This is a genomic window from Novosphingobium sp. NBM11 (assembly GCF_015390225.1).
In the GTDB taxonomy this organism is placed as follows: domain Bacteria; phylum Pseudomonadota; class Alphaproteobacteria; order Sphingomonadales; family Sphingomonadaceae; genus Novosphingobium.
In genome coordinates, this window is sequence record NZ_VUOG01000001.1 from 2,082,265 (window position 1) to 2,137,021 (window position 54,757).

58 protein-coding genes (2 of these 58 running past the window's edge) are annotated in these 54,757 nt (G+C 67.3%); 30 read left to right on the top strand and 28 right to left on the bottom strand.

From position 1 onward, the window contains the following. From F1640_RS09935 to nadA, 4 genes are all read left to right on the top strand, one after another. A protein-coding gene (locus F1640_RS09935; protein WP_194918985.1) for an MBL fold metallo-hydrolase crosses the window boundary here: on the top strand, window positions 1–891 show its 3' portion. The gene continues 60 nt to the left of window position 1, outside the view; only the last 891 of its 951 coding nucleotides appear in the window; the start codon falls outside the window, past its left edge; its stop codon occupies window positions 889–891. Next, entirely contained in the window at window positions 873–1,577 is a 705-nt protein-coding gene (locus tag F1640_RS09940) for a DUF4230 domain-containing protein (RefSeq protein ID WP_194918987.1), read from the top strand. The genes F1640_RS09935 and F1640_RS09940 overlap by 19 nt, the downstream gene beginning before the upstream one ends. Before the next feature lie 68 nt (window positions 1,578–1,645). Then, window positions 1,646–2,395, top strand: coding sequence for an adenylate cyclase (locus F1640_RS09945; protein ID WP_194918989.1), 750 nt, complete (start codon window positions 1,646–1,648; stop codon window positions 2,393–2,395). A 55-nt stretch (window positions 2,396–2,450) separates the two neighbouring features. Beyond that, a complete protein-coding gene (gene nadA, locus F1640_RS09950) occupies window positions 2,451–3,437 on the top strand; it encodes a quinolinate synthase NadA (protein ID WP_124810344.1) in 987 nt (328 codons plus the stop codon). Between the two features lie 18 nt (window positions 3,438–3,455). Here the strand turns inward: nadA and F1640_RS09955 are convergent, their stop codons facing one another. Beyond that, the gene (locus tag F1640_RS09955; RefSeq protein WP_194918990.1) at window positions 3,456–4,358 is read right to left on the bottom strand and encodes a DMT family transporter; all 903 of its coding nucleotides are present in this window, start codon (window positions 4,356–4,358) and stop codon (window positions 3,456–3,458) included. An 85-nt stretch (window positions 4,359–4,443) separates the two neighbouring features. Here F1640_RS09955 and F1640_RS09960 point away from each other — a divergent pair, with 85 nt between their 5' ends. Together F1640_RS09960 and F1640_RS09965 are read left to right on the top strand one after the other, a co-directional pair. Continuing rightward, entirely contained in the window at window positions 4,444–5,553 is a 1,110-nt protein-coding gene (locus F1640_RS09960) for an alkene reductase (RefSeq protein ID WP_194918992.1), read from the top strand. 12 nt (window positions 5,554–5,565) lie between these two features. Further along, a complete protein-coding gene (locus tag F1640_RS09965) occupies window positions 5,566–6,453 on the top strand; it encodes a CoA ester lyase (protein ID WP_194918994.1) in 888 nt (295 codons plus the stop codon). Between the two features lie 15 nt (window positions 6,454–6,468). Here F1640_RS09965 and F1640_RS25710 read toward each other — a convergent pair whose 3' ends face one another. Continuing rightward, window positions 6,469–6,906 (bottom strand): hypothetical protein, encoded by a 438-nt coding sequence (locus F1640_RS25710; RefSeq protein WP_194918996.1) that lies wholly within the window; start codon window positions 6,904–6,906, stop codon window positions 6,469–6,471. After that, a complete protein-coding gene (gene lipB, locus F1640_RS09975; protein ID WP_124810349.1) occupies window positions 6,903–7,589 on the bottom strand; it encodes a lipoyl(octanoyl) transferase LipB in 687 nt (228 codons plus the stop codon). Before lipB ends, F1640_RS25710 begins: the two co-directional genes overlap by 4 nt. Before the next feature lie 149 nt (window positions 7,590–7,738). Here lipB and F1640_RS09980 point away from each other — a divergent pair, with 149 nt between their 5' ends. Next, window positions 7,739–8,557, top strand: a complete 819-nt coding sequence (locus tag F1640_RS09980) for a hypothetical protein (protein WP_124810350.1) — start codon at window positions 7,739–7,741, stop codon at window positions 8,555–8,557. On the opposite strand, the gene F1640_RS09985 is transcribed toward F1640_RS09980, so the two are convergent. After that, complete coding sequence (locus tag F1640_RS09985; RefSeq protein ID WP_124810351.1) at window positions 8,558–9,184, bottom strand: class I SAM-dependent methyltransferase; 627 nt, start codon at window positions 9,182–9,184, stop codon at window positions 8,558–8,560. It lies immediately after the preceding gene. Window positions 9,185–9,397: 213 nt separating this feature from the next. Between F1640_RS09985 and F1640_RS09990 the strand changes: the two genes are divergently transcribed. Further along, window positions 9,398–10,735: an MFS transporter gene (locus tag F1640_RS09990; protein WP_223806731.1), complete on the top strand. Its 1,338-nt coding sequence runs from the start codon at window positions 9,398–9,400 to the stop codon at window positions 10,733–10,735. Window positions 10,736–10,795: 60 nt separating this feature from the next. Further along, window positions 10,796–12,298, top strand: coding sequence for a lipopolysaccharide biosynthesis protein (locus F1640_RS09995; protein ID WP_194918998.1), 1,503 nt, complete (start codon window positions 10,796–10,798; stop codon window positions 12,296–12,298). Between the two features lie 14 nt (window positions 12,299–12,312). On the opposite strand, the gene F1640_RS10000 is transcribed toward F1640_RS09995, so the two are convergent. Continuing rightward, on the bottom strand, window positions 12,313–13,182 hold the full coding sequence (locus F1640_RS10000; RefSeq protein WP_233497410.1) for a CDP-alcohol phosphatidyltransferase family protein: 870 nt from the start codon (window positions 13,180–13,182) through the stop codon (window positions 12,313–12,315). Window positions 13,183–13,347: 165 nt separating this feature from the next. Between F1640_RS10000 and F1640_RS10005 the strand changes: the two genes are divergently transcribed. The 3 genes from F1640_RS10005 to F1640_RS10015 all read left to right on the top strand — a co-directional run bounded on the left by F1640_RS10005 (window position 13,348) and on the right by F1640_RS10015 (window position 16,513). Further along, a complete protein-coding gene (locus F1640_RS10005) occupies window positions 13,348–14,475 on the top strand; it encodes a CDP-alcohol phosphatidyltransferase family protein (protein WP_194919000.1) in 1,128 nt (375 codons plus the stop codon). 96 nt (window positions 14,476–14,571) lie between these two features. Beyond that, on the top strand, window positions 14,572–15,672 hold the full coding sequence (locus tag F1640_RS10010) for an inositol-3-phosphate synthase (protein ID WP_194919002.1): 1,101 nt from the start codon (window positions 14,572–14,574) through the stop codon (window positions 15,670–15,672). 94 nt (window positions 15,673–15,766) lie between these two features. Further along, entirely contained in the window at window positions 15,767–16,513 is a 747-nt protein-coding gene (locus F1640_RS10015; protein WP_194919004.1) for an NTP transferase domain-containing protein, read from the top strand. Between the two features lie 54 nt (window positions 16,514–16,567). On the opposite strand, the gene F1640_RS10020 is transcribed toward F1640_RS10015, so the two are convergent. Continuing rightward, on the bottom strand, window positions 16,568–17,056 hold the full coding sequence (locus F1640_RS10020; RefSeq protein ID WP_124810357.1) for a DUF2141 domain-containing protein: 489 nt from the start codon (window positions 17,054–17,056) through the stop codon (window positions 16,568–16,570). Window positions 17,057–17,430: 374 nt separating this feature from the next. Here F1640_RS10020 and rpe point away from each other — a divergent pair, with 374 nt between their 5' ends. The 4 genes from rpe (at window position 17,431) to F1640_RS10040 (ending at window position 22,702) form a co-directional block, all read left to right on the top strand. After that, the gene (gene rpe / locus F1640_RS10025) at window positions 17,431–18,093 is read left to right on the top strand and encodes a ribulose-phosphate 3-epimerase (protein WP_124810358.1); all 663 of its coding nucleotides are present in this window, start codon (window positions 17,431–17,433) and stop codon (window positions 18,091–18,093) included. Between the two features lie 205 nt (window positions 18,094–18,298). Further along, window positions 18,299–20,158, top strand: coding sequence for a heparinase II/III family protein (locus tag F1640_RS10030; protein ID WP_194921339.1), 1,860 nt, complete (start codon window positions 18,299–18,301; stop codon window positions 20,156–20,158). A 9-nt stretch (window positions 20,159–20,167) separates the two neighbouring features. Next, complete coding sequence (gene purH, locus F1640_RS10035) at window positions 20,168–21,757, top strand: bifunctional phosphoribosylaminoimidazolecarboxamide formyltransferase/IMP cyclohydrolase (protein ID WP_194919006.1); 1,590 nt, start codon at window positions 20,168–20,170, stop codon at window positions 21,755–21,757. A gap of 99 nt (window positions 21,758–21,856) precedes the next feature. Continuing rightward, complete coding sequence (locus F1640_RS10040) at window positions 21,857–22,702, top strand: acyl-CoA thioesterase domain-containing protein (protein WP_194919008.1); 846 nt, start codon at window positions 21,857–21,859, stop codon at window positions 22,700–22,702. 81 nt (window positions 22,703–22,783) lie between these two features. Here the strand turns inward: F1640_RS10040 and F1640_RS10045 are convergent, their stop codons facing one another. From F1640_RS10045 to dnaQ, 6 genes are all read right to left on the bottom strand, one after another. Next, window positions 22,784–23,440, bottom strand: a complete 657-nt coding sequence (locus tag F1640_RS10045) for a cell wall hydrolase (protein WP_194919010.1) — start codon at window positions 23,438–23,440, stop codon at window positions 22,784–22,786. 208 nt (window positions 23,441–23,648) lie between these two features. Then, window positions 23,649–23,975: a DUF1491 family protein gene (locus tag F1640_RS10050; RefSeq protein WP_194919012.1), complete on the bottom strand. Its 327-nt coding sequence runs from the start codon at window positions 23,973–23,975 to the stop codon at window positions 23,649–23,651. 20 nt (window positions 23,976–23,995) lie between these two features. After that, window positions 23,996–24,493, bottom strand: coding sequence for a PaaI family thioesterase (locus F1640_RS10055; RefSeq protein ID WP_125954248.1), 498 nt, complete (start codon window positions 24,491–24,493; stop codon window positions 23,996–23,998). Further along, on the bottom strand, window positions 24,483–24,944 hold the full coding sequence (locus F1640_RS10060) for a PTS sugar transporter subunit IIA (protein ID WP_124810364.1): 462 nt from the start codon (window positions 24,942–24,944) through the stop codon (window positions 24,483–24,485). The genes F1640_RS10055 and F1640_RS10060 overlap by 11 nt, the downstream gene beginning before the upstream one ends. Before the next feature lie 132 nt (window positions 24,945–25,076). Next, complete coding sequence (gene hpf, locus F1640_RS10065) at window positions 25,077–25,646, bottom strand: ribosome hibernation-promoting factor, HPF/YfiA family (protein WP_124810365.1); 570 nt, start codon at window positions 25,644–25,646, stop codon at window positions 25,077–25,079. Between the two features lie 40 nt (window positions 25,647–25,686). Beyond that, window positions 25,687–26,373: a DNA polymerase III subunit epsilon gene (dnaQ, locus tag F1640_RS10070; protein ID WP_124810366.1), complete on the bottom strand. Its 687-nt coding sequence runs from the start codon at window positions 26,371–26,373 to the stop codon at window positions 25,687–25,689. 96 nt (window positions 26,374–26,469) lie between these two features. On the opposite strand from dnaQ, the gene F1640_RS10075 reads away from it, so the two are divergent. Next, a protein-coding gene (locus tag F1640_RS10075; RefSeq protein ID WP_375336175.1) for an IS630 family transposase occupies window positions 26,470–27,412 on the top strand; the annotation gives its coding sequence in 2 pieces (ribosomal slippage) (window positions 26,470–26,822 and window positions 26,821–27,412; 945 coding nt in all). A 50-nt stretch (window positions 27,413–27,462) separates the two neighbouring features. Here F1640_RS10075 and coaE read toward each other — a convergent pair. Genes coaE through F1640_RS10095 form a run of 4 tightly spaced genes read right to left on the bottom strand, consistent with a single transcriptional unit; the run spans window position 27,463 to window position 30,428 of the window. Then, complete coding sequence (gene coaE / locus F1640_RS10080) at window positions 27,463–28,077, bottom strand: dephospho-CoA kinase (RefSeq protein WP_124810367.1); 615 nt, start codon at window positions 28,075–28,077, stop codon at window positions 27,463–27,465. After that, the gene (locus F1640_RS10085; RefSeq protein WP_194921341.1) at window positions 28,074–28,928 is read right to left on the bottom strand and encodes a shikimate dehydrogenase; all 855 of its coding nucleotides are present in this window, start codon (window positions 28,926–28,928) and stop codon (window positions 28,074–28,076) included. The genes coaE and F1640_RS10085 overlap by 4 nt, the downstream gene beginning before the upstream one ends. Window positions 28,929–28,948: 20 nt before the next feature. Next, window positions 28,949–29,533 carry a nucleoside triphosphate pyrophosphatase gene (locus F1640_RS10090; RefSeq protein WP_124810368.1) on the bottom strand — a complete coding sequence of 195 codons (585 nt, stop codon included), beginning with the start codon at window positions 29,531–29,533 and terminating at the stop codon, window positions 28,949–28,951. 49 nt (window positions 29,534–29,582) lie between these two features. Continuing rightward, window positions 29,583–30,428 carry a pyruvate, water dikinase regulatory protein gene (locus F1640_RS10095; RefSeq protein ID WP_124810369.1) on the bottom strand — a complete coding sequence of 282 codons (846 nt, stop codon included), beginning with the start codon at window positions 30,426–30,428 and terminating at the stop codon, window positions 29,583–29,585. A 341-nt stretch (window positions 30,429–30,769) separates the two neighbouring features. Here F1640_RS10095 and hemE point away from each other — a divergent pair, with 341 nt between their 5' ends. From hemE to rho, 4 genes are all read left to right on the top strand, one after another. Then, window positions 30,770–31,807 carry a uroporphyrinogen decarboxylase gene (gene hemE, locus F1640_RS10100; RefSeq protein WP_194919014.1) on the top strand — a complete coding sequence of 346 codons (1,038 nt, stop codon included), beginning with the start codon at window positions 30,770–30,772 and terminating at the stop codon, window positions 31,805–31,807. 34 nt (window positions 31,808–31,841) lie between these two features. Next, window positions 31,842–32,168 (top strand): YnfA family protein, encoded by a 327-nt coding sequence (locus tag F1640_RS10105; RefSeq protein ID WP_136956227.1) that lies wholly within the window; start codon window positions 31,842–31,844, stop codon window positions 32,166–32,168. 132 nt (window positions 32,169–32,300) lie between these two features. Continuing rightward, window positions 32,301–32,744 carry a CopD family protein gene (locus F1640_RS10110; RefSeq protein ID WP_124810372.1) on the top strand — a complete coding sequence of 148 codons (444 nt, stop codon included), beginning with the start codon at window positions 32,301–32,303 and terminating at the stop codon, window positions 32,742–32,744. 163 nt (window positions 32,745–32,907) lie between these two features. Beyond that, complete coding sequence (gene rho, locus F1640_RS10115; protein ID WP_124810373.1) at window positions 32,908–34,164, top strand: transcription termination factor Rho; 1,257 nt, start codon at window positions 32,908–32,910, stop codon at window positions 34,162–34,164. A gap of 66 nt (window positions 34,165–34,230) precedes the next feature. Here the strand turns inward: rho and F1640_RS10120 are convergent, their stop codons facing one another. Further along, complete coding sequence (locus F1640_RS10120; RefSeq protein ID WP_124810374.1) at window positions 34,231–34,614, bottom strand: nuclear transport factor 2 family protein; 384 nt, start codon at window positions 34,612–34,614, stop codon at window positions 34,231–34,233. 89 nt (window positions 34,615–34,703) lie between these two features. Further along, complete coding sequence (locus F1640_RS10125; RefSeq protein WP_124810375.1) at window positions 34,704–35,402, bottom strand: dienelactone hydrolase family protein; 699 nt, start codon at window positions 35,400–35,402, stop codon at window positions 34,704–34,706. Window positions 35,403–35,529: 127 nt separating this feature from the next. Between F1640_RS10125 and F1640_RS10130 the strand changes: the two genes are divergently transcribed. The 7 genes from F1640_RS10130 to F1640_RS10160 all read left to right on the top strand — a co-directional run bounded on the left by F1640_RS10130 (window position 35,530) and on the right by F1640_RS10160 (window position 42,779). Further along, window positions 35,530–35,808, top strand: coding sequence for a DUF6489 family protein (locus tag F1640_RS10130; RefSeq protein WP_124810376.1), 279 nt, complete (start codon window positions 35,530–35,532; stop codon window positions 35,806–35,808). Window positions 35,809–35,885: 77 nt separating this feature from the next. After that, on the top strand, window positions 35,886–37,175 hold the full coding sequence (gene mnmE / locus F1640_RS10135; RefSeq protein WP_194919016.1) for a tRNA uridine-5-carboxymethylaminomethyl(34) synthesis GTPase MnmE: 1,290 nt from the start codon (window positions 35,886–35,888) through the stop codon (window positions 37,173–37,175). Between the two features lie 69 nt (window positions 37,176–37,244). Further along, a complete protein-coding gene (mnmG, locus tag F1640_RS10140) occupies window positions 37,245–39,089 on the top strand; it encodes a tRNA uridine-5-carboxymethylaminomethyl(34) synthesis enzyme MnmG (RefSeq protein WP_194919018.1) in 1,845 nt (614 codons plus the stop codon). Beyond that, window positions 39,086–39,769, top strand: coding sequence for a 16S rRNA (guanine(527)-N(7))-methyltransferase RsmG (gene rsmG / locus F1640_RS10145; protein WP_194919020.1), 684 nt, complete (start codon window positions 39,086–39,088; stop codon window positions 39,767–39,769). Before mnmG ends, rsmG begins: the two co-directional genes overlap by 4 nt. Then, entirely contained in the window at window positions 39,766–40,545 is a 780-nt protein-coding gene (locus tag F1640_RS10150) for a ParA family protein (protein WP_125954259.1), read from the top strand. The genes rsmG and F1640_RS10150 overlap by 4 nt, the downstream gene beginning before the upstream one ends. Continuing rightward, window positions 40,542–41,504: a ParB/RepB/Spo0J family partition protein gene (locus F1640_RS10155; RefSeq protein WP_370449694.1), complete on the top strand. Its 963-nt coding sequence runs from the start codon at window positions 40,542–40,544 to the stop codon at window positions 41,502–41,504. The genes F1640_RS10150 and F1640_RS10155 overlap by 4 nt, the downstream gene beginning before the upstream one ends. A gap of 120 nt (window positions 41,505–41,624) precedes the next feature. Further along, window positions 41,625–42,779, top strand: a complete 1,155-nt coding sequence (locus F1640_RS10160) for an acyl-CoA dehydrogenase family protein (RefSeq protein ID WP_124810381.1) — start codon at window positions 41,625–41,627, stop codon at window positions 42,777–42,779. Window positions 42,780–42,934: 155 nt separating this feature from the next. Here the strand turns inward: F1640_RS10160 and F1640_RS10165 are convergent, their stop codons facing one another. Together F1640_RS10165 and F1640_RS10170 are read right to left on the bottom strand one after the other, a co-directional pair. Further along, window positions 42,935–43,621: a glycine zipper 2TM domain-containing protein gene (locus F1640_RS10165; protein ID WP_255530336.1), complete on the bottom strand. Its 687-nt coding sequence runs from the start codon at window positions 43,619–43,621 to the stop codon at window positions 42,935–42,937. 141 nt (window positions 43,622–43,762) lie between these two features. Next, window positions 43,763–44,245 (bottom strand): GAF domain-containing protein, encoded by a 483-nt coding sequence (locus F1640_RS10170; protein WP_124810382.1) that lies wholly within the window; start codon window positions 44,243–44,245, stop codon window positions 43,763–43,765. Between the two features lie 87 nt (window positions 44,246–44,332). On the opposite strand from F1640_RS10170, the gene F1640_RS10175 reads away from it, so the two are divergent. Beyond that, on the top strand, window positions 44,333–45,796 hold the full coding sequence (locus F1640_RS10175; RefSeq protein ID WP_124810383.1) for a sorbosone dehydrogenase family protein: 1,464 nt from the start codon (window positions 44,333–44,335) through the stop codon (window positions 45,794–45,796). Window positions 45,797–45,824: 28 nt separating this feature from the next. On the opposite strand, the gene F1640_RS10180 is transcribed toward F1640_RS10175, so the two are convergent. Together F1640_RS10180 and F1640_RS10185 are read right to left on the bottom strand one after the other, a co-directional pair. Further along, a complete protein-coding gene (locus F1640_RS10180) occupies window positions 45,825–46,646 on the bottom strand; it encodes a DUF815 domain-containing protein (RefSeq protein ID WP_124810384.1) in 822 nt (273 codons plus the stop codon). Beyond that, complete coding sequence (locus tag F1640_RS10185) at window positions 46,643–48,361, bottom strand: acyl-CoA dehydrogenase (protein WP_194919022.1); 1,719 nt, start codon at window positions 48,359–48,361, stop codon at window positions 46,643–46,645. The genes F1640_RS10180 and F1640_RS10185 overlap by 4 nt, the downstream gene beginning before the upstream one ends. Before the next feature lie 60 nt (window positions 48,362–48,421). Here F1640_RS10185 and F1640_RS10190 point away from each other — a divergent pair, with 60 nt between their 5' ends. Then, window positions 48,422–49,390 (top strand): L-threonylcarbamoyladenylate synthase, encoded by a 969-nt coding sequence (locus F1640_RS10190; RefSeq protein ID WP_194919025.1) that lies wholly within the window; start codon window positions 48,422–48,424, stop codon window positions 49,388–49,390. 21 nt (window positions 49,391–49,411) lie between these two features. On the opposite strand, the gene F1640_RS10195 is transcribed toward F1640_RS10190, so the two are convergent. The 6 genes from F1640_RS10195 to F1640_RS10220 form a co-directional block, all read right to left on the bottom strand. Continuing rightward, window positions 49,412–50,155 carry a head GIN domain-containing protein gene (locus F1640_RS10195; RefSeq protein WP_194919027.1) on the bottom strand — a complete coding sequence of 248 codons (744 nt, stop codon included), beginning with the start codon at window positions 50,153–50,155 and terminating at the stop codon, window positions 49,412–49,414. Between the two features lie 199 nt (window positions 50,156–50,354). Beyond that, window positions 50,355–50,879, bottom strand: a complete 525-nt coding sequence (locus F1640_RS10200) for a CarD family transcriptional regulator (protein ID WP_124810388.1) — start codon at window positions 50,877–50,879, stop codon at window positions 50,355–50,357. Window positions 50,880–51,163: 284 nt separating this feature from the next. After that, entirely contained in the window at window positions 51,164–51,436 is a 273-nt protein-coding gene (locus tag F1640_RS10205; protein WP_125954266.1) for a hypothetical protein, read from the bottom strand. A gap of 151 nt (window positions 51,437–51,587) precedes the next feature. After that, the gene (gene fdxA, locus F1640_RS10210) at window positions 51,588–51,926 is read right to left on the bottom strand and encodes a ferredoxin FdxA (protein WP_084279690.1); all 339 of its coding nucleotides are present in this window, start codon (window positions 51,924–51,926) and stop codon (window positions 51,588–51,590) included. Window positions 51,927–51,940: 14 nt separating this feature from the next. Next, window positions 51,941–52,243: an RNA-binding S4 domain-containing protein gene (locus tag F1640_RS10215; RefSeq protein WP_194919028.1), complete on the bottom strand. Its 303-nt coding sequence runs from the start codon at window positions 52,241–52,243 to the stop codon at window positions 51,941–51,943. Beyond that, on the bottom strand, window positions 52,243–54,757 hold the 3' portion of the coding sequence (locus F1640_RS10220) for a helicase-related protein (protein WP_194919030.1). 62 nt of this gene lie beyond the right edge of the window; the window shows 2,515 of its 2,577 coding nt (coding positions 63–2,577); its start codon lies beyond the right edge, outside the window; it ends in the stop codon at window positions 52,243–52,245. Before F1640_RS10220 ends, F1640_RS10215 begins: the two co-directional genes overlap by 1 nt.

Sequence of the window (54,757 nt, forward strand, 5' to 3'; positions counted from 1 at the left end):
TCCACGTGGAACACGGGCGTGGCCGAAACGCTTGAACCACTGGTGCGGCGCGTGCTGGCGCCCAATCCCTCCCCCTACACCTTCACCGGCACCGGGACGTACATCGTCGGCGCCGGCGATGAGGTGGCGGTGATCGATCCGGGTCCCAACGGCACCGGTGTCGCGGGCCATGCCGACACGAAGGGCGATGGCCATGTCGAGGCCATTCTGTCCGCGATCGGCGACGCGCGTCTTGTCGCGATCCTGTGCACGCACACCCATCGCGATCACAGCCCGGCCGCCCATCCCCTGCGCGCCGCGACCGGCGCGCCGGTGATCGGCTGCGCGCCGCTGGTGATCGAGGACACGGGGCCGCGCGCGGACGCGGCCTTCGATCCGACCTATCGCCCCGACCGGGTGCTGGAGGACGGCGAAACGCTGTCCGGCACGGGCTGGACGCTGCAAGCGGTCGCTACGCCAGGGCACACCAGCAACCACCTGTGCTATGCCCTGCGCGAAAGCGGCGCACTGTTCACCGGCGATCACGTGATGGGCTGGTCGACCTCGGTCGTCTCGCCGCCCGATGGCGACATGGCCGCCTACATGGCCAGCCTGCAGAAGCTGCACGACCGCGAAGACCGGGTCTATTATCCCGCGCATGGCCCCGCCATCCCCAACCCGCGCCAGTTCGTGCGCGGCATGCTGGGGCACCGCCGCCAGCGCGAACGCCAGATCGTGACCCTGCTGGAAAGCGCGCCGAGGACGATCGAGGGCATGGTCGCCGCGATGTACAAGGGGCTCGACCCGCGGCTGCACGGCGCCGCCGGCCGTTCGGTGCTGGCGCATCTGATCGATCTGGAACGGCAGGGCCGTGTCGCGCGTTCGGGGGACGTATGGACGAGCCTTTCCTGACCACCGACCGACCGACCGTTTCCGGAAGCGGCGCTCCGCCCCCGACTGCATCTTCGCCGCGCGCACCGGCGCTGGCGCGTGTTTCCGCCCTGCCCTGGCTGCTGTTTCTGGTGGTCACGGTAATCGCGGCCTGGCTGGCGTGGCGGCAGTTCCGCCCGGCGGACATCGGCGATCCGCTCGCCACCTCGCTGATCGCGTTCGAGAAGCAGGACAAGCTTACCGTGTTCAGCGCGCAGCTCGCGCCCGTGGTATCGAGCGACGACGCGCGGCTGTTCGGGCTGGTGAAATCGAAACAGGTCGCGGTGATTCCGGCGCGCGTCGACTATACGATCGCGCTGGATCAGGTGGAGCGCGACCGGATGAAGTGGGACGCCGCGAACAAGACGCTGTCGGTGCGCCTGCCGCCGCTCACTGTCAGCCGCCCCAACCTCGACGAGGCGCGCGCGCAATACCTGCGCGAAGGAGTGTGGATCACGCGCGACGCGCAGGACAAGCTGACGCGCGACAACACCCGGCTGGCCGAACAGATCGCGGTGGAACAGGCCGGCAACCCGGTGCTGATGAACCTGGCGCGGGGCGCGGCGAAAGAAGCCATCCGGCAGAATCTGGCTATTCCGTTGCAGGTTGCCGGTTACGGCGAAGTCAAGGTCGTGGTACTTTTCGACGGAGAACCGAATCCGGGGTGACGGGCGTCATTGGTCCGCGCGCACCCTTATAATATCGGGACGCGCCTGGACTGATCGGAGATCCCCCGATGGCTACCGCGTTCCCGTCTCTTTCTGAATCCCGCCCCCTTCCCTATCGCGCCGATCAGGCGTTCTTCGTCCGCATGGCGGCAGGAATCGCCGCGCTGGTCGTGTTCGGCTTCCTGCAATGGTTCGCGCGCGGCTTCGTGCAGCCGGCGCGCGTGCCGCTCTGGGTCCACCTGCACGGCGCGGCCATGGTCGGCTGGCTGGGCCTGATGGTCACGCAGAACCTGCTGGCGGCGGGCGGCAACGCCGCGCTGCATCGCCGCCTGGGCTGGTCCAGCCTGCTGCTGGTCGGCGCGATCGCGGTGCTGGGGCCGCTCACCGTGGTCAAGGCGGTGGAACTGCACCGCGTTCCGCCGTTCTTCACCAATGCCTACATGCTGGCACTCAGTCTCGGCGAAGTCTTCACGTTCGTGGGCCTGTTCGCGGCGGCGATCGCGCTGCGCCGGCGCACGGACTGGCACCGGCGGCTGATGCTGGGCGCCACGGTTATCGTGATGGAGCCGGGGATCGGCCGCATCCTGCCCATGCCGCTGCTCGGCGGTTTCGCCCCCTGGGCCGAACTTTCCGTGCAACTGGGCGTGCTGGCCATTCTCGCCCGGCATGACCGCAAGGTTCTGGGCAAGGTCCATCCGGCAACGTGGTGGAGCGCCGCCGCGCTGGTCGCGGTCCACCTGGCGATCATGGCGCTGGCGGGCTTCGCGCCGTTCGTCGGCTGGGCGGAGGGTATTGCGGCGGGCGGGTACGCCGCCTAAGTCCCCCTCGCGGGCCGGGCGCCTTTCCACCGGCCGCGAAAGGGAACCCACGCCGATGACCGCCCAGCCCACCAACCTGTCCGGCCTCGACCTGCGCGCCGAGATCGACCGCCTGCGCAAGGAGCGCAACGCCGTCATCCTCGCGCACTATTACCAGCGGCCGGAAATCCAGGATCTGGCCGATTTCGTCGGCGATTCGCTGGAGCTTTCGCGCAAGGCGGCGGCAACCGACGCGGACGTGATCGCGTTCTGCGGCGTGAAGTTCATGGCCGATACGGCGAAGATTCTCTCGCCCCAAAAGATCGTGGTCCTGCCCGATCTCGACGCCGGGTGCAGCCTTGAGGATTCGTGCCCGCCCGACAAGTTCAAGGCCTTCCGCGAGGCGCATCCCGATCACATCGCGCTGACCTACATCAACTGTTCGACCGAGGTGAAGGCGCTGTCGGACGTGATCGTCACCTCGTCCAGCGCGGAAACGATCCTGTCGAAGATCCCGCCCGAACAGAAGATCATCTTCGGCCCGGACCGGCACCTGGGCGGCTATCTCAACCGCAAGTTCGGGCGCGACATGCTGCTGTGGCCGGGGGTTTGCATCGTCCACGAGGCGTTCAGCGAGACCGAGCTGCTCAAGCTGAAGGCGCAGCACCCCGGCGCGCCGATCGCCGCGCATCCGGAATGCCCGCCGCACATCGTGGACCATGCCGACTATGTCGGATCGACCAGCGGCATCCTGAATTACGCCAAGGCGATGACCGGCGACACGCTGATCGTGGCGACCGAGCCGCACATCATCCACCAGATGGAACTGGCGATGCCGGGCAAGACCTTCATCGGCGCGCCCGGGGCGGACGGCAACTGCAACTGCAACATCTGCCCCTACATGGCGCTCAACACGCTGGAGAAGCTCTATCTCGCGCTGCGCGACCTGACGCCGCGCATCGAGATCGAGGAAGACCTGCGCCTTGCCGCCAAAAAGAGCCTCGACGCGATGCTCGAGATGGCGGCGGGGACGGTGGGCAAGGGCGATCTGGGCCGGGCCTGAGCGCCTGAGGCGGCGGGCCTAGCGATCCGCCAGCCGGGCCAGCACCAGCGCGGCGCCGACCAGCGCCATACCCAGCGCGTCTGGCCCGGACAGCACTTCGTGGAACGCCAGCCAGCCGACCAGCACCGACACGATCGGCTGCGTCAGCAGCGCCAGCCCCACCACCAGCGGCGGGAAATGGCGCAGCGCATAGACGAGCAGGCCCTGCCCCACGATCTGGCTGGCCAGCATCAGGCCGATCAGCGGTCCCCAGTCGTGCGGCCAGAACGGTTCGCCCATCGCCAGGGCGATGCCGGCCACCACCGGGCTTCCGGCAAGGCTCGACAGGAACAGCAGCGACCAGCTGCCGAACCGGCCCCGCGCCTGCTGGATGACCAGGATATAGACCACATAGAGCAGGCCGGCGACGATGCAGAACAGGTCGCCCGCCAGCGTGCGCGCGCCAATCTCCAGCGACCGGCCCAGCAGCACCACCGCGCCCACCGTGGCCATGACCACGGCCAGCACCTCGATCACGCGGGGGCGGCGGCGGATCGCCACAAGGCCCCAGATCATCAGAATCACGCTGCCCGAATTGCCGAACAGCGTGGCATTGCCCAATCGCGTGCGCTCGATCCCGATGTGCCAGCTGGCCAGATCGAGCGCGAAGAAGACGCCCGCAATCGTCACCAGTCCCAGTTCGCGGCGGCTGTAGCCGAACAGCGGCTGGCGATTCCACCGCGCGAACAGGGCCAGCAGCGGCAACGCCAGGAACAGGCGCCAGAAGCCGGCCGAAACCGCCCCCGAATCCGCCACGCGCACGAACAGCGGCCCCAGCGCCAGGGCGACGTTGCCCAGCAGGAGCGCGGCATAGTGCAGCGGCTTCGGGCTGGTCTGCTCCCCGGCTTCGGGCCGGGGATTGCGGGGCCGGGAAGTTTTCATGGGGGTCGTTAAAGCCCAATTAAGTTGCAAAAGGAAACGGAGGCCCCTTTATTGGTTTCCTTCCCATTCCGGAGATGTCCTGTCCATGCCTGATTCCCTGTTCCAGCCGATCAGCCTCGGTGCCATCGAGGCGCCGAACCGCATCCTGATGGCCCCGCTGACACGCGGCCGCGCCGATCCGGGCTTTGTGCCCAACGCGATGATGGCCGAATACTACCGCCAGCGCGCAGGCGCCGGGCTGATCATCAGCGAGGCGACCGGGATTAGCCGCGAGGGACTGGGCTGGCCCAGCGCACCGGGCATCTGGACCGACGCGCAGGTCGAAGGCTGGAAGCCGGTGACCGAAGCGGTCCACGCCGCCGGCGGCCGCATCGTCTGCCAGCTCTGGCACATGGGCCGCATCGTCCACCCCGATTTCCTCGACGGCGAACTGCCGGTCTCCTCCTCCGCCACGCGCGCGCCGGGCCACGCCCACACGCCCTCCGGCACCAAGGATTTCGTGGTCGCCCGCCCGCTGCGGCTGGACGAACTGCCGCGCATCGTCGACGATTACGGCCACGCCGCGGAAAACGCGAAGCGCGCCGGCTTTGACGGCGTGCAGCTTCACGGCGCCAACGGCTACCTGATCGACCAGTTCCTGCGCGACAAGGCCAACCTGCGCGACGACGATTACGGCGGTTCGCCCGAAAACCGCGTGCGGCTGATGCGCGAAGTGCTGGAACGGCTGATCGCGGTCTGGGGCAAGGGCCGCGTGTCGATCCGGCTTTCGCCCAACGGCGATACGCAGGGCGTGGACGACAGCAATCCGGCCGCGATCTTCAGCGAGGCGGCGCGCACGATCGAGGCGCTGGGCCTTGGCTTCCTCGAACTGCGCCAGCCCGGCCCCAACGGCACGTTCGGCTCCACCGACGTGCCCCAGCAGGACGCACTGATCCGCAGCCTGTTCACCGGCCCGCTGGTGCTGAACAGCGACTATACCGCCGAGCAGGCCGCCACCGACATCGCTTCGGGCCGGTGCGACGCGGTCAGCTTTGGCCGGCCGTTCATCTCCAACCCCGATCTGGTCGAACGCTTCCGCATCGGCGCGGAACTGGCGCCCAACGTCAACGCGCCGCGTAGCTGGTACTTCCCCGGTCCCGAAGGTTATATTGACTACCCCACGCTGGCGCAGCAGACGGCGCGGGAAACCGTCTAACAGGAGAAAGCGATGCCCCCCCGTTCCTGGCTGTTCGTGCCCGGCGACAGCGAGAAGAAGCTGTCCAAGGCGCCTGAAACGGGGGCGCACGCGATCATCGTCGATCTGGAGGACGCGGTCGCGCCCGCCGCCAAGGCCGCCGCGCGCGAGGTAGCGCGCGGCTGGCTGGAAGCGCGCCGCGCCGCCGACCCCGGACATGCCGGCACCCGCCAGGCGCGGTGGCTGCGGATCAACGCCATCGATACCGGCCTGTGGCGTAACGATCTGGCCGCGATCATGGCCGGCGCGCCTGACGGCATCGTGCTGCCCAAGACCGAAGGACCGGACCAGGTCCGGCTGGTTTCCGCCGAACTCGATGCGCTGGAGCAGCGTCATGGCCTTGCCCCCGGTTCCACGCGCCTGCTGCCGCTGGTGAGCGAAACCGCCGGCGCCGCGCTGACCATTCCCGCCTATGTCGGGCAATCCTTGCCACGCCTGGCCGGCCTGACCTGGGGCGCGGAAGACCTTTCCGCGGTGCTCGGCGCCACGCGCAAGCGCGATGCCGCCGGCCGCTGGACCGATACCTTCCGCTTCGTGCGGGCGCAGACGCTACTTGCCGCGCATGCGCTGGAGGTCTGGCCGGTCGATACGCTGCATGCCGATTTCCGCGACGAAGCCGGCCTGCGCACCGCCGCCGAAACCGCGCGGGCAGACGGCTTTGCGGGAATGCTGGCGATTCACCCGGCGCAGGTGCCGGTAATCAACGCCGCCTTCGCGCCCACCGACGCGGAACTGGCCCACGCCCGCGCCATCGTCGACGCCTTCGCCGCCAATCCCGGTGCGGGAACGCTGCAGATCGACGGGCGGATGATCGACCAGCCGCACCTCAAACAGGCGCGGCAGCTGCTGGGCATCGCCTGACCGTTGCGTTTCCGGTCAGTTTCCGCCGGAGCGGGTGGGTGACGGCTTGGGCGAAGGCTTCGGGGTCGGCTTGACCGCCGGTTTCGCCGTACTGGCCGGCTTGGGCGTGGCGGAGGCGGCAGGCTTTGGCGCGGAGGCCGCGGCCCCGGCCGCAGGAGTCGGCACGCCCGGTGCCGCATCGGGGACAGACTCATCCGCGGCCGCGCTCGCATCCGCCACCGGCGCGGCAGCGCCGGCCTTGGCCGCCTCGCCGGGCTTCGGGGCCTGAAGCGGCGCTTCGGCCTGCGACCGGTCGAGATCGATCATCGCGTCGCTGACCGTGCCGGGCAGCACTTCGCCCCCCGCGGCCTGGGCCTTGGCGTTGTCGTTCCCCGCCTTCTTGCCGCACCCCGCCAGCGTGGCGCAGGCAACCAGTGCCAGGGCTACGGAAATGGTCGGTACTCTGCGCTTCATCGGGCGGTCTCCGGCGGGCATGGCACGTCAAGCCGGGCAAGGAAGTCTCCGGCGCGGGCGAGCAATGCCCGATCCCATGCCTCCGGCGCAACCTCCAGCCCCAGATCCTTCATGCTGGTGACGCCGAATTCCTCGATCCCGCAAGGCACGATGCCGCCGAAATGCGCGAGATCGGGGGATAGATTGACGGAAAAGCCGTGCATCGTCACCCAGCGGCGGATGCGCACGCCGATCGCGCCGATCTTGGCTTCGCCGCCGGGCAGGCCATTCCGCTCCGGCCCGTCCACCCAGATGCCGATGCGCCCTTCGGCACGGCGGCCGGCTACGCCAAAATCGGCCAGCGTATCGATCACCCAGCCTTCGACGGCATGGACGAACCCGCGCACGTCGCGCGCGCGCTTGCGCAGGTCGAGCAGGATATAGCCCACGCGCTGCCCCGGCCCGTGGTAGGTATAGCGCCCGCCCCGCCCGGCCTCGACCACTTCGAACCGCGGATCGAGCAGTTCCGCCGGATCGGCGCTGGTGCCGGCGGTATAGACGGGCGGATGCTCCAGCAGCCAGATCAGTTCCGACGCCGTGCCTTCGGCGATCGCGGCGTTGCGCGCCGCCATCGCCTCCAGCGCCACGCGATAGGGCACGGGCGCGCTCTCCACGCGCACTTCGATATCCTGCAAGCCGTTCATGGTGCGTCAGGTGGCCCCGGCAGGGCGCTCTGGCAAGTGCCAAACGCCTTCGAGCGGGCATACGTGCCGGACCTGTTTGCAGGGAAACCGCGGCATTGTGGAATTTGTCCGCGCGGCTTACGGAGAGCGTCCATCGAAAGGGACGCATCGTGATCAGACTGGACAGCAGCGCCGCGTGGGCATTGGCCACCCGGCTGGTCTCCGCCAACCGCGACGTGCTTGCCGCCATCGCCGGAGTGTTCTTCCTGCTGCCGACGCTGGCCTTCGCCATCCTGGTGCCCGAACCGCAGATTCCCGCAGGACTCCCCCCGCGCGAGATGATGACGCTGCTGGGCGATGCCTATGGCCGGGCCATGCCCTTCCTGCTGCTGGTGTCCGTGCTTCAGATCACCGGCACGCTGACCGTGCTGGTGGTGATGACCGCGCACGACCGGCCGACCGTGGCGCAGGCAATCCGGCGCGGCTTCGTCATGACCGGTCCCTATCTCCTGGCCCAGCTCCTGATCGGGCTGACTCTGGGCGGGGCGTTCGTGCTGTTCGTTTCGCTGATGTCGCTGACCGGCATCCAGGCTCTGGCCGCCGCCGCCGTGCTGATGATCTTCGCGGTCATGGTCTATTGCGGACTGCGGGTGATGCTGATCGCGCCCGTCATCGCCACCGAGAACCTGCGCAATCCCGTGGCCGCGATTCGCCGGAGCTGGGCGCTCACGCGCGGCAACACCGCGCGCATCGGGGTGTTCCTGACGCTGGCGGGCCTGGTGTTCTTCGTGATCTATGGCCTGATCATGATGCTGGTGGGCGTGGTGCTGGTGCTGACCACGGGCGGCGAGCTGCAGCGCGCGCTGGGTGCGGCCGTATCCAGCGCGATCACGTCGGGGGCGATGGTCTATCTGACAGCGATGCTGGCCGCGATGCATCATCTGCTGTCCGGCCCGACCGGACCGGAAATCATCGCGACGTTCGAGTAGTTATTCCTTCCAGCCCCACGAAATCACGCAGGGCGGCACGTTCCACAGCTCGAAGCCCTTGTCGATACGGCGGAAATAGCGCCCCATCAGATCCCGCGCGCGCGCCGTGTACTGATAGACCAGGAATGCGCCGCCGGGGCGCAGCACCCGCTGCGTCGCGGCCATGATCGCGGGTCCGACGCCTTCGGGCAGCGTCGAGAACGGCAGGCCCGAAAGCACGTAATCGGCATTTTCGAAACCGTGGGCGCGGACGATATCCTCCACATCGGCAGCCGAGCCGTTGATCGCGATGAACCGGCTGTCGCCGATGGTCTTAGACAGGTATTCGATGAAATCGGGATTCGTGTCGATCACGATCAGGCGCCCGTCACGGCGCAGCCTCTCCAGCACCGGGCGGCAGAACGTGCCCACGCCGGGGCCATATTCCACGAACAGGCGGCATTCGTCCCAGTCGACCTTCGACAGCACACGGCTGATCGTGCGCCCCGACGACGGCACGATCGCGCCCACCATCACGGGATGCTTGAGAAAGCCCTTGAAGAAGATGCCGAAGGGGCCGAGCAACCGTTCCGCCTTGCGCTTCGCCCTCTGCAACAGGGGCTCGCGCGCTGCCTGCGTGGAAGTCATATTGAGGCGGGGTCCCTTTTCCTGAACTGGCCTGTAAGCCGCGCGTCGCAAATTTGTCTTGTCATTGCAAGGGCGCGACAAGCACCTTACCGCAAACGAACGAACCAGATACGGCGAGATCGGGGGAAAACACCGGTCGCTGGGGCGCAAAAATGGCCGGAATCGGGCCTGGGGCCGGGTCGGAGGCCGAGAGGGCGAGGGAGCGGAGACGCGATGCACGAGAAAGACCACTTGCCGCCGGAACGCATGGCGCTGCTGTTCGCGGTCATGCTGGTCACCGCGGCGGGCAACACCGCGATGCAATCGGTGATGCCGTCGATCGGCACGCACCTGGGCATCGCCGACGTGTGGGTCAGCCTCGCCTATTCCTGGTCCGCGCTGCTGTGGATGCTGATGGCGCCCTACTGGGCGCGCCGCTCGGACCGGCGCGGCCGCAAGGCGATGATGGCGCTGGGCATGGCGGCCTTCGCGCTGTCGTTCTCGCTGTGCGGGCTGACGCTGTTCGCCGGCCTGCACGGCGTGTTCGGCGGCACCGCCACCATCCTGATCTTCGCCGCCGCCCGTTCGCTCTACGGCATGTTCGGATCGGCCTCCCCGCCGGCGGTGCAGGCCTACGTCGCCAGCCGCACCGGCCCGGAAGAGCGCACGCAGGCGCTGTCGCTGGTGGCATCGAGCTTCGGCCTGGGCACGGTGCTGGGGCCGGCGCTGGCGCCGCTGCTGATCGTTCCCGGCCTGGGCCTGATCGGTCCTTTCGCGGCCTTTTCGGTGTTCGCCCTGCTCGTGCTGGTCACGCTGCGCCTGCGCCTGCCCGATGACGATCCGCGCTTCGCCGGGCGCGGTGAAGTCATGGCGGCGCCGTTCAGCGCCTCGTCCAATCCCCGCATGGTGGAAGATCATCCCGACGGATCGCCCGAGGAACTGCCCGAGGCCGAGCCACAGCACGCGGGCGGCGACCGGCTGCGCTGGAGCGACCCGCGCCTGCGCGGCTGGCTTGCCGCCGGCGTACTGGGCGGCCACGCGCAGTCGATCCTGCTCGGCGTGATCGGCTTTCTCCTGCTCGACCGGCTGGGCCTGCGCCACCAGCCGGACGCCGCCGCCGGATCGATCGGGCTGGTGCTCATGTGCGGCGCGATCGCCACGCTGCTGGCGCAATGGGGGCTGATCCCGATGCTGCGCCTGGGGCCGCGCGCCTCCACGCTGTGGGGCATGGGGCTGTGCTGCATCGGCACCGTGCCGCTGGCGACCGGGCTGGACCTGCACACCATCACCGTCGGCTTCGCGATCTGCTCGCTGGGTTTCGGCCTGTTCCGGCCCGGCTTCACCTCGGGCGCGAGCCTGGCCGTTGGCCGCGCCGAACAGGGGCAGGCGGCGGGGATCGTCGCGGCGGTCAACGGTTCGGCCTATATCGTCGCGCCGGCGATCGGGGTGTGGCTCTACAACCATTCGCACTGGCTGGCGTGGATCGTGGTGGAAGCGCTGGCGATCGGCGCCGTGGTGCTGTGCGTGCTGCTGATGCGCACGCCGCTGCGCACGCCTTCGCACCACGCCTGACCCCACCCCATACTCACGGGGGAGCTTGCCAGTGCCGATGGGCCGTCCTATCGCGCCGTCATGACGGCAGAAGGGACGCCCCAGAAGGTTATTGCCAGGGGCGTGGGCTCCAATGCCTTCAGCTTCATCATCCGTTTCGCGGCACGGGCCTCGTTCCTCTATATCGGGGCGCGGCTCTATGGCGCGGCGGCCTATGGCGTGTTCAGCCTGGCGGTGGCGGTGGTCGAACTGATGGTCCCGGTCGCCAGCCTCGGGCTGAAGCGGATGATCTTCCCGTGGCTGGAGGAGGAAGCCAATACCGGCGCCGCCGATGCGCGGCCGGCCACGCATGTCCTGCTCGATGCGCTGCTGCTGACCGTTCTGTCGGGCCTTGGCATCGCGGGCGTGGTGGCGCTCGGCGCGCAAGTGCTGCCCGCGGCCATGGTGTCCGACCATCTTCGCTTCGCACTGGCCGTGCTGGCGCCGGCGGTGCTGGGACAGGCCGCGGGCGATGTCGCCCTGGCCGCCACGCGCTGGACCCATATGATGCGCTATGAAGTCATGGCGCGCGGCGTGATCGAACCCTATGTCGCCACGGCAGTGACGTTCGCCGCCTGGTATGCCGGCTTTACCGAAACCGGCCTGCTGTTCGGCTACTGGGCCGGCAGCCTGGCGCTGGCGGGCACCGCGCTGTGGAGCGCGCGCCATTCGCTGGGTCCGTTGCGTCTTGCCCGGTGGCGCCCCCATGCCGGCGCGCTGACGCAGCGCGCCCGTTCGCTGCTGCCCGCCAGCGGCAGCGACCTGCTGACCTCGCTGGCGCAGCGCATCGACCTCTATCTCGTGGGCTTCCTGCTGGGGGACGCGCCGGCCGGCGTCTATGGCGTGCTGCGCCAGCTGCGCACGCCGATCACGCAAGTGCGCCAATCGTTCGACGGCATCCTGACCCCGCTGATCGCGCGCACGATGCGCGCCGCCGGCGATATCGTGACCGGCGAAGCCACCGCCGCCGCGACGCGCCTGATCCTGACGATCCAGCTGGCGATCGTGTTGCTGATGGCCGCGGCCGGCGAACCGCTGCTGGCCCTGTTCGGACCGCACTACGTCGTCGGCTATCACGCGCTGATCGTCATGGTGCTGGCCGAAACCGTCAACGGCGCGTTCGGCGTGGGGGAACTGATCCTCTACTATCGCCGGCCCGCGCTGGCGCTGCTGATCAACGTGGTGCTGATCGCGATCGCCGCCATCCTGGTGCCCGTGCTGGCGCCGGCGTTCGGGATCCTCGGCGCGTCGGCCGCGATGCTGTTGGCGGCGATCGTCGCCACGCTGCTGCGCCGGCACTGGCTCAAGCAACTGGGCGTGCGGCAACCGCCGCTCCACGCCGCCGCCCCCGTGATCGGCGCGCTGGCCGGCGGCGCGGCGGGGCTGCTGCTCTATGAAGCGCTGGCCGATGTGTTCCGGGCGCCGGCGCGGATCGATGCGATCGCCACGCCGCTGCTGGCGCTCGCCGTCTATGGCCTGACGATCCACCTGTGGACGAAGCTGCGCCCCGGCGTGCTCTCGATGGCGCGCTTCCGGGTGTTGTAACCGCAGTCAGGCCCTTACGCCGTCAGCCCTTCGGCCTCCAGCCGCTGCGCGGTCCGCATCGCCGCCGCGTTGTGCAGCTTGACGGAAACCGCCATCAGCAGGTTCAGCACCACCGTCTGGTACAGGAAATAGTAAAGGGGGCTGCCGGCAAACATCGCCAGGCCCAGCACGATCGCGCGCGGATTCGGGCCAAGCAGCTTGAGCACGCGCAGCAGCGGCTGCTGTTCGCGCCGCACTTCGGCCCGGATCGCCCCCAGCCGCGCGGGATCATCGCGCGCCGCCTTGACCGCGCCGTCTATCACCAGCGCATGGGGCGACATGCCCGCCGCCAGCCGCAGATAAAGCCGCACGATGGTCTGCAGGAAGATGCGCCAGGCCCCGCGCTTCTCCTCGAACAGGCCCGGCTGATCGCCCTTCGCGTTGTGCAGCCAGGGCACGCCGTACATCCAGTACTGGTAAAAGCGCCGCTGCACTTCGACGTGGTTCGACTGCACAATGTGGCTGGCGCCGGCCGCCAGCGTCCAGAACCAGGCCCAGCCCGCCCCCATCGTGCGCGTGAGCACGAAGGCCAGCAGCACGTAGAGCACGATGTGGCTGGTATAGTCGCAGATGCCGTCGACCATTTCGCCGAGCGGGCTGGACTTGCCGGTAACCCGCGCCAGATCGCCGTCCGCGCCATCGACGATATGCCAGGTCATGTGCAGCGCCATGCCCAGCGCCGCACCTAGCGGCCAGGGCACGCCCCAGTAGCAGAAGCCCGCCGCCACTACGAACAGGCCCCCGGCCACCGAAACCATGTTGGGCGTTACCGGCGTATGCGCGAGCCGGCGCGCCAGCTGCCAGGACAGCGGATGATAGAGGTACAGGTTCAGCGGATCCTGCATTTCGCGCGGCCGTTGCGGCCGACGAGGTTCCACTGCGCGCGTAATCATCCGAAATACCTCCCGACGTTTCGCCACCTTGGCGACCGCCGATGGCGGCTATATAAGCCGCGCCACTTACTGAACAGGGTGGATGCGTTCATTGGGCCTGCCCTGGGGATCGAATAGATGAAATTGCCGCTGGGAGTCATCGTTTTCGCATCGGGACGCGATGCCGAGCGGCTGGTCGCGGGCGTTCCCGCCGCCGCGCGTTCGGTGCGCGAGGCGCGGCGCGCGGGCCTTTCTGTATGCTGGGTCACCGCCGGCGCGGGATGGGAACCTTCGGCGGCAACGCGCGCCGAGATCGACCGCCTCGCCGATGGCATGGACGTGCATTTCGGTAACGGATCGGCCCTCGCGGTCGAAGGCGGGTTTGACCGGGTGGCGATGATTCCCGGCGATCGGCAGCCGACCGCCGATGCGATCCTGCGCGCGATTGCCGAACCCGGCGGCATCACGCAGGCCGATCTGGTGCAGGTCGTGCCGCAGGAGGAAGCCAACCAGGTTGCCGGGCGGATGACCGCCCAGGGTGCGGAATCGCCGCGCCGGCTGGGCGCCGCCGCCCGCGCCGTCGTGCGCTCCACGGCCAAGCCGACCGACGGAATCGTCTCGCGCCACCTCAACCGGCCGATCTCGCAGGCGATTTCCGCGCTGTTGCTGCATTTTCCGGGAATCCGCCCGGTTCACGCGACTATCGGCACCGGGCTGATCGCCGCCGCGATGTTCGCCAGCCTGCTGTTCTGGGGCGCGACCGGCCTGGTGGTAGGGGCTATCCTGTTCCAGGCCGCATCGATCTTCGACGGGGTTGACGGGGAAATCTCGCGCGCCACGTTTCGCAGCTCGCCGGCGGGCGCGAAGATGGACAGCCTGGTCGATGCCGCGACGAATCTGGCTTTCCTGCTGGGCGTGGCCATCAACCTGCAGATGCGCGGCGAAGTGGTCTATGCGACGTTCGGCTATGCCGGCCTTGTCCTGCTGGCCAGCGGACTGGTGATGATCGGCCGGGCCGCCGCGCGCAGTCAGGCGCCGTTCAGTTTTGACGTGGTGAAGGACCATTACCGTCGGCAAGGTGCGAACGGTGAGCCATCGCGCTTGATGCAGGGGCTCACTTACCTTACTAGCCGGGATTTCTTCGCACTGGCTTTCGCATTGCTCATTGCGTTCGGGCTTGCTCCGCTGGTGCTGGCCCTGTTTGCGGTTGCTGCCGGGGGATGGCTGGTCGCTGTCATCCTTGCCCTGCGGCCTACGCAAGCATGACGTCAGGGAAATGTGCTTGCATTTGCCGCGCGAAATGGAAATGAGGCAAATTAGTTACAGCCGCCGTATGGCGCCTGTGTGAAGGGATCGAGATTCATGAAGCCAATCAAGGTCGCCGTGATCGGCGTGGGCAACTGCGCCAGCTCGCTGGTCCAGGGGGTCTATCACTACCGCAACAACAACTCGTCGCAGGGCCTCATCCATGACCGGATCGGTGGCTATGGCGCGGGTGACGTTGATTTCGTGCTCGGCATTGATGTCGATGCGCGCAAGGTAGGCAAGGACATCAGCGAAGCCATCTTCGCCGGTCCGAACTGCACCGCCGTGTTCTTCCCCGACGTTCCGGCCACCGGCGCCAAGGTCATCATGGGCAAGAAGCTCGATGGCGTTGCCGATCACATGACCGGAATGGGCGACAAGGGCTTCATCGTGGCCGACGCGCCCGAAGCCACCAAGGAATCGATCGTGGCCGCGCTCAAGGAAACGGGCGCCGAGGTTCTCCTGAACTTCCTGCCGGTCGGTTCGCAGGAAGCCACCGAATTCTACATGGAATGCGCGCTCGAAGCCGGCGTCGCGGTGGTCAACTGCATGCCGGTGTTCATCGCCAGCCGTCCCGAATGGGAAGCCAAGTTCCGCGCCAAGCGCATCCCGATCGTGGGTGACGACATCAAGGCGCAGGTCGGCGCCACGATCGTCCACCGCGTGCTGTCCAGCCTGTTCGGCGCGCGCGGCGTGACCGTGGAGCGCACCTACCAGCTCAACACCGGCGGCAACACCGATTTCATGAACATGCTCGACCGCCAGCGTCTGGGCAGCAAGAAGGAATCGAAGACCGAGGCGGTGCAGGCCATGCTGGCCCAGCGCCTTGAGGACGAGAACATCCACGTCGGCCCGTCGGACTATGTTCCCTGGCAGAAGGACAACAAGCTGTGCTTCCTGCGCCTGGAAGGCGCGCAGTGGGGCAACGTGCCGATGAACCTGGAACTCCGCCTTTCGGTGGAAGACAGCCCGAACTCGGCCGCTTGCGTGATGGACGCGATCCGTTGCTGCAAGGTCGCGCTGGAGCGTGGCGAGGGCGGTGCGCTGATCGGCCCGTCGGCCTATTTCTGCAAGCACCCGCCGCAGCAGGTCAACGACGACGTCGCCGCGCAGATGGTCGAGGAATACGTTTCCGACCAGGCGCTTGCCGCCGAGTAAGCGGACCGACGCGACAGGACAGGGTGGGCCGGCTGGACGTTTGGGCGTTCGGCCGGCCCGCTGCTTTTTCAGCCCGGCAGGAATCCCGAAGATCATGGACGCGCTCATCATCGCCGCCGGCTATGGCAGCCGACTTGCCGACCTTTCCCCTTCCAAGCCGCTGACGCCGATCGCCGGCGTGCCGCTGATCGAGATCGGCGTGCGCCAGGCGATGATCGCGGGGGTTACCCGCGTGGTGGTGGTTACCGGCCACCGCGCCGAGATGGTCGAGGCGTTTCTGGCCGACCTTTCGCAGCGGCTGGCGGTGGAAATCGTGCCCGTGCGCCTGGCGGACTGGTCAACGCCCAACGGCCATTCGGTGATGGCCGGCGCCACGCGATGCGAAGGCAACTACCTGCTGATGATGGCCGACCACATGTTCGAGGCCGAGATCCTGGCCAGCCTGCTGGCGCAGGACGCGCCCGACCGGGGCGTGACCCTGGCGATCGACCGCCGGCTCGACAATCCGCTGGTCGATCCCGACGACGCCACCTGGGTGCGGCTGGACGAACGCGGCTTCATCACCGCCATCGGCAAGACCATCGAACCTTACGACGCGGTCGATTGCGGCGCGTTCCTGGCTACGCCGGAGCTGGCCACGGCGATCCGCGAGGCGATCGCGGCCGGCAAGGCGGGAAGCCTTTCGGACGGGATGCAGGTGCTGGCCGATCGCGGCCGCGCGGCGACGATGGACATCGACGATGCCTGGTGGATGGACGTCGACGACCCGCGCGCCCACGCGCTGGCCGAAGAACTGGCGCCCTGGCATCTCGCGCCGATGTTCAACGGCGTGCCGGGCTGAAGCCACCCCGGCGCGATAGCCAGGGAGCGCGGCCGGCGCCCCCCCGGCCGGCCGTCAGGGATATTTCAGGTGAATCCGCGTGGACAGGTTGCTGCGCGGAATGCTGATCCGCACCGAACGGAACGCGGGCAGGCTGGCGATGGTCGGCGGATTGTTGGAAAAGCCGAAGCCTTCGGTCGGGATGCCCAGCACGCCGCTGCGGTTGATCTTCCCCGACGCATCCTCGTCGTGATAGACCGCGATGGCATAGACGCCGGGGCGGGGCACAAACAGGCACATGCGCGTTTCGGGCGCGGCGGCATCGACCCGGCCGACATAGAGCGATCCGTGCTTGACGAGGAACTTGCGGGAATCGTCTTCGTACAGCGTCACCGCGATCAGGCCGTTGCCGTTGCGCACGCCATCCACCACGATGTTGATCCAGGTGTCGCTCGCCGGGCCGGCACAATTCGGGGCCGCCTGCGCGGAACTGGCGAAAAGGCCCGATCCGGCAAGCGCGAGGACGGCTGCGGCCGCGGCGCGGATACGTCTCGGCAAGGTCATATCGCTTCAATCCCAGTTGCTGTTCCCGTCAGCATCGCTTCCCGTGCCCGCCCTTGCCGGCCGACCACCGAAACCACCTGACCTTTATCGCGATGTCCCTGTAATGCGGGTTTCGCGCCCCCGCCATATCCAATTCGGGCCGTGAACGCGCGCTTAATCCGGGCGGGAGCCGGCAAAGTGTGCGACCATGCCTAATCCGTGTGGAAAACGGCGGATTCACGCTTGTTCGGGCGATTCGCCACCGGTAAGCCCGAATGCGGCGCTAGGAAATCGCCCGGTCCCGCCGGACCAGGCTTTTCCGATCCGCCATCCACAGTTCACGGTATCCCGAAACAGGTTCGCAAGACCGCAGGCAGCGAAGATCGTTCCCGTCCATGGCTGTTCCGCTGATTTCGCCCTCGATCCTTTCCGCGGACTTCGCCCGTCTGGGCGAGGAAGTTCGCGCTATCGATGCCGCCGGCGCGGACTGGATTCATGTCGATGTGATGGACGGCCATTTCGTGCCCAATATCACCATCGGCCCCGGCGTGGTGAAGGCGCTGCGCCCGCACACGGCGAAACCGTTCGACGTTCACCTGATGATCTCGCCAGTCGATGGCTACCTGCAGGCCTTTGCCGACGCCGGCGCCGACATCATCACCGTCCATCCCGAAGCCGGCCCGCACGTCCACCGCACGGTTCAGGCGATCCGGGCGCTGGGCAAGAAGGCCGGCATCTCGCTGAACCCCGCCACGCCGGCCAAGATGCTCGATTACCTGATCGACGAGATCGATCTGGTGCTGATCATGAGCGTCAATCCCGGGTTTGGCGGGCAAAGTTTCATTTCCAGCCAGCTTCGCAAGATCGAGGCGGTCCGCAAGATGATCGATAAGACCGGCCGGCCGATTCACCTCGAAGTGGATGGCGGGGTTGATCTCGAAACCGCCAGGCTGTGCACCGGTGCCGGCGCGGACGTGCTGGTGGCCGGAACCGCCAGCTTCCGGGGCGGGCCAAGCCATTATGCGGCCAATATCGCCGCGCTGAAGGGGGCGGGCTGACGCCGTGAACGAAAACGGCCTTTCCTTCGCCCGCGCCTTTGGCGCCGCCGGAAACAATGAGGCCGGTTCGCGCGTTGGACGGGGTGAGGCTGTGCCGGCAACGGAAGGCAACGGACGGATCAAGCGTGGTTCCTTCCATCCCGGTGCTCGCCACGGCGAAGGCCCGGCCATTCCGCTGGGTCCGGGAGAGGAACCGCTGCTGTCCATGCCCGGAACAACACCGGCCGAACCCACGCCAGCCGCTACCCCCTCTCCGGGGCCATCCATCGGAACGCCTTTGACGGAAGCGCCAGGGCCGGAGCGCGCGACATTGGCCGAAGCCGAGCTCGAACTGACGCCCACGCCCGAAACGATCGAGCCCGGCCGCGCGCTGGCGCTCGCCGATTTCTCCCCTCCCGCAGTGGGCGCGGGCGATCGCTTCGTGCGCTTCGCCTATCGCATGGGGCTGCCGGCGGGCGCGCTCAACCCGTTCCGCAAGCGGGCGCGGCCTCGCCTGACGGCAACGGTCGCCAATCCGCTGCCCGGTGACACGGCCGCCGGCACCGCGTTGCGCGCCGGCCATTTCCTGCTCCACGGGATGAAGGCGCCGATCGCGGATGTCGAGTTCAGCGGCCCGCGCCTGTCGCCCCCGTTCGAGCGGCTGATCCATGGCTTTGGCTGGCTGGCTGACCTTGAAGCCTGCGCGCCGCGCCAGCAATGCACCCAGGTTGCCGAACGGGTGCTGCAGATCTGGATGGCGGCCAACCCCAAGCCCAACGCCACCCCGGCGTGGGACGTGGGCAACGTCGGCCACCGCCTGCTGTCCTGGCTGATCCACGCGCCGCTGCTGCTGTCCGGCCCGGACAAGAAGGCGCGTGGGCGCATGTTGCTGGTGATCGAGGAAACCGCGCGCTGGCTGGACCGCAACGTCGGCAAGGCGGGCGACAAGCTGGCCGAAACCGCCGGCTGGACTGCGATCACCGCCGCCGGGCTGCTGCTGGCCGATGGCCATCCCCGCCGGCTGTTCGGCGAAGCCGGCCTGATGCGCGCGGTGGGCGATCTGATCGGCGACGATGGCGGCGTGCTTTCCCGCAGCCCGCTCGGCCAGATCGAGGTGATCGAGCTGCTGGTGCGGCTGAAGGCCTGCTACGCCGCCGTCCGCAGTGATGCGCCGCCGCAGATCGATACCATCCTCAACCTGCTGGTTCCGCCGCTGCTGTCGCTGCTGCATGGCGATGGCGGGCTGGGGAGCTGGCAGGGGGCCGGCGCCGTCCCGGCCGCGCGGATCGAGGCGCTGATCAAGGCCAGCGGCGTCCGTACCCGGCCGCTGCGCGATGCCCGCCAGTGGGGCTATCAGCGGGTGAATGCCGGCAAGACCGTGCTTCAGGTCGATGCGGCACCCCCGCCCGTGGCCCGCCACACCCGCGATGGCTGCGCCTCCACGCTGGCGTTCGAACTGAGCCATGGCGCGGAACGGATCATCGTCAACTGCGGCGGCGCGGCCTTTGCCGGCGGCCTCATCCCGCTGCGGCTGGCGCAGGGACTGCGCGCCACGGCGGCGCATTCCACGCTGACGATCGACGATTTCAACTCTACCGCCGTACTCATCAACGGCAAGCTCGGCTCGGGCGTGTCCGAGGTCGAGATCGACCGACGCACCTTGCGCGGCGACAAGGGCGGCGGCGCAACCCGGATCGAGGCGAGCCACAATGGCTATGTCACGCGCTATGGCCTGTCGCACCAGCGCATCCTGATCCTGCGCGACGACGGCACCGAACTGCGCGGTGAAGACCTGCTGGTGCCCGCGGGCCGCAAGGGCAAGCGTGGCACCATCGGTGTCGCCTTGCGCTTCCATCTCGGGCCGAATATCGAGCTGGCCGCCGGCGAGGACGGTCTGGGGGTGACTCTGGCCCTGCCCGACGGCAGCCTGTGGCAATTCCGCTCCGGCCGCGATCCCGTGTCGGTCGAGGAAAGCCTGTGGGCAGACGGGCAGGGGCGCCCCATCGGCACGCGCCAGCTTGTCATCCAGGCCAAGATTCCCCGCAGCGGAGAGACATTCTCCTGGCTGCTCAAGAAGATGAGATAGGAAATTCCTGTGAGTGAGGTGACGATCAAGCGGGCGCTGCTTTCGGTGTCCGACAAATCCGGTTTGGCGGATCTGGGCAAGGCGCTGGCGGCACGCGGCGTGGAACTGGTCTCCACCGGCGGCACCGCCAAGGCGCTGCGCGACGCCGGGCTGACCGTGCGCGACGTGTCGGACCTGACCGGCTTTCCCGAAATGATGGACGGCCGCGTCAAGACGCTGCACCCGATGGTCCACGGCGGCCTGCTGGCGGTGCGCGACAACCCCGAACACGCCGCCGCGATGGAAGCGCACGCCATCGGCGCGATCGACCTTGTCGTGGTCAATCTCTATCCGTTCGAAGCGACCGTGGCCAAGGGCGCCGACCGCGACGAAGTGATCGAGAACATCGACATCGGCGGCCCTTCGATGGTCCGTTCGGCGGCGAAGAACCACGCTTTCGTCACCATCGTGACCGACCCGGCCGATTACGCCACGCTGCTGGGCGAACTGGAACAGTCCGGCGGGGCCACCACGCTGGCGTTCCGCCGGGCGATGGCGGCCAAGGCCTTCGCCGCGACCGCCGCCTATGACGCCGCGATCTCGAGCTGGTTCGCCTTCGCCGACCAGGGGCAGCGCTTTCCCGACACGCTCAATCTTTCGAGCAAGCTGGTCACGACGCTGCGCTATGGCGAGAACCCGCACCAGAACGCGGCGCTCTACGTGCCGAACCGGCCCGCCACCACCGGCCTGCCCCAGGCGCAGCAGGTGCAGGGCAAGGAACTGTCCTACAACAATTACAACGATGCCAACGCCGCGCTGGAACTGGTGGCCGAATTCGCGGCGGACAAGCCAACCGTGGTGATCGTCAAGCACGCCAACCCCTGCGGCGTCGCCACCGCCGACACGCTGCTGGAAGCCTGGCACCAGGCGCTCGCCTGCGATTCCGTATCGGCGTTCGGCGGCATCGTCGCGGTCAACCAGCCGCTCGACGGCCCCACCGCCAACGCGATCTGCGAGATCTTCACCGAAGTGGTCGTGGCTCCTGGCGCCGACGAGGCCGCGAAGGACGCTTTCGCGCGCAAGAAGAACCTGCGCCTGCTGCTGGTGAACGACCTTCCCGACGCGCATCGTGCCGGCCTGACGCTGGTGCCGATCGCCGGCGGCCTGCTGGTGCAGGATCGCGACAACGGCGCGCTGGGCGACGACGCGCTGAAGGTGGTGACCAAGCGCCAGCCGACCGAACAGGAACTGAAGGACTGCCTGTTCGCGTGGACCGTGGCGAAGCACGTCAAGTCGAACGCCATCGTCTATGCCAGCAAGGGCGTGACCGCCGGCATCGGCGCGGGCCAGATGAACCGGCGTGATTCCTCGCGCATTGCCGCCGCCAAGGCCAGGGAAGCCGCCGAAACGCACGGCTGGGACGAGCCGCGCACGGTCGGCTCCGCGGTCGCGTCCGACGCGTTCTTCCCCTTTGCCGATGGCTTGCTGGCGGCGGTGGAGGCCGGCGCCACGGCGGTGATCCAGCCGGGCGGCTCGATCCGCGACGAGGACGTGATCAAGGCGGCCGACGAAGCCGGCCTCGCCATGATATTCACCGGAATGCGCCACTTCCGCCACTGATCCCCCCCCAGCCCGGCGCGCGAAGGGAGGGGGCGTCTTCCCTTCGCCATTTAATCGTGCAATTAAACCCCTTCAATGGAGGGGGAGAGCACGAAAGCCGTGCCGGAAAGCGTTTTCGAAACCGATGGCGATCTGTTCGTGCCGACCAGGCTCGGCCGGGGCTACTGGCAACCGGGCACGCTGAGCGGCGCCGCAATGGCATCGCTTCTGGGCTTCGTCATCGAACGCGACGTCATGGAGCCGGGGCTAATCCCCGTGCGCTTCGGCGTCGACATGCTGCGCATGGCCCCGGCGCAGCCGCTCGGCGTGGACTTGCGCGTGCTGCACGATGGCGGCCGGTTGAAGCTGGTGGAAGCCAGCCTTTCGGCCGACGGCAAGCTTTGCGCCCGGGCCACCTGCCAGCTGGCCCGGCAATCGCGGCAGCCGGACAATCCCGTCTGGCAAAGCCCGCCGTGGCCCGCGCCACCGCCGGAAGGGTTGGAGCCGCTGCGCCGTTTCGGCAACTGGGAGGTGCGCCCCGTCCCCGCGGACACGCACCCCCGCTTCCGGCGAGAAAGCCAGTGGACTGGCCAGGAGCGCGGTACCCCGGAGCAGGGCAATCCCACCGTGCTCGGCACGATGGGGCCGCCGCCCGCACGCCAGGCGTGGTTGCGGGCCGGGGTCGAGATCGTCGCCGGCCATCCGCTCACGCCGTTCGGCCATGTCGCGCTGACGGCGGACTTCGCCAGCCCGCTGGCGCACAGCAGCGAACACGGCATCGATTTCGTCAATACCGACTTCACCGTGCATCTGCACCGCCTGCCGGTGGGCGAATGGCTGGGCTATGAACTGACCGGGCACCTCTCGCAGCACGGAATCGCGGCGGGCCAGTGCGCGCTGCACGATCCGGCAGGCCCGCTGGGCACGATTTCCGTCAGCGCCATGAGCCTTTCGCGGAAAAGCTGAACCCGATACGGAAAGGGCCGCCCATGGCATCCCACGGGCGGCCCTTTCGCTATTCCGCGCGGCCCGGAAGCCGCTGGCGCGTCAGCGGTAGAAGATATGATTGTCCACGCGGGCGAGGCGAACCTTGCCCCAGCGCGGCGAAACGCGCGCGGCATGGAAATACATCGCGCCTTCGGCCGGGCTCTTCCACATGCCCTTGTCGGCGATCTGCGCGATCTTGACGGCTTCCGCCCAGTCGCGGCTGCCCTTGTTGATCGGCGGCATGGCATGACCGCGCACGAACGAGAACTGCGAGGGCTGGTAGACCACACCACAATAGCTCGCCGGGAACCGGCCCGACTTCGAACGCTGAACCACCACGCGGCCCACGGCAAGCTGGCCGTCCAACGTTTCGCTCTTGGCTTCGAAATAGATCGCGCCGGCGAGGCAGTTCAGCTCGCTGGACAGTTCGGTGGGAACAGCGGTTTCATCGACCAGCTCGGCCAGCGATTCCGCGGCGTCCGATTCCGGGACATCAGCGATGCTCGACGCGGAATGCGCGGCGGCCTGTTGCGCAGCAGCCTGCTGGACAGACGCGGCGGACCGGCTAGGGAAAATCACGGGAGAGGCGCCTTGGGCCTCGATCACAGGAACCTGCGGGTCCTGCACGGCCGCGCGGGAACCGGCGGCGGTAAAGATCGTTGTTGCCAGTGTCAGGCAGATGCTGATCGCGCTGGCAAACTTTAACTGCTTACTCATCCATCATCGTCATTCGGCGGTGAGCACCCGGGCATGGCGGAAGCAAGCCCCATCCGAGACTTTCATCTCGCGGGCCTGCTCCGGAGAGCCATGACGGTTGCCCCCCGTCTGCGTGCTAGCGCGTCCTGCCTCCCGCAGAACCACGCCGCCTTCGCATTGCGGTAGGGTGCCTTTATTTGGCGAAGCGGCAGAGTCAACCCCGCACAGGTCATCCCCGGATCAGGCGTTGCCCGTCTGCGACAGTCAGTTCGATAATCCACACGTCCGGGTCCTGGCGCTGGCGGCGGGTCAGGTAATCCTCAAATTCCTGTTTATTATCAGTATCTTGAACCTTTGACTTGGCCCAATCCCGCGTGCCGTCGCGCTGCGGCATCCGCTCATAGAGCGCTCCAAGTCCCTGATTATCCACCATAACAATCAGGATGGTGCCGGAGTCCGGCTCGCCCTTGTGCAGCACCATCGCGAAGCCGCCCTGCGCCTGCGCGCGGCGGATCAGTCCGCTGACTTCGAGATGGGCGGGAAGGCGCGTTGCCATGAGCCCGGCGGCCGATCCGCTCAGGCGGCCGTGCCGCGCAAGCCGGCATTATAGCCTTCCAGGCTGCCCAGCGCGATGCGCGACCGCTGAAACGTGCCGGTGCCCCGGCCCACTTCCTCGCCTTCCTCGTCCACCAGCCGCGATTCCGCCACCAGCACGCGGCGCCGGCCGGAAACCCAGCGCCCTTCGGCGATGACCCGGCCGCCGTGGATGGGCCGGCTGAAGAACAGGTTGAACGAGGTCGTCAGCAGGAAGCGATCCGTCACCAGCGTATTCGCGGCATAGAACGCGGCATCGTCCAGCATCTTGAAATAGATCGTGCCATGCGCCGCGCCCGCTGCGTGAAAGCAGCTCGGGTCGACATCGAAAACGATACGCGAGCGGCCTTCGCCCACGATTTCCAGACGCGACGAGAACAGATGGTTGACCGGCGCCGAGGTATAGAGACCTTCCAGCGCACGCCAGTGCAGCCGGGCGCCTTCGCTGGCCGCACCGGCCGCGCCGTCTTCAGGCGGCATCGCGGTCGATGACGTTGACGAGCAGGGCGTAGATCGCGTCGGCATCGGGCGCGGCGAGCAAGCGTTCGTGCATCCGCTCGTCCCGCATCAGCCGCGAGATCGCCGCCAGCGCCTGCAAATGCGTGGCCCCGGCCTGTTCGGGCGAAAGCAGGCCGAACACGCAATCCACCGGCATGCCGTCGGCCGCTTCGAATTCGACCGGATTTTCCAGGCGGAAGAACGTGGCCACGGGCCGCGGCAAATTGTCCAGCCGGGCATGCGGAATGGCAACGCCGCGGCCGAAGCCGGTGCTGCCCAGCCGTTCGCGCTCTTCCACCCGTTCGAGCACGGAGGCACGATCCAGCGCATAGACCGTGGCGAAGCAATCGGCGAGTTCGCTCAGAATCTGCTGCTTGGTTTCGGCGCGGACAATACGGACCGCCAGGGGATCAATGGTAAAAAGAGCCGTCATGGACTGGAAATGCCGTCAGCATGCCTCAGGGGCACGATCAATCGGGCGGGCCATGCGCCGGAAAGCCCCGGCATGCAAGTGCCGAATCATGGCTTCCCGCCTAAAATGGCGGGAAGCCATGACCGATAGCCTCTACTTGGCGGGTTCGACCCAGCCGATCGACCCATCGCCACGGCGATAGACCATGTTGTGAACGCCGGTGCCCGCGTTCTTGAACAGCAGCGCGTTGGTATTGCGCAGATCGAGCATCATCACCGCGTCGGAAACGGTTGCGGTGGGCACGTCAACGCGCGTTTCGGCGATCACCAGCGGCGCATCGGCGACTTCGGGCTCTTCCTCGGTCTCTTCGACCACGAACACGGTGTAGGCCGCTTCTTCCGCGCGCCGGGCGTGGTCGGCCTGGTCCTGCCGAGCGTTGATCCGCCGCTTGTAGCGGCGCAGCTGCTTGTCGATCTTTTCGGCCGACTGATCGACCGCCGCGTGGGCATCCTGGGCGATCGCGCTGCCCTTCAGGATCAGTCCCTGCGTCACATGCGTCACGATATCGCATCGGAAACCACCGTGCGGCCCCTTGCCAAGCGTGACTTGCGAGGAAAGCGCGCGGGAAAAGTACTTGCCGACGACGCCCGTCAGCCGCTCCTCGGCATGAGCCTGGAGCGCGGCGCCGGTCTCGACCTGATGGCCCGAAACGCGAATATCCATAAAAACCTTCTCCTCGCTTGAGGCGATCCCGCGCCGGCCGCTAGCGCGACCAGAGGGGATCGCTAAAACCCGCCATGAATTCGGCATGGCGGGCCAGTTCCGCCTCGCTCGCGGCATGGGGCCGGGGCGTGCGGAAGACGCGGGTGACAGCGGCGATGGCCAGTTCTTCCGTCTGCACGGAAGCGGCCGCCTCTGCGGCCAGTTCCAGGCCGATCTGCCGCCCACCCATGAGTTCGACGTAGAGCTGCGCCAGCAGTTCCGCGTCCAGCAAGGCGCCGTGCTTGGTGCGATGGCTCCGGTCGATGCCATAGCGCGTGCACAGCGCATCCAGTGAAAGCTTGGCGCCGGGATGCTTGCGCCGGGCGATGGCGACCGTATCGACCATGCGATCGCGGTCCACCGCTTCCAGCCCGCAGGCCGCCAGTTCGTGATTGAGGAAGCCGAAATCGAAACCGGCGTTGTGCGCCACCAGAGGACTGTCGCCCAGGAAGGCGATCAGTTCCTCCGCCCGTTCCCCGAACTTGGGCTTGTCGGACAGGAACGCCTCGGACAGGCCGTGGACGGCTTCCGCCTCGGCCGGCATGCCGCGCTCGGGATTGAAATAGGCATGAAACACGGCCCCGGTAGGCACCCGGTTGACCATTTCGATGCAGCCGATCTCCACCAGCCGATCACCGCTCCGGGGATCGAGACCGGTCGTTTCCGTGTCGAAGACGATCTCACGCATCACTAGAGCGGGATGACGTTTGGCTGAATCGAGTGGGATTCCCTTTGAGATGATTTTCTGATTCAAGATGCTGGCTGGGATTGGAGGCCAGCGAGCATGGCGAAACCCTATTCGATGGACCTGCGCGAGCGGGTGGTGGCGGCGGTGATTGAGGACGGGATGTCGCGCCACACGGCAGCGAAGCGCTTTGGGGTCGCGGCGAGTTCTGCGATCAAATGGGTTCAACGTGTCCGAGAGACGGGCAGCGCGGCGCCAGGTCAGATGGGGGGCCACAAGCCTAACATTCTGTCCGGGGCCAATCGCGACTGGTTGCTGGAGCGCGCCGCCAAGGACTTCACGCTACGCGGGCTGGTGGCCGAGCTGGCCGAACGCGGCGTGAAGGTCGATTATGTTCAGGTCTGGCGCTTTGTTCATGCCGAGGGGCTGAGCTTCAAAAAAAAGCGTGCTGCCCGCCGAGCAGCTCCGGCCCGCGATCGCAAGGCGGCGCGAGCAGTGGAAGAAGTATCAAGGCCTGCTTGATCCAGCTCGTCTCGTCTTCATCGACGAGACCTGGGCGAAGACCAACATGGCGCCGTTGCGCGGCTGGGCGCCCGTCGGTCAACGGCTCCATGCCAAGGTGCCCTATGGCCATTGGCGCACGATGACCTTCCTCGCGGCGCTCCGCTGTGACCGGATCGACGCCCCGTGCGTGCTCGACCAGCCGGTCAACGGCCAGAGCTTCACCGACTATGTCGAGCAGTTCCTGGTGCCGACGCTCTCGCCCGGCGACGTCGTCATCATGGACAATCTGAGCAGTCACAAACGCCCCGCCATCCGCAAGGCGATCCGGAGCGCTGGCGCCAAGCTCCTGTTCCTGCCGCCATACAGCCCCGATCTCAATCCGATCGAGCAGGTCTTCGCCAAACTCAAGCACCTGATGCGCAAGGCCGCAGAACGTACCCACGATGCAACCTGGCGCCGTATCGGCTCCTTGCTCGACGCCTTCAGCCCCGCCGAATGCCGCAATTACCTACTCAACTCAGGATATGGATCGAGCTGATGTCATCCGACTCTAGGTATATTGACCCGTCGCCGGGCACTGGCAAGGCTTCAACGCGGGTTTTTTTGCCACGCGCCGCTACGGATGCGCTCGATCAGCGCGGCAACCTGCGCGCGCGTTTCCTCCAGCGTCACGCCGGTATCGACGATGAAATCAGCGCGGGCGCGCTTTTCCGCATCCGGTACTTGCAGGTCGAGAATATGGGCGAACTTGTCTGGCGTCATGCCCGGTCGCGCCAGCACGCGCGCGCGTTGCGCCGCGGCGGGAGCCGACACGACCATCACCGCGTCGAGCCCGGCACCATGCTCCTTTTCGAACAGCAGCGGAATGTCGAACACCACGATCGGCTGCCCGGCATGTTCGATCAGGAACGCTTCGCGCATCCGGCCCACGGCGGGGTGGACGATCGCTTCCAGCCGGGCGAGCGCCCCGGGATTGCCGAACACACGCGCGCCCAGTTCCTGCCGCAACACCCCCTCGGGACCGGTAGTCCCGGGGAAGGCCGCCTCGATCGCCGGGACGAGCGCACCGCCCGGCCCTTGCAGCGCATGAACCGCCGCGTCCGCATCGAACACCGGCACGCCCAGTTCGCGCAACATCAGCGCCACGGCGGACTTGCCCATCCCGATCGAGCCGGTCAGGCCGAGAATGAAAGGCCGGCTCATCCTGCAATCTCCTGGCGCAACAGAGCATCGCCATCACGCGGCGGCCGCGTGCCGAAAAAATGGGCGAAGGCATGGTCCGCCTGCCCGATCAGCATCGACAGGCCGTCCACCGTGCGGAACCCGGCGGCCTTTGCTGCCTTGAGGAAGTCCGTTTCGAGCGGTGACGTAACGATATCGTAGAACACGCTGCCCGGCGGCGCGTGGCTCATGTCGAAAAGCAGGGGTGGTTGGCCGCTCATCCCCAGCGAAGAGGCGTTAACCACCAGATCGAGGCACCCGGCACGGTCGTCGAAGGCAAAATCCGTTACAGATTCGAAGTGCGCGATATCGACCGCGTGGTGTTCGCCGCCGGGGTCCAGTTCATCGAGTAACGCCCGCGCTTTTGCCGGATTTCTGCCGGCCAGCACGATTACCATGTGTTCGTCCGCCAATGCCGTAACGATCGCGCGCGCCGCTCCGCCGGTGCCCAGCACGCGCCCCATCCGGAAAAGGTGCGTTTTGTCGAGTAACGGGCGTAACGGTTCGAGGAATCCGGGTGCATCGGTGTTACGGCCAACCAGAATCCCGTTACGTTCACGCACGATCGTGTTGACCGCGCCGATCCTTTCGGCCCCGGAATCGAGCCGATCGAGTAACGGAATCACCGTTTGCTTGTGCGGCATCGTAACGTTACAGCCGCGCCAGGCCTCGTCGTTACGGCGATCGGCCAAATAGGCCGCCAAATCGCCCTCCGTTACGTGACAGGCGTTATACACAGCGTTGATTTTCAGCTGCTTCAGCCAGAAATTGTGAATAACGGGCGACTTCGATTGCGTTATGGGATCGCCAATTACCTCTGCATAGGGTCTGATCGCCACGTTACGGCCCTTTCTCAGGCTTCCAGCTCTCCCTGCGCGCGCAGCGCAGCCAGAACGGCCAATAGCGGCATTCCCAGCACGGTGAAGTGGCTTCCTTCGATCCGTTCGAACAGCTGCACGCCCAGCGCCTCGATCCGGAACACGCCGACACAGCCCGAAACGGCGGGCCATTCCCTGTTGAGATAGCTGTCGATAAAGCTGTCCGAAAGCTGTCGAACATCAAGCCGGGCGGTCTCGCAGTGACGCCACACCGTCATCCCGTCGCGCACCAGCACGGCGGCGCTGTGCAGGTTCATCCGCTGGCCGGAAAAGAACCGCAGGTGTTCGGCCGCCTGCTCGCGGCTCACTGGCTTGTCGAACTGCCGACCACCCACTTCGACCAGCGAATCGCCGCCGAGCACGAGCTTGCCGGGTACGCCGACGGAAACGGGCAGGGCCTTGGCTTCGGCCAGGATCGTCGCGACATCGCCGCCCGGCACCCCGATCAGCTCGCGCTTGATCGCGCCTTCGTCGACATCGGACGATCGCGCTTCGTAAGCGATACCGGCGGCATCGAGCATGGCCTTGCGCGAGGCGCTTTGCGAGGCGAGGACTATCATGGCAGGCTTCTCCTGTGCGGATCGGCGGGGATCCGCGTGCAATTCCCGGTCAGATCGGCTTGGATCCGGGCGTTTCCGAACCACCGGCAGCCTGGCGTTCGTTGTAGAGGTTGATCACCGCCGCCGCCGTCTCCTCGATCGAGCGGCGCGAAACGTCAATCACCGGCCAGCCGTTGTCCGCGAACATCCGCCGGGCGTATTGGACTTCACGCGCGACCTGATCGCTGTTCACATAGGCCGTTTCAGGCGACTGGTTGAGCGAGAGGAGCCGGTTGCGCCGGACCTGGATCAGCCGTTCGGGCGATGTCGTCAGCCCCACCACCAGCGGCCGGCGCAGATTGAACAGCGAAGAAGGGGGCGGGCTTTCCACGACAATCGGAATGTTCGCCACCTTGTATCCCCGGTTGGCGAGGTAAATTGACGTCGGCGTCTTGGACGAGCGCGAAACGCCGGCCAGAAGGATGTCGGCCTGTTCCCAGTTTTCCCAGCCCACCCCGTCATCATGCGCGATCGTGAACTGAATGGCATCGACCCGGGCGAAATAGGCTTCGTCCATCATGTGCTGACGGCCCGGCCGTGCCTTCGCTTCCTGGCCAAGCTGCTCCTCCAGCGCGTCGGTCACCGCATCAAGCGCGGCCACGCTGGGCAGACCGAGCGCGGCGCAGCGCTGCTCCAGCCGCTCGCGCGTTTCCGCGTTGACCAGCGTGAACAGGACAAGCCCCGGATTGGCGGCGATTTCCCCCATGATGCGGTCGAGATGCTGCTGCGAGCGGACCATCGGCCAGAAGTGGCGGACGATATCGGCATCGTCGAACTGCGCGAGCGCCGCCTTGGCGATCATCTCGAGCGTTTCGCCGGTGGAATCCGACAGGAGGTGCAGATGCAGCCGCGTCATCGTGGCCCGTTTCCCCGTCTTTTCCAGCGCCCCGGGATGAGGCTGTGGACAGCGCTAGGATAAACCACGGGAGGAATGCGACGACAAGTTCGGCCTGCCATTTCACCCCCGCAACCGGCCGATCCACAAGCGGTTTGCCGACAGGTGGAAAGCCTTCCCCACAGGCTGGGGACTGCGGGGATAACTTCGCCTTGACCACCGAGCGCGCAGAGTCGGGCCACGCTTTTTTGTGGAGGCCCCGGCACAAATCGGGCAGAGCGCGCTCATCCCCGCTATCCACAGCACAACAGATTCCATCATCCTTTTTAAAAGAATCTATTTTTTAGGATTGGACCGAACCGATGCCCGGCCCGCTGCTCCGCTCGCTCTCCGGCGAAAACCTTGATTCCCGCCCGGTCTGGCTGATGCGCCAGGCGGGCCGCTATCTGCCCGAATACCGGGCCTTGCGGGCTGCCAAGGGGGGATTTCTCGAGCTGGTGTACGATGCCGAGGCCGCGGCGGAAATCACGCTCCAGCCGATCCGGCGCTTCGGCTTCGATGGCGCGATCCTGTTCTCGGACATCCTGATCGTGCCCTATGCGATGGGGCAGAACCTGGAGTTTCTGGCGGGCGAGGGGCCACGCCTGTCGCCGCGCCTGATCGATGCCCAGCTTTCCGCGCTGCGGGCCGTGCCCGAACGCCTCACCCCGATCTACGATACCGTGCGCCGGGTGCGCAGCCAGCTGTCAGGCGACAAGACCCTGCTGGGCTTTGCCGGATCGCCGTGGACGATCGCCACGTACATGGTGGCGGGCGAGGGCAGCCGCGACCAGCACGACACGCGCGCCTACGCCTATCGCGATCCTGTGGCCTTCCAGGCGATCATAGACGCGATTGTGGACGTGACCGTGGAATATCTCGCCGGACAGGTCGAAGCGGGCGCAGAAGGGCTCCAGCTGTTCGACAGCTGGGCTGGCAGCCTTTCCCCGGCGCAGTTCGAACGCTGGGTGATCGAACCCAATGCCCGCATCGCCGCCGCGATCCGCAAACGCTACCGGCACGTGCCGCTGATCGGCTTTCCCAAGGGCGCAGGCGAAAAGCTCGTCGCCTATGCGCAGGGCACGAAAGTGGACGCCATCGGCATCGACGAAACGATCGATCCGCTGTGGGCGGCGAAGAACCTGCCGGCAAACCTGCCGGTGCAGGGCAATCTCGATCCGCTGCTGCTGCTGGCGGGCGGGGTCGAGCTGGAACGGCAGACGTTCCGCATTCTCGAAGCGTTCGCCGACCGGCCGCACGTGTTCAACCTGGGCCACGGTATCGGCCAGTTCACGCCGATCGAACATGTCGAGCACCTGCTGACCGTGGTGCGTGGCTGGCGGCGGGGGCAGTCACGGTAATGGCGCGATAGGGCGCGGTAAGGAGCATCGGGTAATGCCCGCACCGCTTGTCTTTGTGGGCGCGGCGTTGGCCGAAATCACGGGATGCTTCGCGTTCTGGGCGTGGCTCAGGCTGGGCAAGCCGGCGTGGTGGCTGGTGCCCGGCTGCGCGTCGCTGGTCCTGTTCGCGTGGTTGCTGACGCTGGTGGACAGCGATGCCGCCGGGCGCGCCTATGCGGCCTATGGCGGGATCTACATCACGTCCGCCTTGCTGTGGCTGTGGATCGTCGAAGGCGTGCGGCCGGATCGCTGGGACCTGGGCGGCGCCGCGCTGTGCCTTGCCGGTGCCGCGGTGATCCTGTTCGGTCCGCACCGCGCCTGAGCGCGGGATGCCGATCCCGGCCGGATAACGGTGCGGTTTTCGAGGCTTGCATTACCGACAAGCGGCGGCAAAAGGCTTTCCCGATCAATTCTCCCGTTCCGGGATGCGTGCTGACGCGCTATCCTTGATCGCATGGTGCAGGTGTTCGCGATGATCTATCTCTGGCTCAAGGCCGGCCACATCATCTTCGTGATATTCTGGATGGCCGGGCTGTTCATGCTGCCGCGCTACTTCGTCTATCATCAGGAAGCGGCGCCTGGATCGCCCGAGAACGCGGTGTGGATCGATCGCGAGCGCAAGCTGCTGAAAATCATCCTGTGGCCGTCGCTTGTCGTCGTGTGGGTGCTTGGTCTGGCGCTGGCGATGACGACCGGCGCATTCCAGCAGGGCTGGTTCCACGCCAAGCTGGCCCTTGTGCTGGCGCTGACGGCTTACCATTTCTGGCTGGCGGGCTACGCCCGCGCGCTGGCGGCGGGCGAACGCCGGCTTTCGGGCAGGCGCCTGCGGATGATCAACGAAGTGCCGGGCGTGACCGCCGCGCTGATCGTCATTCTGGTGATTCTCAAGCCGTTCTGAGCCTTGACGCATTGCGGTCCTGATTGACTTGCCGCGAGGCAAGGCATATCGCGCTGTGCGTCCGGCATCGGAGGTCGCGCCACCATGGCAGCGACCGGACCCGCTTTCTCCAAGCCCCAAGGTCCGCCGGCCATTCCCAGTATTCCATCCGGAACCCAAGAATATGCATCTCAAGGAACTCAAGAAGAAAACCCCCGCCGAGCTGGTCGAAATGGCCGAAGAGCTTGGCGTCGAAGGCGCATCGACCATGCGCCGCCAGGACCTGATGTTCGCCATCCTCAAGGAGATGGCGGAAGATGGCGAGGAAATCCTCGGCATTGGCACGATCGAGGTCCTGCCCGATGGCTTCGGCTTTCTCCGTTCGCCCGAAGCGAACTACCTGGCCGGCCCCGACGATATCTACGTTTCGCCCAACCAGGTCCGCAAATGGGGCCTGCGCACCGGCGATACCGTGGAAGGCGAAGTGCGCGCGCCCAAGGACGGCGAGCGCTATTTCGCGATCACCCGGCTGATCAAGGTCAACTTCGACGATCCCGAAGCGGTCCGCCATCGCGTGAACTTCGACAACCTGACGCCGCTCTATCCCAACGAGCGCCTGAAGCTCGATACGCTCGATCCCACGGTCAAGGACAAGTCGGCCCGCGTGATCGATCTCGTCAGCCCGCAGGGCAAGGGCCAGCGCGCGCTGATCGTGGCGCCGCCGCGCACCGGCAAGACCGTATTGCTGCAGAACATGGCCAAGGCCATCACCGACAACCATCCGGAAGTCTTCCTGATCGTGCTGCTCGTCGACGAACGGCCCGAGGAAGTGACCGACATGCAGCGTTCGGTGAACGGCGAGGTCATTTCCTCGACCTTCGACGAACCCGCCAGCCGCCACGTCCAGGTGGCCGAAATGGTGATCGAGAAGGCCAAGCGCCTGGTCGAGCACAAGCGCGACGTTGTGATCCTGCTGGATTCGATCACGCGCCTTGGCCGCGCCTACAACACCGTTGTCCCCAGCTCGGGCAAGGTGCTGACCGGCGGTGTCGACGCCAACGCGCTGCAGCGGCCGAAGCGCTTCTTCGGTGCCGCGCGCAACATCGAGGAAGGCGGCTCGCTGTCGATCATCGCCACCGCGCTGATCGATACCGGCAGCCGCATGGACGAAGTGATCTTCGAGGAATTCAAGGGCACCGGCAACTCGGAAATCGTGCTCGACCGCAAGGTGGCGGACAAGCGCATCTTCCCGGCGCTGGATGTCGGCAAGTCCGGCACGCGCAAGGAAGAGCTGCTGGTGGCGAAGGATCAGCTCACCAAGATGTGGGTGCTGCGCCGCATCCTCATGCAGATGGGCACGGTCGACGCGATGGAATTCCTCCTCGACAAGATGAAGGATTCCAAGACCAACGAAGACTTCTTCGCGACGATGAACCAGTAAAACGGTTCGCAACGCGGACAGGAAACGAAGGGGGCTTCGCCATCGGGCGCAGCCCCCTCTTTCGTATCACGTGTTCTCGAGCTGCTCGGCCATCTTCTGCCACACGGCGTTGATCGCCTTGAGCGGGCGGACCATGACCTTGAAATCGATGATCCGGCCTTCAAGATCGAAGCGGATCAGGTCGATGCCGTTGACCTTGATCCCGTCGATCTCCGCGGTGAATTCAAGACAGGCTTCCGGTCCGTCCACCAGTTCGCGGACATAGGCGAAGGTGCCGTTGCCGAAGACGCCGGCCGCCGCCGTCAGGTACATCAGCACTTTCTCGCGCCCTTCCTGGGGCGTGTGGACCACAGGGGAGTGGAATACCGCGTCGGGCGCGATCAGCTCTTCCAGCAGCGCAGGATCGCTGTCCAGCATGTAGCGGTGCCAGGCGGCCAGTCCCAGTTGCATTGGCTTCGTCTCCCCTTTTGATTGCCGATCCGATTTTGCCTCTTCCGGTTGCGCTCGCATTGATGGAGCGCAACCGGAGCGAAGTGTGGTTAGGCGAGGTGTTCCGCCAAGAACGCGCGGGTGCGGCCATCGGCGAGTTGCGCACCCTCCTCGTCGCGGCGGTTGCCCATTTCGGCGGCAAAACCGTGATCGAGCCCCTCGTAGTCGTAGAGCGTCACCTTGGGATGCGGATCGAGCCCGGCGTGGATCGTTGCCTGCACTTCGGGCGAGACGAGGTGATCCGCCGTGGGAATGTGCAGCAGCAGCGGATTGGCGATGGCATGGGCTTCGCCCAGCATCTGGTCGATCATCACGCCGTAATAGCCGACCGAAGCGTCGATATCGGTGCGCGCGGCGGCCATATAAGCCATGCGGCCACCCAGGCAGAACCCGACCAGCCCCACCTTGGCCACGCCGCGCTCCTTGCGCAGCCAGCGGATCGCCGCTTCGATGTCCTGCACGCCCAGATCGGCATCGTACTGGCCGAAATAGCCGAAGGCTTCCTGCAGCTGTTCCGGAACATCGGGATCGAGTTCGACGCCGGGCGCGAAACGCCAGAAGATGTCCGGCGCCAGCGCGACATAGCCGAGCGCGGCCCAGTCATCGCACTTCTTGCGGATGCCGGCGTTGATACCGAAGATTTCCGGAATAACGACGATGGCAGCCTTCGCCCCGGTCGCGGGCGTGGCGACATAGACGGGGATTGCGTCCTGGCCGTCATAAGCTGGAATTCTCGTCATCTCACCCATGGTGGTTCGTCCTGTTCACTGGTTTGTCATGCGGATATCATGCGTTGGTCGATACCGAGCTTGGCCCGCGAGTGGACTTTGCCAAGCTCCGGTGACACTCTGAAGCATCGTTGATCGGGAGAATTCCATGAAAGTTCAGGTCGAGATCGACTGCACGCCGGAAGAAGCGCGCCGCTTTCTGGGGTTGCCCGATGTCTCCAAGGCGAACGACGTCTATATCGATGCCATCGCCAAGGCGATGCAGGGCGTGTCGAATCTCGATCAGCTCCAGGGCTACGCCAAGCAGATCGCGCCAATGGGCGAGATGGGGCTCAAACTGTTCCAGCAGTTCGTGGAGCAGGGCGCGGGAGCGGCGATGGCCGGGTTCAAGGCCGGGGTTTCGGGTTCCAAGAAGAAGGACGACTGATCCTGCGCGTGCCGAATGTTCCACGTGGAACATTGCGGCGTTCGACAGCGCGCGCGTGGGTGTTTAGAGACGCCGGCATGTCCGATACGATCTTTGCCCTGTCTTCCGGTCAACCGCCCGCCGGCATCGCGGTTGTCCGGATCAGTGGACCGCACGCCGGGGAATGCTTGCGGGCGCTTGCCGGCAAACTCCCGGCACCGCGCCGCGCCGCGCTCGTGCGGTTGATCGATCCGCGCGGCGGTACCGAACTCGATCATACCATGGTGCTGTGGCTGCCCGGTCCCCGCACGGCGACGGGCGAGGACAGCGCGGAGCTTCATCTCCACGGCGGCCGCGCGGTGGTCGCCGCCGTTCTGGCCGCGCTGGCGGCACTGCCTGAATTACGCCAGGCGTTGCCCGGCGAATTCACCCGCCGCGCTTTCGCGAACGGCCGCATCGATCTGGCCGAGGCGGAAGGGCTTGCCGATCTGTTGACCGCCGAGACCGAGTTGCAGCGGCGGGCCGCGCTGGCCATGGCGGACGGTGCGTTGTCGCGTCTGGTCGCTGGATGGCGCGACAAGGTGCTGGCGCTCTCGGCCCGTCTGGAAGCCGCGCTCGATTTTTCGGACGAGGACGATGTTGGAGCCGATCTCCCGGCCGGCTTCGCGGCGGACGCGGGTGCCCTGGCCGACGATCTCGCGGCGTGGCTCGCCCGGCCGCGCGCGGAGCCTTTGCGCGAGGGCTACCGGGTTGTCCTGGCCGGCCCGCCAAACGCGGGAAAATCCACGTTGTTCAACGCCTTGGTCGACGACGAGGCAGCGATCACGGCGGCCGAGCCGGGGACCACGCGCGATGTTCTGGTTCGCGCGGTGGCGATTGAAGGCGTGCCCTTCACGTTCATCGATACGGCTGGCCTGCGCGAAGATGGCGCGGGCGAAATCGAACGGATCGGCATCGCCCGCGCGCTGGCGGAAGCCGAGCGCGCGGATCTGGTGCTGTGGCTGGGCCCGGAGGGCGCCGGGCCTGCCGGTCGTTCGCTGTGGGAAATCGAAACACGGATCGACCGTCCGGATCGGGAGGCCAAGCACGGCGCGCGGTTCGCGCTTTCGGCGCGGACGGGGGAGGGCGTGTCGGCGTTTCGCGCCGGGTTGGTGGATCATGCCCGCGCGGCGTTGCCGGCTCCGGGCGAAGCGGCGCTGAATGCGCGCCAGGCGGGGTTGCTGGGGGAGGTGATGACCGCTCTCGGTGCGGCGGCGGCCATGCCGGACCCCTTGCTGGCAGCGGAAGAGCTGCGCCTCGCCCGGCAGGCGCTCGACCGGCTCGTGGGGCGTGTCGGCACCGAGGACATGCTGGACGCGCTGTTTGGCCGGTTCTGCATCGGCAAATGAAGCGCAATGTTCCACGTGGAACATCGATGCACTTTGACGTGAGTCCCGCTCTCCTGTAACGGGCATCCCATGCAGCAATTCGATGTGATCGTGGTCGGCGGCGGTCATGCCGGCGTCGAGGCGGCCGCCGTTTCGGCGCGGATGGGCGCGCGCACGGCGCTGGTGAGTTTCGATCCCGCTACCATAGGCGCGATGAGCTGCAATCCGGCGATCGGCGGGCTGGGCAAGGGCCATCTGGTGCGCGAGGTCGATGCCTTTGACGGATTAATCGCGCGCGGGGCCGATGCGGCGGCGATTCACTACCGGATGCTCAACCGTTCCAAGGGCAGCGCGGTACAGGGGCCGCGTGTCCAGGCGGATCGCAAGCTGTTCCGCGCCGCGATCCAGCGCATGATCGCGGCTCAACCGAATCTCACCGTGGTGGCGGGCGAAGCGGCGGCCTTGCGGATGCAGGGTGGCCGCGTGGTGGGCATCGATCTGGGCAACGGCGATGCGCTTGCGGCCGATGCGGTCGTGCTGTGTACGGGCACCTTCCTCGGAGGGCGGCTGTTTCGTGGCGAGGAGCGGATGGATGGTGGCCGCATCGGCGAAAGCGCGGCGCACCGGCTGGCCACGCAGTTGCGCGATGCCGACCTGCCGATGGCGCGCCTGAAGACGGGCACGCCGCCCCGGCTGGACGGCCGCACGATCGACTGGGCGCGGTTGCCGGAGCAGCCGAGCGACGCCGAGCCGTGGACGATGTCTCCGTTGACGCCGGCGCGCACGGTGCCACAGGTGTTCTGCGCGATCGCGCGCACCAATGCGCGCACGCACGATATCATCCGCAGCGGACTGGACCGTTCGCCGCTGTTCACGGGCGCGATCGGCGCGCAGGGGCCGCGCTATTGCCCGTCGATCGAGGACAAGATCCACCGCTTCGGCGATCGCGACGGGCACCAGGTCTTTCTCGAACCGGAGGGGCTGGACGACCGCACGGTTTACCCGAACGGGGTCAGCACCTCGCTGCCGACGGATGTGCAGGTGGCGATGATGCGCAGCATCGAAGGGTTGGAGCGGGTGGAGATCACCGTGCCCGGCTATGCGGTGGAATACGATCACATCGATCCGCGCGCGCTGCGGCGCAGCCTGGAAGTGAAGGCCATTCCGGGGCTTTATTGCGCCGGGCAGATCAACGGGACGACCGGATACGAGGAGGCGGCGGCGCAGGGGCTGGTGGCGGGCATGCACGCGGCGGCGGCCGTGCTGGGCCGCGCGCCGGCGGCGCTGGACCGGGCATCGAGCTACATGGCCGTGATGATCGACGACCTCACGCTTCATGGCGTCAGCGAGCCCTATCGCATGTTGACCGCGCGGGCGGAGTATCGGCTGCGTTTGCGCGCCAACAACGCCTCCACCCGGCTGACCCCGCTGGCCCTTGCGGCCGGGTGTGTGGGGAAGGAACGCGCGGTCTGGTTCGAAGCGCGCAGTAAACAGCGGGAACGGCTGGAGTGCGCGCTGGCCGCCGACGTCACCCCGACGGAGCTGGTGCGCGCGGGGATCGCGGTACGGGCTGACGGCACCCGGCGATCCCTGATGGAGTGGCTGCGTTTCCCCGAAGTCACGCTCGCGGCGTTGGAGCCATGGGTGGGGGACGGGGCGTTCGATCCGCTGCTGGTGGAGGAAGTGGAGGAGGACGCGGCCTATGCGCCCTATCTCGCGCGGCAGGACGCGGAACTGCGCGAATTGCGGTCGAGCGACGCGGTCGCGCTCGGCGATGATTTTCCCTTCGCCGAGGTGCCCGGCCTTTCGAACGAGATGGTCGAACGCCTGCAGCGTGCCCGGCCGGATACGCTGGCGGCGGCGGGCCGGATCGCGGGGATCACCCCGGCCGCGCTTGCCAGCCTACTGGTCCACGCGCGGCGGCGCGCGGCATGACGATCACCAGCGAAGCGGATGCCCAAGCCTGGCTGCGCGACCGGCTGGGTGTCGATGCCGCCGGCATGGCCCGGCTGACCCGGCTGGCGGACCTGCTCGTCGCCGAGAACGAACGGCAGAATCTGGTTGCGCGCGGCACGCTGGCGCACGTCTGGCAGCGGCATATCGTTGACAGCGCGCAGCTGCTCGATGTTCCACGTGAAACATTGCCGGCGGGGCCGTGGCTCGATCTGGGGACCGGAGCTGGCTTTCCAGGGCTGGTCGTGGCGGCGTTGCAGCCTGAGCGGCACGTCACGCTGGTCGATTCCCGGCGCCTGCGCACCGAATGGCTCGAACGCGCGGCGGCGGCGCTTGATCTGGCCAATGTGGAAGTCATTCTGGCGCGGGTGGAAGATGTGCCGGCACTGATCGCCAGCGTGATTTCAGCCCGTGCGTTTGCGCCGCTGGACAAGCTGCTGCTTCTTTCTGCGCGCTTTTCCACACCAGACACGCTTTGGCTGTTGCCCAAAGGGGCCAAGGCGAAGCATGAATTGGACATGCTCCCGAAATCCTGGCGCCATATGTTCCACGTGGAACAATCGCTGACAGACCCCGACGCGGGCGTCATCGCTGGTCGCCTGCTTGGTGGCCAGCCCCCGGTTGTCCAAAAGGCCAAACGCCGGAAGGAAACTCGCCGATGATTACCATCGCTGTCGCCAACCAGAAGGGCGGAGTGGGCAAGACCACCACCGCGATCAACATCGCCACCGCGCTGGCCGCCACCGGCTGGAAAGTGCTGCTGGTCGATCTCGATCCGCAGGGAAACGCCTCGACCGGGATCGGCGTCGCTTCGCACGAGCGCGAACGTTCGTCGTATGATCTGCTGATCGATCAGGCGACCGTTGCCGAATGCCTGATGCCTACGCGCATTCCGGGGCTCGATCTGGTGCCCGCCACGGTCGATCTTTCGGGCGCGGAAGTGGAGCTGGTCAGCGTCGAGGACCGGACCGGAAAGTTGCGCGGCGCACTTTCCCAGGGCGGGGCGGGGCATGATATCTGCCTTATCGATTGCCCGCCGTCGCTCGGCCTGCTCACGCTCAATGCGCTCACCGCGGCGGATACGCTGCTGGTGCCGCTCCAGTGCGAATTCTTCGCGCTCGAAGGGCTGAGTCAGTTGCTGCAGACGGTCGAGCGCGTTCAGGAGCGCTTCAACGCCGATCTCGGCATCCTGGGCGTGGTCCTCACCATGTTCGATCGGCGCAATCGCCTGACCGATCAGGTGGCAGACGACGTGCGATCCTGCCTGCACGATCTGGTGTTCGAGGCGGTGATTCCGCGCAACGTCCGTTTGTCCGAGGCGCCGAGCCATGGCTTGCCCGCGCTGATCTACGATCATGCCTGCCCCGGATCGCAGGCTTACATGAAGCTGGCGCGTGAACTGATCGGCCGGCTGCCCGAACGGAGGAAGGCTGCATGAGCAGCGAAGACGGCATGACCGGTGATGGCGTGAAAGCGGCGCCGGTGCGGCGCGCGGCGCTGGGGCGGGGGCTGGGCGCGCTGCTCGGCGAAACCCGGCGCGAGGAATCGCTGATCCGCGTTTCGGCGGGCGCGCCGGAAGGGGCCGCACTGCCGCGCGAAGGCGGAGTTTCGCTGCTTTCCGTGTCGGACATCGAACCCGATCCCAATCAGCCGCGTCGCCATTTCGACGAAGACGCGCTGGAGGAACTGGCCCGCTCGATCGCGCAACGGGGTGTGATCCAGCCGGTGATCGTGCGGCCTGTGAGCGCGGGCCGCTACCAGCTCGTGGCTGGTGAGCGCCGCTGGCGCGCGGCGCAGCGCGCGCGCGTCCACGAGATTCCGGCGATCGTGCGCAAGCTCGATGAACGCGAAGTCGTCGCGCTGGCGCTGATCGAGAATTTGCAGCGCGAGGATCTCAATCCGGTGGAAGAGGCGCGCGCCTATCAGCGCCTGTCCGAGCAGGATGGACTGACGCAGCAGGAAATCGCGACCTTCGTCGACAAGTCGCGCAGCCATGTCGCCAATCTCATGCGCCTGCTCAGCTTGCCCGAGGAAGTGCTGGACATGGTCCAGCGCGACGAAATCTCGATGGGCCATGCGCGCGCGCTGGCAACCCTGCCCGATCCGCTGCCCATCGCGCGCGAGGTGGTGGCGAAGGGGCTTTCGGTGCGCGATGCGGAACGCATGGCCAAGCGCGCCGGGCGCCCGGAAAGCGCGCAGCGCAAGGCGCGCGCGGTGCGTGATCCGTCGCAAAGCGCCGATATTGCGGCGGTGCAGGCGCATCTGGAGGAGTTCCTGGGCCTCAAGGTCATGATCAACGCCGATGCCGACCCCAGCTCGGGTTCGGTGACGATCCGCTACAAGACGCTCGACCAGCTCGACCTGATCTGCCAGCGGCTTACCGGCGGCGGCATCTGACGCGGACTTGCCCGGGAGGGCAGTGCATAAAGTTTAACTGATCGATTAAATAGCGATTGACCCGGCTTGGCGGCGGCGCTTATCCCTGTGGGAAAGGCCACGACTAACCGGAGAGATGCCATGTCGCTCGATGCGCTTTCACGCACCGCGTACAACGAGGATCACGAAGCCTTCCGCCAGACCGTCCGCCGGTTTCTGGAGGACGAGATAGCGCCACACGCCGCCGAATGGGCGGAGGCCGGCATCGTGCCCAAGGAAGTCTGGCCCAAGGCCGGCGAACTGGGCATGCTGTGCCCCACCGTGCCCGAGGAATACGGTGGGCTGGGCCTCGATTTCGGCTACAACGCCATCGTCGACGAGGAAAGCGCCTACTATGGCCGCGTGACCACGGGCTTTTCGCTCCAGTCTGATATCGTCGCCAACTATCTCATTTCCTACGGCTCGGAAGAGCAGAAGAAGAAGTGGCTGCCGCGCATGGTCTCGGGCGAGACGATCACGGCGATCGCGATGACCGAACCCGGCACCGGGTCCGACCTTCAGGGCATGCGCACCACGGCCAAGAAGGACGGCAACCACTACGTCATCAACGGATCGAAGACCTACATCACCAACGGCCAGAACGCCGACCTTATCCTGGTCTGCTGCAAGACCGACACGGAGGTCCAGCCGGCGTGGAAGGGCGTGTCGATCGTGCTGGTCGAGGCCGATCGCGAAGGCTTCGAACGCGGCCGTAACCTCGACAAGATCGGGCAGGACGAAGCCGATACCTCGGAACTGTTCTTCAACGACGTGCGCGTGCCGATCACCAACTGCCTGGGCGAGGAAGGCAAGGGCTTCATCTACCTGATGAGCGAACTGCCGCAGGAGCGCCTGTCAATCGCGGTCAGCGCGCAGGCGTCGGCCCAGCGCGCCTTCGATGATACCGTGGAATTCACCCGCGATCGCAAGGCGTTCGGCAAGCCGATCCTCGATTTCCAGAACACCCGCTTCACTCTGGCCGACATCAAGGCCAAGCTGCAGGTAGGCTGGGCGCACCTCGACTGGGCGCTGGCGCGCCACCTCAAGCGCGAACTGACCCCGGAAGAGGGCGCGGCGGCCAAGCTGTGGCATACCGAGCTGCAGTGGGAAGTGATGGACAAGTGCCTGCAGCTCCACGGCGGCGCGGGCTACATGAACGAGTACGCGATTGCCCGCGCATGGCGCAGCGCGCGTGTGACGCGGATTTTCGGCGGCACCAACGAGATCATGAAGGAACTGATCGGCCGCAAGCTGTAGGATCAGGACCCTAGCACGTTCCACGTGGAACACGGCCCACGTCGCCCGTCATCCCAGCAAAAGCTGGGATCTCGTGGGGCTGGGCCGGTTCTGTCGAAAATGCGCTACAGCGGCCTGAGGTCCCAGCTTTCGCTGAGACGACGGGCACTGGGTACTCAGCTGCCGGTGTAGACCCGCTTTTCCTTGACGCGCTTGTCGCGCACGACCGGGCGGTGGTGCACCGCGCGGCGGCGGACCGGAACGTTGACCCATTCCTCGGTCACGGTCGTGGTCTCGACGCAGGGCTTCTGCTGGTTCTGGATCACCACCGGCACCATGACGTAGCCGTAGGGCGCGTATCCCGGATAGGCGCCGCCGTAGCCCGGGTATTCCGCGCCATAGCCGCCCGGATAGCCTGCGGCTTGCGGCGGGCCGTAGCGACGGAAGAATTCCTCGCATTCGCGGTCCCGCCCCTTGTCCTCGGCCTTGTCGATCACGTTGCCGGCCACCGCGCCAACCGCCGCGCCGGCCACGGTGCCGAGCACGCGATCGCCCGAGGCCACACGGTTGCCGATCAATCCGCCCACCGCGCCGCCGATCAGGGTGCCGCCGACGTGCTTATCCGGATTGTTGACGCGGCAGCGATCCAGCATCCGCTGGTATTCCGGGTCCACCGGCGGCGGGGCAGGCATCTGCGCTGCCGGATAGCCGCCCTGCCAGGCGGGCACGGCGCCGTAAGGCGCCGGAGCATACCAGCCGCCGGGCGGTGCGGGCGGCGGCGGGGGCGGCGCTTCGTGGGCCACGGCCGGCATGGCGCCTGCCAGTGCGAGCGAAACGGCAAGTGCTTGGTAGATTCGGGCCATCGTGATCCCCTGTTGCGGCGCGCCGGCGCGACTGGCCGGATTCCGGACGTTTCCGGAACCGTATCATCGCCGGGCAGGGGGCACCAAGGCCGCTCCCGGCGCTGTGCCGAAACGGGATAGATTGGCGGGTGGTTCTTTCTCTCAGATCCGTTCCGCGATCGCCTCTGCCAGCGCTTCTATGCCGGCGGCGTCCTCTGCGCTGAACCGTCCGGGCAGGGGGCTGTCGAGGTCGATCACGGCGATGACCGCGCCACCGCGAATCACGGGTACGACCAGTTCGGACCGGCTGGCGGCATCGCAGGCGATATGGCCGGGAAAGGCGTGGACGTCCTCCACCCGCTGCGTGGTTCCGGAGCGCGCGGCCGCGCCGCAGACGCCGCGATCCAGCGGGATGCGGATGCAGGCGGGCTTGCCGATGAACGGGCCGAGCACCAATTCGCCTTCCACCATGCGGTAGAAGCCGGCCCAGTTGAGATCGGGCAGGAATTCCGCCAGCAGCGCGGCGACATTGGCCATGTTGGCGATGCCGTCGGGCTCGTTATCGGTGATGGCCACCGCCGCTTCGCGCAGCTCGGCTTGGATCTCGGCGGTCGAAGCGCCGGCGTTGGGGGCAAAGGCGTACATACCCCTGATATAGGGCGGCCGGGGCGGAATGGAATGAGGGCAAGCTGTCAGGTGACAGGACGGCGTTTGCCGCCTAGATTCGTGCGCATGACTCTTTTGCGCAAGATCCTCATCGGCCTGCTCGTCGTTGTCGTCGCGGGCGGCCTTTTCATCGCCTGGGCCATGCGGGGTGATCCCGCACAGTACACGCTGGACCAGCTTTCCGGGCCGAAGCCCAAGCTGGCCGAGCCCAGCGCGCAGACCATACCCACGGTCGTGGTGGCGGAACCCGTGGGCTGGAAAGCCAACGAGGCGCCCGTGGCGGCGCAGGGGCTGGCGGTCGGCCGCTTCGCCGACGGGCTGGATCATCCCCGTGCGGTGACCGTGCTATCCAATGGCGATGTGCTGGTGGCGGAAACCAACGCGCCTCCCGGCCGCGGCCCCGGCGGGATCACGGGCCTGGTGATGAACTGGCTGTTCCGCAAGGTCGGCGCCGGCGGGCCTTCGCCCAACAAGATCGTGCTGCTGCGCGATACCAATGGCGATGGCAAGGCCGACCAGAAGTTCGTGATGGACAATCCCGCGCTCGATTCGCCGTTCGGCATGGTGTTCCGCGACGGCCGCCTGATCATCGCCAACCATAACGCGGTGCTGTCGTACCCCTATGCGCTGGGCCAGACCAACCTTGCCGGCAAGCCCGAGAAGCTGATGGACCTGCCCGGCGGCGGCAACCACTGGGCGCGCAACCTGCTGCTCAGCGCCGATGGCGGCAAGCTCTACGTGACCGTCGGCTCCTCGTCGAACATCGCGGAGAACGGCATCGACCAGGAAAAGGGCCGCGCCGCGATCCACGAGTACGATTTCGCCAAGCACCGCAGCCGCGAATTCGCCGGCGGCCTGCGCAATCCCAATGGCCTCGACTGGAATCCGCACAGCGGCGAGCTGTGGACCGTGGTCAACGAGCGCGACATGCTCGGGTCCGATCTCGTGCCCGATTACCTCACCAACGTGCCGCTGGGCGCGCAGTACGGCTGGCCGTGGGCCTACTGGAAAAAGAACATCGACTGGCGCGTGAAGGCGCCGATGCCCGAATACATGCTCGAATACACGCGCAAGCCGGAATACGCGCTGGGTTCGCACGTCGCCCCGCTGGGCCTTGCGTTTGCGCGCGGTGGCAACGTGATGGGAGAACGCTTCGCGCAGGGCGCATTCATCGCGCGCCACGGTTCGTGGAACCGCCGCCCGCTTTCGGGCTATGACGTCGTCTTCGTCGGCTTCGACGATCGCGGCAACGTGAAGCCCACCCCGCCGACCCCGATTCTCAGCGGGTTCCTCACGGCGGAAGGCCGCGCGCATGGCCGACCGACCTGGGTCGCCTTCGCGAAGGACGGCGCGCTGCTGGTCAGCGACGACGTGGGCGGCGTGATCTGGCGCGTGGTGGCCCCTGGCGCGAAGCCGGCGGCGGAGATCGTGCCGATCAAGGCCACGCCGATGCCGCCCCCGCCGCCGGCGGATGCCAAGTTCATCGCCAAGCCGAACGAAGATTCGGACCTGCTCAAGCCGCAGCCGTAAGGCGCGGGAAAGGCACCGGGCGTGTGGCTTACAGCGCGCGCCCGGTCCGCCCGGCCAGTTCGGTCACGTATTGCCAGGCCACGCGCCCGGAGCGGCCACCGCGCCGGCGTGACCACTCCAGCGCATCGGCCGGCTCCCATTCCAGCCCGTAATGCGCGGCATATCCGCCAATGATCGCCAGGAAATCGTCCTGCGAGCAATTGTGGAACCCCAGTGACAGCCCGAACCGGTCGGCCAGCGCCAGCCGGTCGTCGACCACGTCGCGCGGGTTGATCGGATCGTCCTGTTCGCTGAGATGGCGTTCCACGATGGCGCGGCGGTTGGAAGTGACGGCAAGGCGCACGTTGGCGGGGCGCGCTTCCACCCCACCTTCCAGCCAGCTGCGCAGCCGGCGCGCGCCATCGGCGTCGCCCGCGTCGAAGCCGAGGTCGTCGAGGAACACCAGGAAGCGGCGCTCGATCCCCCGCAGCAGCGCGAACAGGTCGGCCAGGCCGGCCTCGGGCGTGGCCTGCACCAGCGCGATGCTGCCCGGCCGTTCTGTCTGCGCGGCCAGCGTGGCGGCGCGCAGCAGCGCCGACTTGCCCATGCCGCGCGACCCCCACAGCAGCATGTCGTGCGCGGCCGCGCCTTGCGCCAGGCGCGCCACGTTTTCGACCACCGCACCCTTCTGGAAGTCGATGCCGTGCATCAGGTCCAGCGCGGGCGCTTCCAGCCGGGCGACCGGCCGGGCCGTACGCCCCAGCCAGACGTAGGCGGGGTGCGCCAGCCAGTCGACGGGCGGCGGCGGGGGCGGCGCAAGCCGTTCCAGCGCCTCGGCGATACGGGTCAGCAAGGGGGTATGGTCACTCATGCCAGCAGCGCGTCGGTATCCAGCTGATAGACCAGCGCCGCGCCCGCCATGGCCGCCGAGCCAAGGCCGCGCATTTCGGGCACGATGGTGCGGTTGAAGAACATCGTCACCGCCGTCTTGGCGTCATCGCCCGTGGCTCGCGCCTGGCGGGCAAGCTGCCAGCCGGCCACGGCCGCCGCGCACATCGTGGTGAACGGCACGCTGCCGGCCAGCCGGTCGTCCAGCGTGGCGCTGGTGGTCATCCAGGTGGCGATCGCGGCCACGTCTCTCGCCAGCGCGGCGACTTCGGGTACGTCTTCCATTTCCGCGATGATGTCGGCCATCAGCGCCTGCAGCACGCCGCCGTTGTCGTAACCCAGCTTGCGGGTGACGAGGTCGGCGGCCTGGATGCCGTTGGTGCCTTCGTAGATCGGCGCGATGCGCGCGTCGCGATAGTGCTGCGCGGCGCCGGTTTCCTCGATGAAGCCCATGCCGCCGTGGACCTGCACGCCCAGACTGGTCACCTCGCAGCCGACATCGGTGCCCCAGGCCTTGAGCATGGGCACCAGCACTTCCGCCCGCTTCTGCGCGGCCGCGTCGCCCAGCGTCCCGCGATCGATCTGGCCGGCGGTGTAATAGAGCAGCGCCCGCGCGCCTTCGGTCAGCGCGCGCATCCGCAGCAGCATCCGGCGCACGTCGGGGTGTTCGATGATCGCCACCGGCGTCTTGTCCGCCGCGCCTGCCCGCGCGGACTGGACGCGGTCGCGCGCATAGGCCCGTGCCTGCTGATAGGCGCGTTCGGCGATCTGCACACCCTGGCTGCCCACGTTGATGCGGGCGGAGTTCATCATCGTGAACATGGCCCTCAGGCCCTCGTTCTCGTGGCCTACCAGTTCGCCGATGCATTCGCCGTGGTCGCCATAGGACATGACGCAGGTGGGCGAGGCGTGGATGCCCAGCTTGTGCTCGATCGAGACGCTGCGCACGTCGTTGCGTGCGCCGGGGGTGCCGTCCGCGTTGACGTGGAACTTGGGCACGATGAACAGCGAGATGCCGCGCGTGCCGGCCGGGGCGCCGGGAGTGCGGGCGAGAACCAGGTGGATGATGTTCTCGGCCAGGTCATGCTCGCCGAAGGTGATGAAGATCTTGGTGCCGGCGATGCGGTACTTGCCGGCGTGCGGGCCTTCGGTGATCGGCACGGCGGTGCTGCGCAGCGCGCCCACGTCGGACCCGGCCTGCGGCTCGGTCAGGTTCATCGTGCCCGACCATTCGCCGCTGACCAGCTTGGGAAGATAGAGCGCCTTCTGGGCTTCGCTGCCGTGGTGATCCAGCGCCTCGATCGCGCCGACGGTGAGCATCGGCAGCAGGGCGAAGCCCATGTTGGCCGCGCCCAGCGTCTCGAGCACGCACGTCGCCAGCGCGAAGGGCAGACCCTGTCCGCCGTGATCGACCGGCCCGGCGATCGCGTTCCAGCCCTGCTCGACGAACGCGCGGTAGGCGTCGGCGAAGCCGGCGGGCAGCGTTACCGTGCCATCGTTCCATTTCGCGCCCTCGGTATCGCCCAGCCGGTTGAGCGGCGCCCATTCGCCGGCGGCCAGCGCTCCGATGCCTTCCACGATGGCTTCCACCAGATCGGGGCTGGCAGCCTCGAAGCGTTCGTGCGCCGCCAGTTCGTCGATCCCGGCGCTGACGCGCAGGGCAAGCACCTGGTCGGTGGTGGGTGGCGTGAAATCCATCGCAGTTCCCCTCGCTTGGTTTTCCTTGGCAGAGCGTGGCGCGCGCTATAGCGGCAAGGCATGGACGGTACAAAGATTTCCCACGGCGGACCGGGCAACCTGCGCGCCGCCGATGCCGCCGGCATTGCCGCGGCGGCGCGGCTGCTGGCCGCGGGGGGGACGGTCGCCGTGCCCACCGAAACCGTCTATGGCCTTGCTGCCCGAGCCGACGACGATGCCGCGGTGGCGGGCATCTACCGCGCCAAGGGCCGCCCCGATTTCAATCCGCTGATCGTCCATGTTCCCGATGCCGTAGCGGCAAGGGCACTCGCCGCGTTCGACGACCGGGCCGAGGCGCTCGCCGCCGCGTTCTGGCCGGGCGCGCTGACGATGGTGTTGCCGCGTCTGCCCGGTGCGCCGCTTGCCATGGCGGTCAGCGCGGGCCTGCCCACGGTGGCGCTGCGCTGCCCCGCGCATCCGGTGATGCAGGCGCTGCTGCGCGAAAGCGGGCTGCCGCTAGCCGCGCCCTCGGCGAATCGCAGCGGCGCGATCAGCCCCACCAGCGCTGCGCACGTGCGCGCGTCGCTGGGGGACAGTGTCGGCCTGATTCTCGATGGGGGAGAGACGGCGCAGGGGATCGAATCGACCATCGTCGGCCTGCGCGCGGATGGATCATGGGCGATCCTGCGGCCGGGTCCGATCGAGGAGGCGCGGATCGCCGCGGTGCTGGGGGAAGCCCACGCCGGCCGCGCGCAGGATCGCGGCGGGATCGAGGCGCCGGGGCAATTGGCCAGCCACTATGCGCCGGGAAAGCCCGTCCGCCTGGATGCGCGGGACGCGGAGCCGGACGAATTCCTGATCGGCTTCGGCGCGGTTGCCGGCGATGTCTCGCTGTCGCGTACGGGCGATCTCGCGGAAGCGGCGGCCCGGCTCTACGCCTGCCTGCATCTGGCGGCGGACGATGCGCGGCCCCGGATCGCCGTGGCGCCGATCCCGGACCGGGGCATCGGCGTCGCCGTCAACGACAGGTTGCGCCGCGCCGCCGCCTGAACGGCTTTAGGCGGGCCAGTTTCAGGCGGGTTGGCAAACCAGCTTGCCCGAGCCCAGCGTCTTGACCGTGCAGGTCGCGCGCCCGCGCACGTGGATGTCGCCGCTGCCCAGGATCGAGGCATCCACGGTACCGTCCGACGCGAACCGGCCGCTGCCCGACCCGGCGACGTCGGCCTTCGCCGCATCGACCGAGAGGCCGGAAAGATCGGCATTGCCCGATCCGCCGATGGTCAGCGCCAGGTTCCTGGCATGGCCGGCGGCCCGCACGGTTCCCGGACCCAGTACGTCGACCTTGAGCGTGCCGACATCGACGCGGGTGCTATCCACGCTTCCGGAGCCGGCGATCACCACCCTGGCGTCTTCTCCATGCAGCGCGTCGCTGTGGACAGTGCCCGAGCCCATCAGCACGATCCCCTGCAACGGCGGAACGACCACGTTGATGGTCACGGTGCCGCCTTGGCCGAACCCGTGCTTTTCGCGTGTGATGCCGAGGTTGCCGTCCTTCAGGGTGAAGCGGAGCTGGTCCTTGATCGCCGGATCGCCATCGACGGTAATCGCCAGCCGGTCCCCGCCGGTAACATGGACGGTATCGGGGCCGAGCAGGGTGATCGTGTCCGGCGCCTTGCCCGAGGTATCCAGCTGCGCCAGCGGCACGCCGCTGACACCGTCGATGGTGACGTGCGCGTCGGACGAACAGCCGGCCAGCGCGGCGCCGAGACCGACGGCGGCTACGCCCGCCAGGGCACGGGCAAGTTTGGCGAACATGCGATGGTCTCCACCGGGAGGGAATGTGTATTGCCCATATACTACAGCTTCGCCGCCCAGGGCCATGTCGCTCGTCGGCGCGCATCGGCATCTGGACGACGCGAGCGCGGCAACGCAAAAGGGGCCGCCGGCTTCCCGGCGACCCCTTTTGTGGAAACGGGCGTGAAACCCGGCCGGACCGTCTGGCCCGGCCTTGGCGTCAGGCGGTTTCGTAGTACTTCGGCGCGTATTCGTTCAGGATCGCGAGGATCTTCTTGAGCGCGGCCGGTTCGTCGGTCTTTTCCATCGCCGCCAGTTCGCGGGCGAGGCGTGAAGAGGCCGCTTCGAAGATCTGGCGTTCGGAATAGCTCTGTTCCGGCTGGTCGTCGGCGCGGAACAGGTCGCGCGTGACTTCCGCGATCGAAACGAGGTCGCCCGAATTGATCTTGGCTTCGTATTCCTGCGCGCGGCGCGACCACATGGTGCGCTTGACCTTGGGCTTGCCCTTCAGCGTATCCAGCGCTTCGCGCAGCGTCTTGTCCGAAGACAGCTTGCGCATGCCGATGGCTTCGACCTTGTTCACAGGAACGCGCAGCGTCATGCGTTCCTTCTCGAAACGGAGCACGTAAAGCTCCAGCGTCATTCCGGCGATTTCTTCGTTCTGCAATTCGACCACCCGGCCGACGCCGTGCTTCGGATAGACGACGTAATCCCCAACATCGAAGGCAAGAGCCTTGGCTGCCATTGGTTACCCTTTCGACACGGGCTAGGATGTGGCGGCGGAAGAGGCCCCGGTGCGCGTATTGCGCCCGATGCCCGCATTGCTTCGCGGGCGGCCCTCAACAAGCGGTCTGCGACCCCTTTTTTGTGCTGCCTTTGTGTCCTGCCTTATCTTCGTGAAATGCGACGCATGGCCGGGACCATGCCGCACGCGCGAGTATATAACGTTTTTGTGGAAAATTTCCAGTCCCGGCGGAGAATCTCCACGGTTCCTTGTTTTCGCGGGCGGCCGTCCGGCTTGACGCTACGTCAGCGAAGCGCGTGCAAGGTCGTTCTGGCGATTCCCGCGGCCGTGGTGCCGGACGGGGCGGAGCCCATCCGTTCGTCGCTCAAGGTGGCGATCTGGCCCATCGCCACCAGCAGGGCTTCGGCCCGCGCGGCGAGTCTTTCCACTTCCCGCTCGTTCAGCGAAATGCGGTTTTCCAGATAGGCGATCTTGGATGTCGCCATCAGCGCGCCGGCGAAGAAGCCGATCGTCGCCGACAGGAAAGCGATTCCCGCATATACTGCGATTTCAGGCACCTTGTTCCGACCCCGTCAGTTTTATCCTTTTCGGGGACGGATCGTAGTGTTTCCCGCGCGCGCTGGCGCGGGAATTTCAGTCTGTTTTGGACTAGTCCCGATCTGGGGCGGTTCCGGGGGCGGATCAATCGCCCCGGATCAATCGCCCCGATCAGTCACCTTCGCCAGGTTCCGCCGAGAAGTACTTGTCGAACTTGCCGTCTTCGCCCTTGTGCTCGTCGGCGTCCGCCGGAGCGTCCTTCTTGGCGGTGATGTTCGGCCATTCCGCCGAATACTTGGCGTTCAGCTCAAGCCACTGTTCCAGGCCGCTTTCGGTATCGGGCAAAATCGCTTCGGCGGGGCATTCCGGCTCGCACACGCCGCAGTCGATGCACTCGCTGGGGTTGATCACGAGCATGTTCTCGCCCTCGTAGAAGCAGTCCACCGGGCAGACCTCGACGCAGTCCATGAATTTGCAGCGGATGCAGGCGTCGGTCACAACATAAGTCATGGCGTGATTATCCCTCAGGTACGCGTTTCGGGCCGTGCTAGAGGCGAGGGGGGCGTATCGTCAAGCACCCGATAGCATGCTTGTGCTTCGGGAGCGGGGCCGCGCCGCTCCGAAAGTGCCAGAATCTCGATCACGCGCACCGCCGAACCCAGCGGAATGACGAGGATATCGCCGGTGGAAACGCCCTGGTGCGCGCGCTCCACGCGCCGCCCGTTGAGCCGGATATGCCCCGCCTGCGCCCAATCCTGCGCCAGCGCGCGCGTCCTGGCGAGCCGCAAATACCACAGCAGCTTGTCGATCCGCAGCCCCGCGGCCATCAGCGCCCCACCGGTTCGGCCGCCAACCATTCCGCCAGCGCGGCAAAGGCGCTGTCGGGCCGGGGGCTGGCGGCTTCGGGCCGGCGTTCGTCGCGCGGGCGCGGGGCGCGCCAGTCCCACAGCGGCGGCGCGGGCGGCCCCGCGGCGCCTTCGGCCAGCGGGCGCGGGGGCCACGCGCGGAATCCCGCCGCGCGCAGCAGTGCCGCGTAGCTGGCGGTGGTCAGCCCCATCGACCGCGCCAGCGCCGGATCAAGCGCGAAGCGGCGCGTCCTGCCGCCGATCGCGCCTTCCGTGCGCGTGCGGTGGGCGGCCTGGAGCAGCTTTTCGGCCAGATCCACGCGAATCGCCTGCGACCCGGCGGTGCGATAGCCGACTGGCGTTTTCTTCCCCGCCCTCACAACAGGGCGCGTGGCCTCAGCGGGGGCTCCATGGTCCAGATCCCACAGGCGCGCCAGCGCGCTCCACAGGATCATCGCGGCGGGCCGCAGAGCGCCCGGCACGTAAAGGTCCAGCGCGCCCACGCGGATGCCGAGCCCGCGCAGCGCGGCGCGCTGGCGATCGTCGAGCCGTTCCAGCCCGGCTTCCTCGCGCGCCAGCACGCCACCACCTTCCACCAGACGCAGCAACAGCGCGCGCAACGTCGGTCCCGAGGCCGGATCGCGCCCGGCTTCGGCAATCTTGCGCAAGGGTTCCAGCGGCTTCTCGCCATGGCGCGCCAGCCATTCGCCCAGCGCGGTTTCCACGCCCTGCCAGACCGGGGAAGTCAGCCGGTCGAGCGCCCCGTCGATCCGGATGTGTGGCTCCAGCAGCGTCCGGCCCTTTTCCAGCCGCGCCACCGTGATGCCGTTCCAGCACAGCGCGCCATTGGCGAGGGTGATTCCCTCCGCCGTTCCGGCATCGCGGACCAGCGCTTGCGCGCGGGCGGCCAGCAGGCCCGGCAAATGCCGCTCCGCCGCCGCCAGCAGTAGCTTGCGATCCGCCGCGCGCGCCAGCGGATCGACCACGAAGCGGAATCCCTCAAGGTGACCGATCGCCTCGTCATCGACCAGAACCGCGCCCGCATCGTCGAGCCGGACGGGCAGGAGCGCCGCATCGGCGCCGGTCTTGCGCATCAGCAGCGTGGTGCGGCGGTTGACGAAGCGTTCGGTCAGGCGCGCGTGCAAGGCATCCGAAAGCCGCGTTTCCACGGCGCGGGCGCGCGCCGCCATCTCGTCGCGCGACAGCACCCAGTCGGGCCGCTGCGCGATGTAGGACCAGCTGCGGATCGCCGCGATGCGCCCCTGCAGCGTGTCGATGTCGCCGGAGGGGCTGTCGAGCGCGGCTATCGCCTGCGCCACATAGTCCGCGCCCAGATAGCCGTGGCGCAGATCCTGCCACAGCCGGGCGACGAAGCGGGCGTGGGTTTCGGCGCCCTGCTGGCGGAAATCGGGCAGCGAACAGGCCGCCCAGAAGCGCTGGACCGAACCGCGCCCGCGCACCGTGGCGGCGGTATCCGGCTCCTCCGCCAGCCGTTTCAGCACGGCCAGGTCGATCGCTTGCGGCGGCGTGGCCAGTTCGGGCCGTGGCGGCGGGCTTTCCAGATCCGCGATCAGCGTGGCCAGCGAATCGAAGCGCGGCTCCGCTTCGCGCCAGAACAGGCGCGTCAGCGGCGGGAACCGGTGTTCCTCGATCGCGAAGACTTCCTCGGGCGTGAATTCGGGATCGCTTCCGCCCGTACCCGCCAGCGTGCCGGAAGTGCCGTCGCGCTGGTGGCGGCCGGCGCGGCCGGCGATCTGCGCCATTTCCGCCGTGGTCAGGCGCCGCTGGCGATGGCCGTCGAACTTGGACAGGCCGGCGAAGGCGACGTGGTGGACATCGAGGTTGAGGCCCATGCCGATCGCGTCGGTGGCGACGAGGTAATCGACCTCGCCCGCCTGGTACATCGCCACCTGGGCGTTGCGCGTCTGCGGGCTGAGCGCGCCCATGACCACCGCCGCGCCGCCCCGGAAGCGGCGCAGCATTTCCGCCATGGCATAGACCTGTTCGGCGGAGAAGGCGACGATCGCGCTGCGCGGGGGGATGCGTGAAAGCTTCTTCGCGCCGACGTGGCTCAGCGTGGAAAAGCGCGGCCGGCCGATGACTTCGGCTTCGGGCACAAGCGCGCGGACCATCGGTTGCAGCGTGGCCGAGCCCAGCAGCATCGTTTCCTCGCGCCCGCGCGTGTGCAGCAGCCGGTCGGTGAACACATGCCCGCGCTCCGGATCGGCGGAAAGCTGCGCTTCGTCGAGCGCGACGAAGGCGAGATCGGGGCGCGATGGCATCGCTTCGGCGGTGCAGAGCAGCCAGCGGGCGTTCTTCGGCTCGATCCGCTCCTCGCCGGTGATCAGCGCGACGCGGTCCGCGCCCTTGATCGCGCAGACCCGGTCATAGACTTCGCGCGCCAGCAGGCGCAGCGGAAAGCCGATCGCGCCGCTGGAATGCGCGCACAGCCGCTCGATTGCGAGATGGGTCTTGCCGGTGTTGGTCGGGCCAAGC

Coding starts and splice junctions, on each gene's coding strand:
- F1640_RS10165 (WP_255530336.1), bottom strand. CDS start 43,621: ATGGCCCGAATCTACCAAGCACTTGCCGTTTCGCTCGCACTGGCAGGC.
- F1640_RS10200 (WP_124810388.1), bottom strand. CDS start 50,879: ATGGCAGCCAAGGCTCTTGCCTTCGATGTTGGGGATTACGTCGTCTAT.
- coaE (WP_124810367.1), bottom strand. CDS start 28,077: ATGAGCCGGCCTTTCATTCTCGGCCTGACCGGCTCGATCGGGATGGGC.
- F1640_RS10120 (WP_124810374.1), bottom strand. CDS start 34,614: ATGCAACTGGGACTGGCCGCCTGGCACCGCTACATGCTGGACAGCGAT.
- rpe (WP_124810358.1), top strand. CDS start 17,431: ATGGCTGTTCCGCTGATTTCGCCCTCGATCCTTTCCGCGGACTTCGCC.
- F1640_RS10155 (WP_370449694.1), top strand. CDS start 40,542: ATGAGCAGCGAAGACGGCATGACCGGTGATGGCGTGAAAGCGGCGCCG.
- F1640_RS10055 (WP_125954248.1), bottom strand. CDS start 24,493: ATGCCGCCTGAAGACGGCGCGGCCGGTGCGGCCAGCGAAGGCGCCCGG.
- F1640_RS09965 (WP_194918994.1), top strand. CDS start 5,566: ATGCCCCCCCGTTCCTGGCTGTTCGTGCCCGGCGACAGCGAGAAGAAG.
- F1640_RS10110 (WP_124810372.1), top strand. CDS start 32,301: ATGGTGCAGGTGTTCGCGATGATCTATCTCTGGCTCAAGGCCGGCCAC.
- hpf (WP_124810365.1), bottom strand. CDS start 25,646: ATGGATATTCGCGTTTCGGGCCATCAGGTCGAGACCGGCGCCGCGCTC.
- F1640_RS10130 (WP_124810376.1), top strand. CDS start 35,530: ATGAAAGTTCAGGTCGAGATCGACTGCACGCCGGAAGAAGCGCGCCGC.
- F1640_RS10005 (WP_194919000.1), top strand. CDS start 13,348: ATGAAATTGCCGCTGGGAGTCATCGTTTTCGCATCGGGACGCGATGCC.
- F1640_RS10170 (WP_124810382.1), bottom strand. CDS start 44,245: ATGTACGCCTTTGCCCCCAACGCCGGCGCTTCGACCGCCGAGATCCAA.
- F1640_RS09995 (WP_194918998.1), top strand. CDS start 10,796: ATGACGGCAGAAGGGACGCCCCAGAAGGTTATTGCCAGGGGCGTGGGC.
- nadA (WP_124810344.1), top strand. CDS start 2,451: ATGACCGCCCAGCCCACCAACCTGTCCGGCCTCGACCTGCGCGCCGAG.
- F1640_RS10000 (WP_233497410.1), bottom strand. CDS start 13,182: ATGCAGGATCCGCTGAACCTGTACCTCTATCATCCGCTGTCCTGGCAG.
- rsmG (WP_194919020.1), top strand. CDS start 39,086: ATGACGATCACCAGCGAAGCGGATGCCCAAGCCTGGCTGCGCGACCGG.
- F1640_RS10030 (WP_194921339.1), top strand. CDS start 18,299: ATGCCCGGAACAACACCGGCCGAACCCACGCCAGCCGCTACCCCCTCT.
- F1640_RS10215 (WP_194919028.1), bottom strand. CDS start 52,243: ATGGCCGCGGGGCTGCGGATCGACAAGCTGCTGTGGTATTTGCGGCTC.
- F1640_RS10010 (WP_194919002.1), top strand. CDS start 14,572: ATGAAGCCAATCAAGGTCGCCGTGATCGGCGTGGGCAACTGCGCCAGC.
- mnmE (WP_194919016.1), top strand. CDS start 35,886: ATGTCCGATACGATCTTTGCCCTGTCTTCCGGTCAACCGCCCGCCGGC.
- F1640_RS09945 (WP_194918989.1), top strand. CDS start 1,646: ATGGCTACCGCGTTCCCGTCTCTTTCTGAATCCCGCCCCCTTCCCTAT.
- mnmG (WP_194919018.1), top strand. CDS start 37,245: ATGCAGCAATTCGATGTGATCGTGGTCGGCGGCGGTCATGCCGGCGTC.
- F1640_RS10150 (WP_125954259.1), top strand. CDS start 39,766: ATGATTACCATCGCTGTCGCCAACCAGAAGGGCGGAGTGGGCAAGACC.
- F1640_RS10125 (WP_124810375.1), bottom strand. CDS start 35,402: ATGGGTGAGATGACGAGAATTCCAGCTTATGACGGCCAGGACGCAATC.
- F1640_RS10105 (WP_136956227.1), top strand. CDS start 31,842: ATGCCCGCACCGCTTGTCTTTGTGGGCGCGGCGTTGGCCGAAATCACG.
- F1640_RS10015 (WP_194919004.1), top strand. CDS start 15,767: ATGGACGCGCTCATCATCGCCGCCGGCTATGGCAGCCGACTTGCCGAC.
- F1640_RS10185 (WP_194919022.1), bottom strand. CDS start 48,361: ATGGATTTCACGCCACCCACCACCGACCAGGTGCTTGCCCTGCGCGTC.
- F1640_RS10090 (WP_124810368.1), bottom strand. CDS start 29,533: ATGATAGTCCTCGCCTCGCAAAGCGCCTCGCGCAAGGCCATGCTCGAT.
- F1640_RS10195 (WP_194919027.1), bottom strand. CDS start 50,155: ATGTTCGCCAAACTTGCCCGTGCCCTGGCGGGCGTAGCCGCCGTCGGT.
- F1640_RS10060 (WP_124810364.1), bottom strand. CDS start 24,944: ATGACGGCTCTTTTTACCATTGATCCCCTGGCGGTCCGTATTGTCCGC.
- F1640_RS10190 (WP_194919025.1), top strand. CDS start 48,422: ATGGACGGTACAAAGATTTCCCACGGCGGACCGGGCAACCTGCGCGCC.
- F1640_RS09990 (WP_223806731.1), top strand. CDS start 9,398: ATGCACGAGAAAGACCACTTGCCGCCGGAACGCATGGCGCTGCTGTTC.
- F1640_RS09955 (WP_194918990.1), bottom strand. CDS start 4,358: ATGAAAACTTCCCGGCCCCGCAATCCCCGGCCCGAAGCCGGGGAGCAG.
- F1640_RS10160 (WP_124810381.1), top strand. CDS start 41,625: ATGTCGCTCGATGCGCTTTCACGCACCGCGTACAACGAGGATCACGAA.
- F1640_RS10020 (WP_124810357.1), bottom strand. CDS start 17,056: ATGACCTTGCCGAGACGTATCCGCGCCGCGGCCGCAGCCGTCCTCGCG.
- F1640_RS10175 (WP_124810383.1), top strand. CDS start 44,333: ATGACTCTTTTGCGCAAGATCCTCATCGGCCTGCTCGTCGTTGTCGTC.
- dnaQ (WP_124810366.1), bottom strand. CDS start 26,373: ATGCGTGAGATCGTCTTCGACACGGAAACGACCGGTCTCGATCCCCGG.
- F1640_RS09985 (WP_124810351.1), bottom strand. CDS start 9,184: ATGACTTCCACGCAGGCAGCGCGCGAGCCCCTGTTGCAGAGGGCGAAG.
- F1640_RS09940 (WP_194918987.1), top strand. CDS start 873: ATGGACGAGCCTTTCCTGACCACCGACCGACCGACCGTTTCCGGAAGC.
- rho (WP_124810373.1), top strand. CDS start 32,908: ATGCATCTCAAGGAACTCAAGAAGAAAACCCCCGCCGAGCTGGTCGAA.
- F1640_RS10095 (WP_124810369.1), bottom strand. CDS start 30,428: ATGACGCGGCTGCATCTGCACCTCCTGTCGGATTCCACCGGCGAAACG.
- F1640_RS10050 (WP_194919012.1), bottom strand. CDS start 23,975: ATGGCAACGCGCCTTCCCGCCCATCTCGAAGTCAGCGGACTGATCCGC.
- F1640_RS25710 (WP_194918996.1), bottom strand. CDS start 6,906: ATGAAGCGCAGAGTACCGACCATTTCCGTAGCCCTGGCACTGGTTGCC.
- lipB (WP_124810349.1), bottom strand. CDS start 7,589: ATGAACGGCTTGCAGGATATCGAAGTGCGCGTGGAGAGCGCGCCCGTG.
- hemE (WP_194919014.1), top strand. CDS start 30,770: ATGCCCGGCCCGCTGCTCCGCTCGCTCTCCGGCGAAAACCTTGATTCC.
- F1640_RS10045 (WP_194919010.1), bottom strand. CDS start 23,440: ATGAGTAAGCAGTTAAAGTTTGCCAGCGCGATCAGCATCTGCCTGACA.
- F1640_RS10180 (WP_124810384.1), bottom strand. CDS start 46,646: ATGAGTGACCATACCCCCTTGCTGACCCGTATCGCCGAGGCGCTGGAA.
- fdxA (WP_084279690.1), bottom strand. CDS start 51,926: ATGACTTATGTTGTGACCGACGCCTGCATCCGCTGCAAATTCATGGAC.
- F1640_RS09960 (WP_194918992.1), top strand. CDS start 4,444: ATGCCTGATTCCCTGTTCCAGCCGATCAGCCTCGGTGCCATCGAGGCG.